56 protein-coding genes and 2 pseudogenes (1 of these 58 only partly in view) are annotated in these 55,965 nt (G+C 70.9%); 22 read left to right on the forward strand and 36 right to left on the reverse strand.

Annotated features, from left to right (window positions below):
* From HYV93_06475 to HYV93_06615, 29 genes and pseudogenes are all read right to left on the reverse strand, one after another.
* Positions 1 to 1,819: pseudogene (locus tag HYV93_06475) on the reverse strand (AAA family ATPase).
* 13 nt (positions 1,820 to 1,832) lie between these two features.
* Positions 1,833 to 1,991, reverse strand: a complete 159-nt coding sequence (locus HYV93_06480; GenBank protein ID MBI2525612.1) for a DUF1156 domain-containing protein — start codon at positions 1,989 to 1,991, stop codon at positions 1,833 to 1,835.
* Positions 1,992 to 2,914: 923 nt separating this feature from the next.
* Complete coding sequence (locus tag HYV93_06485) at positions 2,915 to 4,636, reverse strand: NAD+ synthase (protein ID MBI2525613.1); 1,722 nt, start codon at positions 4,634 to 4,636, stop codon at positions 2,915 to 2,917.
* A gap of 14 nt (positions 4,637 to 4,650) precedes the next feature.
* Positions 4,651 to 5,535: a DMT family transporter gene (locus HYV93_06490; protein ID MBI2525614.1), complete on the reverse strand. Its 885-nt coding sequence runs from the start codon at positions 5,533 to 5,535 to the stop codon at positions 4,651 to 4,653.
* 235 nt (positions 5,536 to 5,770) lie between these two features.
* Positions 5,771 to 6,802 (reverse strand): TIGR00730 family Rossman fold protein, encoded by a 1,032-nt coding sequence (locus HYV93_06495; GenBank protein ID MBI2525615.1) that lies wholly within the window; start codon positions 6,800 to 6,802, stop codon positions 5,771 to 5,773.
* Between the two features lie 53 nt (positions 6,803 to 6,855).
* Positions 6,856 to 7,275, reverse strand: a complete 420-nt coding sequence (locus tag HYV93_06500) for an arsenate reductase ArsC (GenBank protein MBI2525616.1) — start codon at positions 7,273 to 7,275, stop codon at positions 6,856 to 6,858.
* Positions 7,272 to 8,357 (reverse strand): ACR3 family arsenite efflux transporter, encoded by a 1,086-nt coding sequence (arsB, locus tag HYV93_06505; GenBank protein MBI2525617.1) that lies wholly within the window; start codon positions 8,355 to 8,357, stop codon positions 7,272 to 7,274. Before arsB ends, HYV93_06500 begins: the two co-directional genes overlap by 4 nt.
* On the reverse strand, positions 8,354 to 9,172 hold the full coding sequence (locus HYV93_06510; protein ID MBI2525618.1) for an arsenite methyltransferase: 819 nt from the start codon (positions 9,170 to 9,172) through the stop codon (positions 8,354 to 8,356). The genes arsB and HYV93_06510 overlap by 4 nt, the downstream gene beginning before the upstream one ends.
* 58 nt (positions 9,173 to 9,230) lie before the next feature.
* Positions 9,231 to 9,539 (reverse strand): winged helix-turn-helix transcriptional regulator, encoded by a 309-nt coding sequence (locus HYV93_06515; protein MBI2525619.1) that lies wholly within the window; start codon positions 9,537 to 9,539, stop codon positions 9,231 to 9,233.
* A 65-nt stretch (positions 9,540 to 9,604) separates the two neighbouring features.
* Positions 9,605 to 10,651 (reverse strand): MBL fold metallo-hydrolase, encoded by a 1,047-nt coding sequence (locus tag HYV93_06520; protein MBI2525620.1) that lies wholly within the window; start codon positions 10,649 to 10,651, stop codon positions 9,605 to 9,607.
* A gap of 50 nt (positions 10,652 to 10,701) precedes the next feature.
* On the reverse strand, positions 10,702 to 11,007 hold the full coding sequence (locus HYV93_06525) for a hypothetical protein (GenBank protein MBI2525621.1): 306 nt from the start codon (positions 11,005 to 11,007) through the stop codon (positions 10,702 to 10,704).
* Between the two features lie 13 nt (positions 11,008 to 11,020).
* On the reverse strand, positions 11,021 to 11,857 hold the full coding sequence (locus tag HYV93_06530) for an urease accessory protein UreD (GenBank protein MBI2525622.1): 837 nt from the start codon (positions 11,855 to 11,857) through the stop codon (positions 11,021 to 11,023).
* 34 nt (positions 11,858 to 11,891) lie between these two features.
* Positions 11,892 to 12,518, reverse strand: a complete 627-nt coding sequence (gene ureG / locus HYV93_06535) for an urease accessory protein UreG (protein ID MBI2525623.1) — start codon at positions 12,516 to 12,518, stop codon at positions 11,892 to 11,894.
* Complete coding sequence (locus HYV93_06540; GenBank protein MBI2525624.1) at positions 12,515 to 13,204, reverse strand: urease accessory protein UreF; 690 nt, start codon at positions 13,202 to 13,204, stop codon at positions 12,515 to 12,517. Before HYV93_06540 ends, ureG begins: the two co-directional genes overlap by 4 nt.
* On the reverse strand, positions 13,197 to 13,700 hold the full coding sequence (locus HYV93_06545; GenBank protein MBI2525625.1) for an urease accessory protein UreE: 504 nt from the start codon (positions 13,698 to 13,700) through the stop codon (positions 13,197 to 13,199). Before HYV93_06545 ends, HYV93_06540 begins: the two co-directional genes overlap by 8 nt.
* A 7-nt stretch (positions 13,701 to 13,707) precedes the next feature.
* Positions 13,708 to 15,423 (reverse strand): urease subunit alpha, encoded by a 1,716-nt coding sequence (ureC, locus tag HYV93_06550; GenBank protein MBI2525626.1) that lies wholly within the window; start codon positions 15,421 to 15,423, stop codon positions 13,708 to 13,710.
* A complete protein-coding gene (ureB, locus tag HYV93_06555; protein MBI2525627.1) occupies positions 15,411 to 15,800 on the reverse strand; it encodes an urease subunit beta in 390 nt (129 codons plus the stop codon). The genes ureC and ureB overlap by 13 nt, the downstream gene beginning before the upstream one ends.
* Positions 15,797 to 16,099 (reverse strand): urease subunit gamma, encoded by a 303-nt coding sequence (locus HYV93_06560; protein MBI2525628.1) that lies wholly within the window; start codon positions 16,097 to 16,099, stop codon positions 15,797 to 15,799. Before HYV93_06560 ends, ureB begins: the two co-directional genes overlap by 4 nt.
* 7 nt (positions 16,100 to 16,106) lie before the next feature.
* A complete protein-coding gene (gene urtE, locus HYV93_06565; protein MBI2525629.1) occupies positions 16,107 to 16,829 on the reverse strand; it encodes an urea ABC transporter ATP-binding subunit UrtE in 723 nt (240 codons plus the stop codon).
* A complete protein-coding gene (gene urtD, locus HYV93_06570; GenBank protein MBI2525630.1) occupies positions 16,813 to 17,718 on the reverse strand; it encodes an urea ABC transporter ATP-binding protein UrtD in 906 nt (301 codons plus the stop codon). The genes urtE and urtD overlap by 17 nt, the downstream gene beginning before the upstream one ends.
* Complete coding sequence (gene urtC / locus HYV93_06575) at positions 17,715 to 18,845, reverse strand: urea ABC transporter permease subunit UrtC (protein MBI2525631.1); 1,131 nt, start codon at positions 18,843 to 18,845, stop codon at positions 17,715 to 17,717. The genes urtD and urtC overlap by 4 nt, the downstream gene beginning before the upstream one ends.
* Positions 18,832 to 20,532: an urea ABC transporter permease subunit UrtB gene (urtB, locus tag HYV93_06580; protein ID MBI2525632.1), complete on the reverse strand. Its 1,701-nt coding sequence runs from the start codon at positions 20,530 to 20,532 to the stop codon at positions 18,832 to 18,834. Before urtB ends, urtC begins: the two co-directional genes overlap by 14 nt.
* A 10-nt stretch (positions 20,533 to 20,542) precedes the next feature.
* Positions 20,543 to 21,841 carry an urea ABC transporter substrate-binding protein gene (urtA, locus tag HYV93_06585; protein MBI2525633.1) on the reverse strand — a complete coding sequence of 433 codons (1,299 nt, stop codon included), beginning with the start codon at positions 21,839 to 21,841 and terminating at the stop codon, positions 20,543 to 20,545.
* Between the two features lie 285 nt (positions 21,842 to 22,126).
* Complete coding sequence (locus HYV93_06590; GenBank protein MBI2525634.1) at positions 22,127 to 22,699, reverse strand: ANTAR domain-containing protein; 573 nt, start codon at positions 22,697 to 22,699, stop codon at positions 22,127 to 22,129.
* A 128-nt stretch (positions 22,700 to 22,827) separates the two neighbouring features.
* Positions 22,828 to 24,252: a type I glutamate--ammonia ligase gene (gene glnA / locus HYV93_06595; protein MBI2525635.1), complete on the reverse strand. Its 1,425-nt coding sequence runs from the start codon at positions 24,250 to 24,252 to the stop codon at positions 22,828 to 22,830.
* A 390-nt stretch (positions 24,253 to 24,642) separates the two neighbouring features.
* Positions 24,643 to 26,076, reverse strand: a complete 1,434-nt coding sequence (locus HYV93_06600) for an ammonium transporter (protein MBI2525636.1) — start codon at positions 26,074 to 26,076, stop codon at positions 24,643 to 24,645.
* Between the two features lie 58 nt (positions 26,077 to 26,134).
* Positions 26,135 to 26,473: a P-II family nitrogen regulator gene (locus tag HYV93_06605; GenBank protein ID MBI2525637.1), complete on the reverse strand. Its 339-nt coding sequence runs from the start codon at positions 26,471 to 26,473 to the stop codon at positions 26,135 to 26,137.
* A gap of 168 nt (positions 26,474 to 26,641) precedes the next feature.
* A complete protein-coding gene (locus HYV93_06610; GenBank protein ID MBI2525638.1) occupies positions 26,642 to 27,037 on the reverse strand; it encodes a response regulator in 396 nt (131 codons plus the stop codon).
* Between the two features lie 189 nt (positions 27,038 to 27,226).
* Positions 27,227 to 28,585 carry a sigma-54-dependent Fis family transcriptional regulator gene (locus tag HYV93_06615; protein MBI2525639.1) on the reverse strand — a complete coding sequence of 453 codons (1,359 nt, stop codon included), beginning with the start codon at positions 28,583 to 28,585 and terminating at the stop codon, positions 27,227 to 27,229.
* Positions 28,586 to 28,942: 357 nt separating this feature from the next.
* Here HYV93_06615 and HYV93_06620 point away from each other — a divergent pair, with 357 nt between their 5' ends.
* The 10 genes from HYV93_06620 to HYV93_06665 all read left to right on the forward strand — a co-directional run bounded on the left by HYV93_06620 (position 28,943) and on the right by HYV93_06665 (position 36,970).
* Complete coding sequence (locus HYV93_06620; GenBank protein ID MBI2525640.1) at positions 28,943 to 29,377, forward strand: TIGR03668 family PPOX class F420-dependent oxidoreductase; 435 nt, start codon at positions 28,943 to 28,945, stop codon at positions 29,375 to 29,377.
* The gene (gene cofG / locus HYV93_06625; protein ID MBI2525641.1) at positions 29,374 to 30,561 is read left to right on the forward strand and encodes a 7,8-didemethyl-8-hydroxy-5-deazariboflavin synthase CofG; all 1,188 of its coding nucleotides are present in this window, start codon (positions 29,374 to 29,376) and stop codon (positions 30,559 to 30,561) included. The genes HYV93_06620 and cofG overlap by 4 nt, the downstream gene beginning before the upstream one ends.
* 16 nt (positions 30,562 to 30,577) lie before the next feature.
* Complete coding sequence (gene cofH, locus HYV93_06630; protein MBI2525642.1) at positions 30,578 to 31,849, forward strand: 5-amino-6-(D-ribitylamino)uracil--L-tyrosine 4-hydroxyphenyl transferase CofH; 1,272 nt, start codon at positions 30,578 to 30,580, stop codon at positions 31,847 to 31,849.
* A gap of 151 nt (positions 31,850 to 32,000) precedes the next feature.
* Complete coding sequence (locus HYV93_06635) at positions 32,001 to 32,288, forward strand: HU family DNA-binding protein (protein MBI2525643.1); 288 nt, start codon at positions 32,001 to 32,003, stop codon at positions 32,286 to 32,288.
* Complete coding sequence (locus HYV93_06640; protein ID MBI2525644.1) at positions 32,275 to 32,772, forward strand: hypothetical protein; 498 nt, start codon at positions 32,275 to 32,277, stop codon at positions 32,770 to 32,772. Before HYV93_06635 ends, HYV93_06640 begins: the two co-directional genes overlap by 14 nt.
* Before the next feature lies 1 nt (position 32,773).
* Positions 32,774 to 33,700 carry a 2-phospho-L-lactate transferase gene (locus HYV93_06645; GenBank protein ID MBI2525645.1) on the forward strand — a complete coding sequence of 309 codons (927 nt, stop codon included), beginning with the start codon at positions 32,774 to 32,776 and terminating at the stop codon, positions 33,698 to 33,700.
* Positions 33,697 to 34,374, forward strand: a complete 678-nt coding sequence (cofC, locus tag HYV93_06650) for a 2-phospho-L-lactate guanylyltransferase (GenBank protein ID MBI2525646.1) — start codon at positions 33,697 to 33,699, stop codon at positions 34,372 to 34,374. The genes HYV93_06645 and cofC overlap by 4 nt, the downstream gene beginning before the upstream one ends.
* Positions 34,374 to 35,126 (forward strand): coenzyme F420-0:L-glutamate ligase, encoded by a 753-nt coding sequence (gene cofE / locus HYV93_06655; protein MBI2525647.1) that lies wholly within the window; start codon positions 34,374 to 34,376, stop codon positions 35,124 to 35,126. Before cofC ends, cofE begins: the two co-directional genes overlap by 1 nt.
* A gap of 109 nt (positions 35,127 to 35,235) precedes the next feature.
* Positions 35,236 to 35,901, forward strand: a complete 666-nt coding sequence (gene npdG / locus HYV93_06660) for an NADPH-dependent F420 reductase (protein ID MBI2525648.1) — start codon at positions 35,236 to 35,238, stop codon at positions 35,899 to 35,901.
* Positions 35,891 to 36,970: an Ldh family oxidoreductase gene (locus HYV93_06665; GenBank protein MBI2525649.1), complete on the forward strand. Its 1,080-nt coding sequence runs from the start codon at positions 35,891 to 35,893 to the stop codon at positions 36,968 to 36,970. Before npdG ends, HYV93_06665 begins: the two co-directional genes overlap by 11 nt.
* Before the next feature lie 15 nt (positions 36,971 to 36,985).
* On the opposite strand, the gene HYV93_06670 is transcribed toward HYV93_06665, so the two are convergent.
* The 3 genes from HYV93_06670 to HYV93_06680 all read right to left on the reverse strand — a co-directional run bounded on the left by HYV93_06670 (position 36,986) and on the right by HYV93_06680 (position 39,418).
* Positions 36,986 to 37,891: a diguanylate cyclase gene (locus HYV93_06670; GenBank protein MBI2525650.1), complete on the reverse strand. Its 906-nt coding sequence runs from the start codon at positions 37,889 to 37,891 to the stop codon at positions 36,986 to 36,988.
* An 86-nt stretch (positions 37,892 to 37,977) separates the two neighbouring features.
* Positions 37,978 to 39,162, reverse strand: coding sequence for a cysteine desulfurase (locus tag HYV93_06675; protein MBI2525651.1), 1,185 nt, complete (start codon positions 39,160 to 39,162; stop codon positions 37,978 to 37,980).
* A 4-nt stretch (positions 39,163 to 39,166) separates the two neighbouring features.
* On the reverse strand, positions 39,167 to 39,418 hold the full coding sequence (locus HYV93_06680; GenBank protein ID MBI2525652.1) for a sulfurtransferase TusA family protein: 252 nt from the start codon (positions 39,416 to 39,418) through the stop codon (positions 39,167 to 39,169).
* A 142-nt stretch (positions 39,419 to 39,560) separates the two neighbouring features.
* On the opposite strand from HYV93_06680, the gene HYV93_06685 reads away from it, so the two are divergent.
* Entirely contained in the window at positions 39,561 to 40,583 is a 1,023-nt protein-coding gene (locus HYV93_06685) for a GGDEF domain-containing protein (protein MBI2525653.1), read from the forward strand.
* Here the strand turns inward: HYV93_06685 and HYV93_06690 are convergent.
* Positions 40,529 to 40,954 (reverse strand): hypothetical protein, encoded by a 426-nt coding sequence (locus tag HYV93_06690; protein ID MBI2525654.1) that lies wholly within the window; start codon positions 40,952 to 40,954, stop codon positions 40,529 to 40,531. The genes HYV93_06685 and HYV93_06690 overlap by 55 nt on opposite strands.
* A gap of 173 nt (positions 40,955 to 41,127) precedes the next feature.
* Here HYV93_06690 and HYV93_06695 point away from each other — a divergent pair, with 173 nt between their 5' ends.
* From HYV93_06695 to HYV93_06710, 4 genes and pseudogenes are all read left to right on the forward strand, one after another.
* Complete coding sequence (locus tag HYV93_06695) at positions 41,128 to 41,571, forward strand: HD domain-containing protein (protein MBI2525655.1); 444 nt, start codon at positions 41,128 to 41,130, stop codon at positions 41,569 to 41,571.
* Positions 41,572 to 41,899: 328 nt separating this feature from the next.
* On the forward strand, positions 41,900 to 42,277 hold the full coding sequence (locus HYV93_06700; GenBank protein ID MBI2525656.1) for a hypothetical protein: 378 nt from the start codon (positions 41,900 to 41,902) through the stop codon (positions 42,275 to 42,277).
* Between the two features lie 383 nt (positions 42,278 to 42,660).
* Positions 42,661 to 42,849 (forward strand): annotated as a pseudogene (locus tag HYV93_06705) (thiamine pyrophosphate-binding protein).
* An 11-nt stretch (positions 42,850 to 42,860) separates the two neighbouring features.
* Positions 42,861 to 43,364: a hypothetical protein gene (locus HYV93_06710; GenBank protein ID MBI2525657.1), complete on the forward strand. Its 504-nt coding sequence runs from the start codon at positions 42,861 to 42,863 to the stop codon at positions 43,362 to 43,364.
* Between the two features lie 350 nt (positions 43,365 to 43,714).
* Here HYV93_06710 and HYV93_06715 read toward each other — a convergent pair whose 3' ends face one another.
* Positions 43,715 to 45,367: an AMP-binding protein gene (locus tag HYV93_06715; GenBank protein ID MBI2525658.1), complete on the reverse strand. Its 1,653-nt coding sequence runs from the start codon at positions 45,365 to 45,367 to the stop codon at positions 43,715 to 43,717.
* Complete coding sequence (locus HYV93_06720) at positions 45,364 to 46,857, reverse strand: hypothetical protein (GenBank protein ID MBI2525659.1); 1,494 nt, start codon at positions 46,855 to 46,857, stop codon at positions 45,364 to 45,366. Before HYV93_06720 ends, HYV93_06715 begins: the two co-directional genes overlap by 4 nt.
* A gap of 166 nt (positions 46,858 to 47,023) precedes the next feature.
* On the opposite strand from HYV93_06720, the gene HYV93_06725 reads away from it, so the two are divergent.
* The 6 genes from HYV93_06725 (at position 47,024) to HYV93_06750 (ending at position 53,849) form a co-directional block, all read left to right on the forward strand.
* Positions 47,024 to 48,178: a thiolase domain-containing protein gene (locus HYV93_06725; protein MBI2525660.1), complete on the forward strand. Its 1,155-nt coding sequence runs from the start codon at positions 47,024 to 47,026 to the stop codon at positions 48,176 to 48,178.
* Positions 48,171 to 48,551, forward strand: coding sequence for an OB-fold domain-containing protein (locus tag HYV93_06730; protein MBI2525661.1), 381 nt, complete (start codon positions 48,171 to 48,173; stop codon positions 48,549 to 48,551). The genes HYV93_06725 and HYV93_06730 overlap by 8 nt, the downstream gene beginning before the upstream one ends.
* A gap of 180 nt (positions 48,552 to 48,731) precedes the next feature.
* The gene (locus HYV93_06735; GenBank protein ID MBI2525662.1) at positions 48,732 to 50,387 is read left to right on the forward strand and encodes an ABC transporter substrate-binding protein; all 1,656 of its coding nucleotides are present in this window, start codon (positions 48,732 to 48,734) and stop codon (positions 50,385 to 50,387) included.
* A gap of 51 nt (positions 50,388 to 50,438) precedes the next feature.
* Positions 50,439 to 51,380, forward strand: coding sequence for an ABC transporter permease (locus HYV93_06740; protein MBI2525663.1), 942 nt, complete (start codon positions 50,439 to 50,441; stop codon positions 51,378 to 51,380).
* A gap of 62 nt (positions 51,381 to 51,442) precedes the next feature.
* Entirely contained in the window at positions 51,443 to 52,297 is an 855-nt protein-coding gene (locus tag HYV93_06745) for an ABC transporter permease (protein MBI2525664.1), read from the forward strand.
* Positions 52,298 to 52,322: 25 nt separating this feature from the next.
* Positions 52,323 to 53,849 (forward strand): AMP-binding protein, encoded by a 1,527-nt coding sequence (locus tag HYV93_06750; protein MBI2525665.1) that lies wholly within the window; start codon positions 52,323 to 52,325, stop codon positions 53,847 to 53,849.
* Positions 53,850 to 53,873: 24 nt separating this feature from the next.
* On the opposite strand, the gene HYV93_06755 is transcribed toward HYV93_06750, so the two are convergent.
* The gene (locus tag HYV93_06755; GenBank protein ID MBI2525666.1) at positions 53,874 to 54,866 is read right to left on the reverse strand and encodes a hypothetical protein; all 993 of its coding nucleotides are present in this window, start codon (positions 54,864 to 54,866) and stop codon (positions 53,874 to 53,876) included.
* Positions 54,867 to 55,135: 269 nt separating this feature from the next.
* Between HYV93_06755 and HYV93_06760 the strand changes: the two genes are divergently transcribed.
* Positions 55,136 to 55,965 carry the 5' portion of an ABC transporter substrate-binding protein gene (locus tag HYV93_06760; protein MBI2525667.1) on the forward strand. Its footprint extends 718 nt past the window's final position, so only the first 830 of its 1,548 coding nucleotides appear in the window; it begins with the start codon at positions 55,136 to 55,138; the stop codon falls past the right edge of the window.

Raw genomic sequence — 55,965 nt, forward strand, 5'->3', positions numbered from 1 at the left:
CGCTTCCAGTAGTAGTCCGGGTCGAGCAACCAGTTCTCCGACTGGTAGGCCTTGGGATGGTGGCCTTTCAAAGGGACATCCATGATGTCCAGAACGCGAGGATCGCTGCCATCCTCGTACTGGCGTTCGTGTTCGGAGACCGTCTCCGCGATCAGATCCAGCTTCTCGCGGATCTCTCCGTCAAGCGCCTCGGCTGGCACGAATCGCGCGAGCGCGTGATAGTCGGTCTTGCGCATGAGGTTGGGCAGGCCGAGCCTTTCGTAGAACCTCTTGAACAGCGGGTCGAGGAACTCATCGCTCGCCTCGATGTCCGGGCCCCAGGGCGAGGGCCTGTCGAGCGCGGCCAGGGCGGATTCGATCTCGGCGATGCTTTCCTCCATCGCCGTCCGCCACGATGCGCCGAAGAGATCTCCTTGCTCCTCACTCCCTTTCACCTCGGCGAAGGTGTGCAGGGTTTCGCGGGTGCAGAGGTAGTTCTCGAGCTCGCGCTTCTGCCACATGAGCTGCATGAGCTGCGGATCAGGAGGCGGTTCCTGCTCCAGCCGATCGTAGAGGGCGATGCCCGCGAGATCGGGCTTCGCCTCGCGCAGGCCGTAGAAGTGCCTCTGCGCCTCCCGCGGCTGGTTGCCGACGTAATGCACGAACGGGCGCTCGAGGGCCGCCTTGGGAGGGTCGCCCATCCGAGCGGCGAACGCGCGCAGGATCGCGAGATCCGTGGAGCCTTCCAGGTAGAGCACCCAGCCGACCTCCTCCGCCTGGTAATAGTGCTCGAAGCCGATCTCCTTGAGCGCTTTCAGCACCTGGCTGCCGCGGTCGTCGATGCGGTGCGGCTTGCCGACAAAGGCGATCACCACGTCGCGGTCCGCCGCCTCGTTGAGAATGACCTCGGAGTGGCTGGCGGCGATGATCTGGCTGCCTGTCTCCGCGGCCGTCTCGGCGAGGACCTGGTAGATCTGCCGCTGGCGCAGGATCTCCAGATGCGCATCCGGCTCGTCGAGGAGCAGCACCGCGCCGGGGTTTACCGTCATGTGGGCGAGCAGCAACAACGTCTGCTGCTGGCCGCGGCCGCTGGAGGAGATGTCGAGCCGGACGCTGCCCCGCGCGTGGTAGGACATCACGATCTCGCCCCGCTCCCGGATGTATTCCGGCGGATCGAGCCGCGAGCCGAACAGGGCTTCCATCCGCTCCGTGATCCGCTGCCACCTGGCGTCCCCCTCCTCACTCTGCAGCACCTGGTAGCAGAGGTTGCGCATGACCTCGGCGGTGCGTCCCTCGCCGAGACGGACGTTGATCGCGCCCTCGTCGAGCCGGGTCTCATTCGCCGCGAGGCCGGACATGGGAGGCAGGTAGGCAATGCGGGTCCGAGCTGCTTCCGGCGGAACCTCCATCCGCCCGCCATCTGCCGAGGGCAGGGAGCGACAATAGAGTGACTCCTCGTTGGCGTAGTAGAACTCCAAACCGCATTTCCAGGGCTTGCCACCGGACACACCCTCGACGGTCACGTTGATGTAGACCTTTTTCGTTCCAGCGCCGCGCGCGGTTTCCTGTGTGTGCAAATCGCGCCAGAGCAGGTTCGCCGCCGGCACCGGGACCGTGATGAGGTCCCGCCGGTTGATGGTTACCCCAGGGCGTTCCTTCGGTACGTTGCCGGCGCCTCGCTTTTCGACCCACCGCTTGACGCCGATGTCCAGAGGCCGAGCGCCTGCAAGGCCGATGTCTTGCCGGCGTTGTTGGGGCCAATGAGCACCACGCGGTCGCCGAGCTCCAGGTCGATTTCGTCGAACAGCTTGAAGTTCCTGACCGACAACCTCGTGATCACGGGTGGTGCCCTCTCACGCTGGCCTCCCCGCCCCGGCCGGCAGCCGCCGCGGAGGTTGGCCCTCACATAGCATGGTCGGCTGCCCATGCCGGACGGACTTCTCCCGCGCCGACGCCTCGTTGATCGCCTTCAGCGGCAGCGCCACCTCGATGAGCTTCTTACGGGTGGTCATTGCGTCGGATCCTTTGGCGCCGCCCCGAGACGCACCATAGAAGTCGTGCTATTCCAGGGTGTTACGGCGATATGGCGCAATCTTATGGCGCAAAAGCGGATTTCCGGTGCGGTCCGCTGCACCATTCATTCGCCTCCGTCCGCGAGCCAGCGTGCCCCGCGGCGCAGTCCGACGAGCCGCACGCGCCCTTCGCGGCGCAGCTCTGCGAGCAGACGCTTGAGCTGATCCCGCGACTGGGCCGGGAGGACCTGCTGCAACTCGGATAAGGGACGGTGACGAGGCAATCCGGCAGGATGCCACGCAGGGCCGCGTTCGGCGTGAGGTCTTCGAGTCTCATTTTGTCGGGAGGTCCTGAGCTGGACGCGTGCGGAGGTTCTCGGCAAGAGGGGTGTACTCGTCCACGTTTATTCTGCTCACGCCACCCATCCGCCCTGGGCCTCCTCCCCAATGGTTCGCCGTGTCTGCGACAGGATAGGACACAGGACAGGGTCTCGGCCATTGGTGTTTTCCCTTACCCCCACGCCCAGCACTTGCTCTTGAACTGGAACTCCCTACACCGCCACCCCCCGGCCCGGCCCCCCCCTACGCCCGCCGCGATCGGGTCGCCCGCCGCGCTGGCCGCGCCCTCGGACCCTCGCCGGTACTCCGCTTCAGCCCACGGCCGCTCCGTGTCTGCGCCGGAGGGGCTGGCCGTCCCGCAGGCGCCGGCTTGGCTCCGTCAGCAGATCCCAGTCGCGGGTGAAGAACACTCGCCTCCGCGCAGGGGAGAGAGAGCGGGCGGAAGTTCGATCCACGAGGGTCTGGGCGAGACGGTGACCGAGCCGGTAGAGGACGGCATTCAGCGGCGCCTCGCCGCGCTGCAGATGCTCGACGCGCCCGTCTCCGGCTGACGCGGATCAGCGGGAGGGCCCGGAGGGCCCGGGCTACTCCTGGAACTTGTTGACGATGGGCAGGCGCCAGTCCTTGCCGAAGGCCCGCGGGGTGATCTTGATCCCGATGGGCCCCTGCCGGCGCTTGTACTCGTTGCGGTCCACCAGGCGGATGACGCGCCTCACCGTCGCCTCGTCGAAGCCCGCGGCCACGAGGTCGGCCAGCCCCTGATCGCTCTCCACGTAGCCCTCGAGGATGGCGTCGAGCTCCGGGTAGGGGGGCAGCGTGTCCTGGTCCTTCTGGTCGGGGCGCAGCTCGGCCGAGGGCGGGCGCTCGAAGATCGAGCGCGGGATCAGCGCGCGCCCCGCCCGGGCGTTGGCGTGCGCCGCGAGCTGGTACACCACGGTCTTGGGCACGTCCTTGATCACGGCGAAGCCGCCGGCCATGTCGCCGTAGAGCGTCGTGTAGCCCACGCCGATCTCGCTCTTGTTCCCGGTGGTGAGCACGAGCCAGCCGAACTTGTTCGACAGCGCCATGAGGTAGTTGCCGCGAATCCGGGCCTGGACGTTTTCCTCGGTGAGGTCTTCCTTGAGCCCCTTGAAGGGCCGGGCGAGCGCGCGACGGTAGGCCCGGAACACGCCGGTGATCGGCAGCCGCAGGAAGTCGACGCCGAGATTCCTCGCCAGCCGCGCCGCGTCCCGCCGCGTGCCCGCGGAGGAGTACGGCGAGGGCATGGTCACCCCCGTCACGTTCGCGGGGCCCAGGGCGTCCGCTGCGATGGCGGCCACCAGCGCCGAGTCGATGCCGCCGGAGAGCCCGATCACCACGTGGTTGAAGCCGTTCTTCCTCACGTAGTCCTGCGTCCCGACGACGAGCGCCCGGTAGATCTCCTCCAGCCGCTCCACGGGGGCCGCCTCCCGCGGCGACAGTGGGGGCCGCTCCCGCGCGGGGAGCGCCGGCAGCGAGATCCGCCGGGCCGCGTCCGGGCTCCGCAGCTTCTCCTTCCGCCGGCGTGAGTCGTGGAGCCGGGCGCGGAAGACCTCGTCGAGGTCCAGATCCGCCACCACAAGCTCCTCCTCGAAGGCCGCGCCACGGGCCGCGGGCTCGCCCCGCTCGTTGAAGATGAAGGACTGGCCGTCGAAGACCAGCTCGTCCTGCCCGCCCACGGCATTGACGAAGGCGAGGCAGACGAGGTCGTCGGCGGCGCGCGTGGCGAGCATCTGCTCGCGGAAGCGGGCCTTGCCCGCGTGGTAGGGCGAGGCGTTGATCGTGACCACCAGCTCGGCGCCGGCCAGGGCCTGGGCCGTGGTGGGACCGGTCGGGTACCAGATGTCCTCGCAGATGTTGGCGGCGAGCACCGTGTCGCCCACGGCGAAGATCGGGCACTCGGTCCCGCACTGGAAGTAGCGGTTCTCGTCGAAGACACCGTAGTTGGGCAGGTACTGCTTGTGGTAGGTGCCGACATGCGCGCCGTCGTGGAGCACCGCCGCGGCGTTGAAGATGTCGTCGCGCTTGTCCACGAAGCCGAGCACGGCCGTGATACCGCGACTGCGGGCGGCGACATCCGCCAGCGCCCGGAGGTTCCCCTCGATGAACGCGGGCTTGAAGAGCAGGTCCTCCGGCGGATAGCCGGTGAGGACCAGCTCGGGGAAAGCCACCACGTCGCAGCCCAGCGCCCGCGCGCGCCCCATCCAGTCCACCACCAAGCGCGCGTTCGCCTCGAGGGCGCCGACGGTGGGGTTCACCTGGGCCAGCCCGATCCGGATCCGCCTCACGGGGCTATTCTAGCTCATCGGCGCCGCCTGACCGTCAGAGTCAGGCCGGCCAGGATGAGCGTCCCGCCCACCACCGTGAAGACCGTCAGCGGCTCGCCCAGCCACGCGATCCCCAGGACGGCGCCGGCCAGCGGCTGCACGTTGAGAAAGATGGCCGCCCGGGGCGCCGGGACGCGCTCCAGCGCGTAGTTCCAGGCGAGATAGCCCAGGGCCGTGATCACCACCGCGAGGTAGAGGACCCCGGTGATGGCCTGGCCGGTCCAGACGGGGCGGTGGCCGCCGTGCCACTCGAGCAACGCGAGCGGGACCATGGCCGCCGCGCCCCAGGCGATGGACCACGCCGTGACGGCCATGGCCGAGTGCCGGAGGAGGAGGCCCCGCCCGAGGAGCGAGTAGGAGGCGTAGGCGAGCCCGGAGCAGACCAGGAGCAGGTCGCCGCGCCAGTGGGGCGCCACCGTGCGGGTGAGGCCGGGGACGCCGTTGACGACGACCAGCGCGGCCCCGCTCAGCGTCATCGCCGCGGCCAGCGCCTCCCGGCGATGCAGGCGCTCGCCCAGCAGGAGCGGGGACAGCAGCATCAGCGAGATGGGCTCCACGGTGATCAGCAGCGCCGCGTTCGTCGCCGTGGAGCGCACCAGGCCCCAGTGGGCGAACGCGAAGGCGCCGGCGAAGCCCAGTAGGCCCATCCAGAAGAGGTTCCAGCGGTCGGTGGACACGAAGCGTCGGGGATCCCCCCGGCGAATCGCGAGCGCGACCGGGACCAGGATCGCCGAGCCGATGACGAGCCGGGCGAGCGCCAGCGTGGCGGGACCCACGTCGGCGAGCACGACGCGCGTGGCGGAGTACGAGGTGGCGTAGATCAGGTTCGCGAGGAGCAGGACGGTCTCGGCCATCAGCACGGCGGCGATGATACGCTATACTTCGAGGCGTGAAGGCGAAGAACCCGTGGCTCCCCTCCGAGGTTCAGCCCGGCCAGAGCACCGCGCCCTGCCCGAGCTGCGGCGCACGCGCGTCGATCCCCTGGACGCTCAGGCGCGACCCCCAGCGCGTAATCCTTCTCCGCACGTGGGTCTGCACCGCCTGCCAGAGCACCGAGGAGCGCCCCGAGCCCGAGTGACGCGGGGGCGGGCGCGGTCAGGCCTGATTGACCTGGTCGATCAGCCGGCGCAGGCGGCCGAAGTTCGCTCGCGTGAAGGGCAGGACGAGCCGGGGGAGCTCGGGGAACTCGTCCCCTTCGGCCGGGAGCGGGCCCGGCGCCAGCGTGGCGGGTCCCGCGAGGATGTCGGCGAAGCGCGCGCTCAGATCCGCGACGGCGTCAGGCGCCAGGGGCCTGCGCAGGCGGACGACGAGCTGGTCCCCCACGTAGCGCTTGGAGTGGAGGACCCGGTAGAAGCCCTCGATCTCGGCGGCGGCCGCCTCCACGTCGTCGGTCATCCGGAAGATCGCCGTGTCGTCCGGCGAGATCAGCCCCGCCGCCGCCATCTCGCGCTCCACCAGGTCCCTGACGCCCCGCCAGTACGTCCCCCCCGGCGCGTCGACGAGCACGATGGGCACCAGGGCCGCCTTGCCGGTCTGCACCAGCGTCAGCGTCTCGAAGGCCTCGTCGCAGGTGCCGAAGCCGCCCGGGAAGTAGGCCACGGCCTGCGCCTCCCGGACCAGAAAGAGCTTGCGGGTGAAGAAGTACTTGAACGTGATGAGCTTGGGATCGTCGGCGATCCAGGCGTTGGCTTCCTGCTCGAACGGCAGCCGGATGTTGAGGCCGAATGAGCGCTCGCGCCCCGCCCCTTCCTGGGCGGCCCCCATGACGCCGCTCCCCGCTCCGGTGATCACCATCCAGCCCGCCTCGGTCATCCGCTTGCCGAAGTCGTAGGCCTGCCGGGACACGGGGTGTTCTGCGGGCATCCGCGCGGAGCCGAACACCGTGACCTTCGGCACGTGCCGGTAGGGCGCGAACACCTTGAAGCCGTACCGCAGCTCCTTCAGCGCGGAGTTCGTGATCTTGAGGTCCGCGACCTCCGCGCCGTCCTCGAACAGCTTGAGGACGCTCGTGAGCATCTCGGCGTAGAGGCGCCAGCTGGCCTCGGGGACGCGGAGCTGCTCCAGGAGGACGTCCAGCTGGCGGTTGGCTTCCTCGGACTGCAGGTGGTAGCGGCGCTCGGCGGTCATGGCCAGAGTATACACGGGGCGCGCACGCCGCCCGCGCGTTCGGCGCCCGAGCGTCAGACCTGCGCGGCGAGCCAGTCGCGGAGCCGCCCCGCGATCTCGTCCCTCACGCGCCGGAAGACGCCGAGGCGCTCCTCGTTCGTTCCCGGCGCGGCCGACGGGTCGTCGAGGCTCCAGTGGATCCTGGCCGCCGCCGCGGGGAATGCCGGGCAGCGCTCCCGGGCGCCGTCGCACACCGTGATCACGTGGTCCCACCGCTGGTCGAGAAAGCGCTCGAAGGTCTTCGAGGCGTGGTGGCCGATGTCGATCCCCAGCTCGGCCATGGCGCGGACCGCGAGCGGATGCACCCGCGTCGCCTCGGTGCCGGCGCTGGCGGCCTCGAAGCGGTCACCGGCCAGGTGGCGGAGGAGCCCCTCCGCCATCTGGCTGCGGGCCGAGTTGTGGGTGCAGACGAACAGGACGCGCCGGGGCGTCACGCCGCGCCCGCCGAGCGGGGGGCCTGGACCGCCGGCGCGCTGAACCAATCCCGGGTCCGGTTGCAGAACGAACAGACCGACAGCATCACCGGGACCTCCACGAGCACCCCGACCACCGTCGCCAGGGTCGCGCCAGAAGTCAGGCCGAACAGCGAGACGGCCGTGGCCACGGCGAGCTCGAAGAAGTTGCTGGCGCCGATGAGCGCCCCGGGCGCCGCCACGGCATGGCGGACCCGGAACCAGCGCGCCAGCCCGTAGGCCAGCCCCGAGTTGAAGTAGACCTGGATCAGCAGGGGGACGGCGATCAGCAGGATGTGCAGGAGCTTGCCCAGGATGACCTGCCCCTGGAACGCGAAGATGAGCACCAGGGTCGCGAGCAGCGCGGCGACGGACACGGGGCGCAGGCGCGCGAGGAACACCTCGTTGAACCAGACGGGGCCGCGCCGCCGGAGCACGAGCGCGCGGGAGGCGGCTCCCGCGGCGAGCGGGATGACGATGTAGAGCCCGACCGAGTACAGGAGCACGTCGTACGGCACCGTGATGCTGGACACCCCGAGCAGGAAGATGACGATCGGCGCGAAGGCGACCAGCATGATGAGGTCGTTCAGCGCGACCTGGACGAGCGTGTAGGCCGGATCGCCGTCGGTGAGGTAGCTCCAGACGAACACCATGGCCGTGCACGGCGCGGCGGCGAGGATGATGGTCCCGGCCAGGTACTGATCCGCCAGCTCCGGCCCGAGGATGCCGGCGAAGAGGCCCTTGAAGAAGAGCCAGCCGAGCGCCGCCATGCTGAAGGGCTTGACGAGCCAGTTCACGAACAGGACGATGGCGAGCCCCCGCGGCTCGCGCCCCACCCCCCGGACGGCGGCAAGATCCACCCGGAGCATCATCGGGTAGATCATGAGCCAGATCAGCACCGCGATGGGGAGGTTGACGCGGCTCACCTCCCAGCGGCTCAAGAGCCCGACGAGGCCGGGGCTGGCGGTCCCGAGGGTCACGCCGGCCGCGATGCAGAGCGCGACCCAGAGCGAGAGGTATCCCTCGAACCAGCCGAGCCGCTTCGGCTCCCCTCCCCCGCTCACGGCGCGGGCTTGCGGGCCCGCACGAAGGCGCTCATGAACTTGCCGTCCACCGCGGGGGCGATGGCGTCGGCGTCGATCCCCGAGCCCGCGAGGAGCTCCCGCGCATCCTCCACGCGGTACACGCGCGTGGGCTCCACCTCGATGGCCTCGAAGCCCGCCTTGGCGAGCTTGGCGCGATACTCCTCCTCCTGGAGCGCACCCGCGACGCACCCCATCCAGAGCTCCACGCTCCGCCGGATCTCGGTCGGGACCTCGCCGCGCACGACGATGTCCGAGACCGCGAGGCGCCCGCCCGGCTTGAGCACCCGGAAGGCCTCGGCCAGGACTCGGTCCTTGTCGGCCGACAGGTTGATGACGCAGTTGGAGATGATCACGTCCACCGTGTGGTCCGGCAGCGGGATCTGCTCGATCTCGCCCCTGAGGAACTCCACGTTCTCGACGCCGGCCTTCCGCTGGTTCTGCCGCGCCAGCGCCAGCATCTCGTCCGTCATGTCGAGCCCGTAGGCGCGGCCCGTGGGCCCCACGCGGCGGGCCGAGAGGAGCACGTCGATGCCGCCGCCCGAGCCCAGGTCGAGGACCACCTCGCCGGGCTTGAGCTCGGCCAGCGCCGTGGGGTTCCCGCAGCCGAGCGAGGCGGCCACGGCCTCGGCCGGCAGGGCCGCGGTCTCGCCGGCCGCGTACAGGTTCGAGGTGATGGGATCACACTCCCCCCGCGACGAGGCCGACCCGCAACACGAGCTCCCGCTGGAGGCCACGCGCAGCGCGGCCTTGCCATACTTCTCCTTCACCAGCTCCTTGATCTCCCGCTCAGCCATCGGTTGTCCTCCTCTGTGTGGCCGGCCCGCAGGTGGCCGGCGGTGGGTCACCTTCCGGTCAGCAGCAGGCCGTGAGCAGTCGCACCAGCGCGGTGGCGGTGTCCCGCCTCACGGCGTAGTAGACGTAGCGCTCGTGCCGGCGGCTCTCCACGAGCCCCGCGCGCCGCAGCACGTCCAGATGGTGGGACAGCGTGGGGCCGGGCACCTCCACCGCCTCCTGGATCTCTCCCGCCGGCACCTCGCGCCCCGCGCGGACCAGGAAGAAGAAGACCTGCAGTCGCGTCAGGTGGGCCAGGGCCTTGAAGGCCTCCGCGTGCACGGGATGGGCCTCCAGCTTCGAGAGCGGCAGCGGGACCGCCGATTTCATATTTCGAAATCTATACAACTATCGAATCGATGTCAAGGGGCTTGCGCGGGGACCAGTTCAGCAGGCTACCAGCGGCGCGTCTCGCCCAGCTTGAAGACCCAGGCCCGCGCCGGGTCGATCCCGCGGCGGCGGGTCTCGGCGAGCATGCGGCCGGGCGGCTCGTCGAGCGGCTCCTCGGCGAGATCGAAGGTGCCCCAGTGGATGCCGAGGAGCGTGGTGGCGCGCAGGTCGAGGAAAGCTTGCACGGCCTCCTCGGGCGTCGTGTGCACCCGCTGCATGATCTCCGGGGGAAGGTAGGCGCCGATGGCCAGGGCCGCGAGGTCGAAGGGCCCGAGCCGCTCCCCCGCCTCCCTGAAGCCCTGGAAGTAGCCACTGTCGCCGCCGAAGTAAAGGCGCCGGTCGCGGCCGACGACGGCCCACGAGGCCCAGAGCCGGCTGTTGGCGTCCGCAAACGTCCGGCTGCCGAAGTGCTGCGCCGGGAGGCAGTGGAAGGTGACACCCCGATGGGTGAAGGACTGCCCCCAGTCCAGCTCCTCCACCCGCGCCACGCCCTGCTCGCCGAGCCACCGTTTGAGCCCCAGCGGGACCAGGAAGAGCGGGTCGTGGGCCGCCGCCAGCCGCTTCACGGTGTCCAGGTCCAGATGGTCGTAGTGATCGTGAGAGATGACGACGACGTGGATCCGCGGGAGATCCTCGAAGGCGAGCCCGGGCGGGTTCAGCCGCCGCGGTCCCCCCCAGGAGACGGGGCTGGCCCGCGGGCCCCAGTGAGGGTCGGTGAGCACGTTGAGGCCGTCCAGCTGGACCAGGAGCGTGGAGTGGCCGACCCAGGTCACGCTCGGGTTGAGGGCGCCCTCGCGCAGCGCGCGCCCGTCATTGGCGATGCGCGGCGCCTCGTAGCTGCGCGGCGCCACGGTGCTGGCCCAGAGGCGGCGCGCGAAGAAGCTCCAGCGGGTCCACGCATCGGGCCGCCTGAAGGTGGGATCGGGGTTCCGGAACCCGCCCTCGACGTGGTGAGAGGGGCGGCCAGGGAGGGGCTCCCGGCCCACCCCGGCGCATGCCGGGACCAGCCCGAGAACACCCAGAGCCAGGAAGGCGATCGTGGAGCGCCCCACGAGGTCCGAGTCTACCCCGCGCGTCTCGTCCCGCCTAGTCCGGCCGGCGCTCATTCGCGCGCCGGGCCCTGCCGTGGCGCCGGGGCCCGCGGGGCCGCGCCGTGGGGCTCTGGCAAGAGCCCGAGGAGGCGCAGTCGCTTGCGCAGCGTGTTGCGGTTGATGCCGAGGAGGCGGGCGGCCTTGAGCTGGTTGCCGCCGGACAGCGCCAGCGCGTGGCGCAGGAGCGGAAGCTCCGCGCGCGACATCACGGCACGGTAGAGCCGTCCCCGCCCCTCGACGCCCTGCTCCTCGACGAGCGCGCGGAGGACGCTCGCGACGAGGCGATCGAACTCATCTGCGAGACGGGGTTCGCCCATGCGGGGAAGCGTCCTACAGCTTGCGGAGATCCAGGGGAGGGAGCCCGAGCAGCCGCTGACGGCAGAGCGCCCAGAGTCGCTCGACACAGCCCTGGAGCGCCGGCGCCGTCGGCGCCAGCAGCCTCGCCAGCACACCGCCGCGCGCCAGCGGCGTCACGCCGTGGCGGAACTCTCCCCCGGGCGCGGCCAGCGCGGCGCGCAGGTCGTTCACGAGGGCTCCCCAGTCCCGAGCCGAGCGGGACAGCGCCGCCAGCGTCGCCACGTAGGCCATGCCCTCGGCGCCGCCGAGCCCCCCGGGCCAGCCGCGCCGGGCGTCCCCGGCATCGAGGCGGACCCGCTCGACAAGGAGCGGCCCGCACGGATCGCTCACCACCGTGGCGATGTCCAGCGCGCCGAAGCCCCACGCCTCCCCGCGAGAGACGCGCCCCACGGCCCAGGCGTCCAGCAGGATGGCCGTCGCCTCGTCGGCCAGGACGATCTCGGTGCTCTGCTCGAGGCGCGCCCCGGGGGACGGGATCAGGTGGCCCGGCAGGTACTCGAGCGCGGCGCCGGCCCCGACCGTGGCCCTGAGGCGCTGCATCGCCGGCGCGCCCGCCGTCCGGTACACGCGCGTCGCGGCCGGCGTCGTGAGGCAGACATGGGCGCCCGGCCCGACGGAGACCACCGTGTCGAGCCGGTCGCCGCCCAGGAGCCCGCCCGTGGGGTTGAGCAGCATCAGCGTGGCGACTCCGGTGCCGTCGAGGTCCATCGGCTCCAGCGCCTGGAGCGGCAGCGTGAATCTGCGCTCCGTCAGCACCGTCCCGGGGCCGCGCCGCTCGAAGCCCAGATGGAGGCTGCCATCACGACCCACGCGCCGCGGGAGGCGTGGACCCGCGGCCGCGCGCTCAGGGCTCGAAGAGCAGGTCGCGGCGAATCCAGTCCACCACGCTGTCGGCGCCGGCGCCGTCACGGAGATTGGTGAAGACAAACGGGCGGTCTCCTCTCATGCGCCGGGCGTCGCGCTCCATCACGGCGAGGTCGGCCCCCACGTACGGGGCGAGGTCGATCTTGTTGATGACGAGCATGTCCGAGCGGGTGATGCCCGGCCCCCCCTTGCGGGGGATCTTGTCTCCCTCGGCCACGTCGATGACGTAGATCGTGGCGTCCACCAGCTCCGGGCTGAACGTGGCCGCGAGATTGTCGCCGCCGCTCTCCACGAAGAGCAGCTCGAGGTCCGGGAAGCGCGTCAGGAGCCGGTGCACCGCCTCCAGGTTCACCGAGGCGTCCTCGCGGATCGCCGTGTGGGGGCAGCCGCCCGTCTCCACCCCCACCACCCGCTCCGCCGGCAGCGCGCCGCGGCGGATGAGGAACTGCGCATCCTCCTGGGTGTAGATGTCGTTGGTGATGACGGCCAGGTCATAGCGGCGCTGGAGTCGGCGCGCCAGCGTCTCCACCAGCGCCGTCTTCCCCGACCCCACGGGGCCGCCCACGCCGATCTTGAGCGGGCGCGGGATGGCGGGCGCGCCGCTCATGACCGGAACAGCCGCATCTCGAGCCCCTCGTGGCGGATGCCCGCCAGCTCGATCCCGGGGGCGAAGCTCCACATCCCGGACGGATCGCGCGCCGCGGCCTCGCGCGCCAGCCTCTCGATCACGGGATGGAGCCGCCAGAGCAGGCGCTGCCCTTCCAGCTGCCCCATCGGCAGGAGCCGGAGGGCGGCGCCGACCAGCAGCGCCGTCGCCGAGTAGAGGAAGGCGGCGGTCGTCTCCTCCGGCTCCCAGCCCAGCGCGCCGGCAGCCATGCCGAAGGCGACGGCGTGATGGCCCGGGGCGCGCCCCGCGCCCACGGCCGCGAGATACTCCTGGAGCCGGGGCGCCCCGGTGAGCACGGCGGCCACGCGCAGCGTCTGGCGACCCATCTGGCGGCTCCCCTCGCGGAACTCTCGCACGCTCTTCATGGCCTCGAGGGTATCGTCGAGGCTGCAGCAGGCGGCCAGGTCGCCGCGGGCGAAGGCGCGCCGCGCGGCAGCGGCGGCCGTCGCATCGCACGGCCCGGCCGATCCCTCGAGCTGGCTTGCCAGGAACTGCTCCACGCCGGCTGCGTCGGCGACGGCGCCGGCCTGGCAGAGGGCCTCGAGCCCGAAGGAGTGGGCGTACCCCCCGGTGGGGAGCGCGCTGTCGGCGAAGTGGAGCAGCGAGATGAGGCGGGTGTTACTCATGGGTGTGCGCGATGCGCTCGCGGGCATGGCGATCCGGCAGCCTCTCGCCGGCCTCGTGGCGGTGGGAGCCGCGCCCGACGGGATCGAAGACCGCCTGGGACCGCTCCCACGCCACGCCGAGCCTCGTCAGGAGCTGCTCCATGGCGGCGTCGTCGGGAACCAGGAGCGCATCGCCCTGGAGCGCCAGCGGGAAGTGACGGTTCCCCACGTCGAAGGCGATGCGGATGGCCTCGTCGCGCCCGCGCGGCAGGACCGCCAGCACGGGCTCGGGCCGGCCCTCCACCGCGAGGTACCAGTCCGCCTCCACGGCCAGGACATCTCCCGGGCGGAGCACGCTGCCGGTGGGCAGCGCCAGGGCCACCGCGCGGCCCCGCGTCGTGCGCGCGCGCTTGCGGGTCCAGCGCCGCTCCTCCCACGAGAGCTGGAGCGTGTCGCGCTCCTTCCCCGTGAGCGTCCCGGAGGCGACGTGCAGGTGGGGCTCGGTGATGACGATCATCGCGGGATCAGAAGAGGAAGTACCGCTGGGCCATGGGGAGCACGGTCGCCGGCTCGCACGTGAGGAGCTGGCCGTCGGCCCGCACCTCGTAGGTCTCCGGATCCACCTCCATGCGCGGGCAGTAGTCGTTATGGACCATGGCGGCCTTCGTGAGGCCGCGACAGCCGCGGACGGCGCTCACGCGCCGCCCGAGCTTGAGCTGCGCCGCCACGCCCCGGGCCACCGCTGGCTGGGAGAGGAAGGTCACGGAGGTCGCGGAGAGCGCGCCCCCGAAGGCCGCGAACATGGGCCGGTAGCGGACGGGCTGGGGCGTCGGGATCGAGGCGTTGGGATCGCCCATGGCCGCGGTCACGATGAGCCCGCCCTTGACCACGCACTCCGGCTTGACGCCGAAGAAGGCCGGCTTCCAGAGGACCAGGTCCGCGAGCTTCCCCTTCTCCACCGAGCCCACCTCGTGGGCGATGCCGTGGGCGATGGCCGGGTTGATCGTGTATTTGGCCACGTAGCGGCGGGCCCGCACGTTGTCGGCGCGCCCGTCGCCCGGCAGCGCCCCGCGCTGCTGCTTCATCTTGTCCGCCGTCTGCCAGGTGCGCAGGATCACCTCGCCGATGCGCCCCATGGCCTGGGAGTCGGAGGAGAGCATGCTGATGGCGCCGAGATCGTGGAGCACGTCCTCCGCGGCGATGGTCTCGGCGCGGATGCGGGACTCCGCGAAGGCCAGGTCTTCGGGGATCTTCGCGTTCAGGTGATGGCAGACCATGAGCATGTCGAGATGCTCGTCCATGGTGTTGACCGTGAAGGGCATCGTCGGGTTCGTGGAGGACGGCAGGCAGTGGGGCTCCCCGCAGACGCGCAGGATGTCGGGCGCGTGTCCGCCCCCGGCGCCCTCGGTGTGGTAGGTGTGGATGGTCCGCCCCTTGAAGGCGCGGATGGACTGTTCGACGAACCCCGCCTCGTTGAGCGTGTCGGTGTGGATGGAGACCTGCGTGTCCGTCTCCTCGGCGACCCCGAGGCAGGTGTCGATGGCCGCTGGAGTGGTGCCCCAGTCCTCGTGCAGCTTGAGCCCGATGGCCCCGGCCTCGATCTGTTCCCTGAGGGGCTCGGGGCGCGAAGCATTCCCCTTGCCGAGAAAGCCGAGGTTGATGGGCAGTCCCTCCGCGGCCTGCAGCATGCGCTGGATGTTCCACGCCCCCGGCGAGCAGGTGGTGGCGCTGGTGCCCGCCGCGGGCCCCGTGCCGCCGCCGAGCAGCGTGGTGAGGCCCGACGCCAATGCCTCGTCCACGAGCTGCGGGCAGATGAAGTGGATGTGGCTGTCGATGCCGCCCGCGGTCACGATCCGCCCCTCGCCGGCAATGACCTCCGTGCCCGCGCCGATGACGAGCCCCGGGGTGACCCCGGCCATGATGTCGGGGTTGCCCGCCTTGCCGACGCCAACGATGCGCCCGCCACGGACACCGATATCGGCCTTGACGATGCCCCAGTGGTCCAGGATGAGCGCATTGGTGATGACGAGGTCGAGCACGCCGTCCCGCGCGGTGGCGCGCGCCGACTGCCCCATGCCGTCGCGGATCACCTTGCCGCCGCCGAACTTCACCTCGTCGCCGTAGACGGTGAGATCCCGCTCCACCTCGATGAAGAGCCCGGTGTCGGCCAGCCGGACCCGGTCGCCGACGGTGGGCCCGTAGAGATCGGCGTACTGCCGGCGCGGGATCACGAGGGGCATGGCTGCGGCCCCCCCGCGCCGGCAAATCCCTCGCGGGCCGCGCGCGCGACAGCGGCGGCGCGGGCCTCCGGGCCCACCGGCCCCTCGGTCAGCGCGTTGAGCCCGCGCACCTCGCGCGCGCCGGCGAGCTCCACCAGGCTCACCTGCTTCTCGTCTCCGGGCTCGAAGCGCACCGCCGTGCCCGCCGGGATGTTGAGCCGCATGCCGAAGGCCAGCGCCCGGTCGAAGCGGAGGGCGCGGTTGGCCTCGAAGAAGTGGAAGTGCGAGCCCACCTGGATGGGCCGGTCCCCGGTATTGGCCACCGTGACCCGGACCACTGAGCGGCCCGCATTGGCCACGATCTCCCCCTCCCCCAGCACGTACTCACCGGGAATCATCGAATGGGCCGATGGATCGTCACGAGCTTGGTGCCGTCGGGGAATGTCCCCTCGACCTGCACCTCGTCCAGCATCTCGGGGACGCCCTCCATGACGTCGTCGCGCGACAGGATCGACATCCCCTGGGCCATGAGGTCCGACACCGAGCGTCCGTCGCGGATCCCCTCGAGGACCTCGGCGGTGATGAGCGCCAGCGCCTCCGGGTGGTTCAGGCGCACCCCGCGCTGCCGGCGGCGGCGGGCCACCTCGGCGGCGACGAAGACGAGGAGCTTGTCCTGCTCGCGTGGCGTCAGGTGCATGGTCCCCTCAGACGGTGAGATGCTCTCTGACGGCCTCGTGCCGGAGGTCGGCCGTCGCACCCCGCGACACGATGGTCCCCTTGCGCATGATGGCGTAGGAGTCGGCCAGGCGCCAGGCGAACTCCAGATACTGCTCCACCAGGAGCACGCCGATTCCGCGCGCCTTGATCCGCTGGATGGCATCCTCGATCTGGAGGATCACCGAGGGCTGTATCCCCTCCGTGGGCTCGTCCAGGAGGAGGAGCCGGGGCGAGGCCAGGAGCGCGCGCGCGATGGCGAGCTGCTGCTGCTCCCCACCCGACAGCACGCCACCCTTCCGTCCCAGCAGCGACTCGAGCTTGGGGAAGAGCTCGAACACCTGCTCCAGGTCATGCGCCATCCCGTCGGGCGCCGGGGCGGGCCGGCCCCGCTTCCCCATGAGCCCCATGCGCAGGTTCTCCGCCACCGTCAGGCCCGGAAAGATCTCCCGTCCCTGGGGCACGTAGCCGATCCCGCGGGCGACCCGCTCCTCGGGGCGCCGCCCGGTCAGCTCCTCGCCCGCGCAGAGGATCCGCCCTGACCGTGCGGGAAGGAGCCCCATCACGGCCTTGAGTAGCGTGGTCTTGCCGACGCCGTTACGCCCCATGAGGCAGACGACTCCGCCCTCGGGCACCGCCAGCGAGACGTCCCACAGCACCTGGCTCTCGCCGTACGCCGCGCACAGCCCCCGGACCTCAAGCGCCGGCGGCACGGCTTCGCCCCAGATAGACCTCCATCACGCGTGCGTCCTGCTGGACCTGCTCCACGGGGCCCTCGCAGAGCAGCGAGCCCTCGTGCAGCACCGTCACGGTGCGGGCGATGCTGCGCACGAACTCCATGTCGTGCTCGATCACGAGCACCGCGCGCTCGCCGGCGATGGCCTGCAGCAGCCGGCCGGTCCGCTCCGTCTCCTCGTCGGTCATACCCGCCACGGGCTCGTCCACCAGCAACAGCGCGGCGTCCTGCACCATCACCATCCCGATCTCCAGCCACTGCTTCTCGCCGTGGGAGAGCCCCCCGGCGCGGTCGCCGGCCTTCCCGGCGAGCCCGATGCTGTCAAGCGTCCGGCCGATCCGCTCCGCCTGCCCCGCCTCCAGCCGGGCGCGGAGCGTGGCGAGCACCCCCTTGCTCTTCCGGGCCAGCGACAGCTCCAGGTTCTCCCGCACCGTGAGAGTGGCGAAGACCGACGGCGTCTGGAACTTCCGCCCGACCCCCAGCGTCGCGATCTCGTTCTCCCGCCGGCCCACGAGGTCCGTGTGCCGGCCGAAGATGACCCGGCCGGCCGAGGGGGTCACCTTGCCCGAGATGACGTCGAGGAGGGTCGTCTTGCCCGCTCCGTTCGGGCCGATGACCACGCGCAGCTCGCCGTAGTCCATGTAGAAGGTCAGCTCGCGGAGCGCCTTGAAGCCGTCGTAGTCCACCGTGACGTTCTCGAGGTAGATGATCGAGCCGCGGGGGGAGGCGCTCTCTCCCTCACGCCTGAACGTGAAGGAGTCCGCGTCGCGGTTGGGCCTCTTCGCGCCTTCGGCGCTCTCTCCCTCACGCCTGAACGTGGAGGAACCCGCGTCGCGGTTGGGCCTCTTCGCGCCTTCGGCGCTCATCGGGGTGCCCGTTCTGCGGTGGCGCGGGTCAGGGCGGTGTCGTCGGAGCGTCTGTGCAGCAGCGGCGCGAGGTGTCCCGCGAGGCGGTGGAGGGCGCCGGCGAGACCGTCAGGGAAGAAGAGGACCACGCCGACGAACAGCCCGCCGAGCACGAAGAGCCAGAGATCCGGGTACGACGTGGTGAGCACGCTCTGGAGCCAGCTCACCCCGAAGGCGCCCAGCACCGCCCCGCCAAGGGTCCCGCGCCCCCCGACGGCGACCCAGATGATCATCTCGATGGACGGCAGCACGCCGATCTTCGCCGGCGTGATGATGCCCACCTGAGGCACGTACAGCGCCCCCGCCACCCCGGCCAGGGCCGCCGAGACGACGAAGACGAAGAGCTTGAAGGCCGCCGGCGAGTATCCCGAGAAGAGGACCCGGGCCTCGCTGTCGCGGATGGCCACGAGGACCTTCCCGGCCGGCGAGCGCGTGATCCAGCGGCAGAGGAGGTAGGCGCTGCCGAGGCACGCCGCGGTGGCCAGGTACAGGGCGCGCTGGATCCCGGGGTCCTCGAGGGGGAAGCCGAAGATGGTCTTGAAGCCGCTGAGGCCGTTGGTGCCGCCCAAGTTCAGTGAGTTCCTGTTGAACACGAGCCAGGCCGACAGCGCCAGCGCCTGGGTGATGATCGAGAAGTAGACTCCGCGGATCCGGCTGCGGAAGGTGAGGTATCCGAACACGTAGGCCACGACGGCGGGGACCGTGACGACCGCCAGCAGGGTGAAGACGCCGCTGTGGAAGGGGCGCCAGAACAGCGGCAGCTCGGTCACGCGGTTCCACACCATGAAGTCAGGCAGCGCGTTCCGGTACACGCCCTGCGTCCCGATCTCCAGCATCAGGTGCATGCCCATGGCATAGGCGCCGAGACCGAAGAAGACGCCGTGGCCCAGCGACAGGACGCCGGCGTAGCCCCAGATGAGGTCGATGCCGAGGGCGAGGATCGCGTAGGCCAGGAACTTCCCGAACAGGTTCAGCGTGAAGTCGGCGACGTGGAACGGCGACTCCGCCGGCAGCAGGTTCAACGCCGGGAGCGCTGCGAGGAGGAGCAGGCCGATGGCCAGGAGCCCCCAGCGCTCACGCGTCGGCATGGCGCCCCCTGACCGCGAAGAGCCCCGAGGGCCGGCGCTGGATGAAGAGGATGACCGCGACCAGGATGAGCACCTTGCCGTACACCGCGCCCAGCGAGGGCTCGATGACCTTGTTGAGCCCCCCGATCCCGACCGCAGCGAGAATGCTGCCGAGGAGCTTGCCCACCCCGCCCGTGACCACCACCATGAACGAGTCCACGATGTAGTTCTGACCGAGCTCGGGCCCCACGTTGCCGATCTGCGTGAGCGCGCAGCCGGCAAGCCCGGCGAGCCCGGCCCCCAGCGCGAAGGTGCCGGCGTCCACCCACCGGGCGCGCACGCCCAGGCAGGCCGCCATGGCGCGGTTCTGCGTCACCGCGCGGATCCGCAGGCCAGCCGCGGTCTTGAAGAGGAGCAGGTACATGCCGCCGACACAGAGCGCCGCGAGGGCGATGATGAAGAGGCGGTTGTAGGGGAGCTGGAGGCCCACCGCCACGGGGATGCCTCCCGACAGCCAGCGTGGAGAGGTCACATCCACGTTGGCGGCGCCGAACCAGAGCCTGAGCCCCTGCTGGATGATGAGACTCAGTCCCCAGGTGAGGAGGAGCGTCTCCAGCGGCCGCCCGTAGAGGTGGCGGATCACGCCGCGCTCCAGCACCAGCCCGGCGGCGCCGGCCACCAGGAACGAGAACGGCAGCGCGGCGAGGAAGTAGTAGTCGAAGGATCCCGGCAGATGCGCCCGGAACCAGCCCTGCGTCACGAAGGTGGCATAGGCTCCCAGCGCCATCAGCTCGCCGTGGGCCATGTTGATCACGCCCATGAGGCCGAAGACTATGGCGAGCCCGAGCGCCATGAGCAGGAGGATGGAGGAGAGCGAGAGCCCCTGGAAGCCGAGCTCGATTGCCGTGGTCACCAGACTCCAGCGCTCGATGCCCTTGACGGCGTCGGCGGCTGCCTGCCGCACCGCCGCAGACCCGCCGTCGGCCGCGACGTCTCGGAGGCGCTCCAGCGCGCCGACGCTGCGGAGCGTGCCGAGCCGCGCGGCGGCCATGGCCCGGGCCGCATCGTCGCCCCGGGCCAGCCCGATGAGCGCCAGGGCCTCCTCCATGGCGTGGCGCGCCCAGCGATCGCTCTCCCGTCCCAGCGCCTCGGTGAGCACGGGGAGCGCCGCGGCGTCGGCCGCATTCCCCATCTTGGTCGCGGCCGCGCGCCTGACGCGAGGGTCGGGGTCGGCCAGCTGGCTCTGACCGGAGAAGGCGTCGATGAGCGGCCGCAGCGCGAGCCTGAGGCGCCGGCCGGCCGCAACCTCCTCGAGCGTGGCGAGCTCCACCAGGAGCGGCTTGCCGGCGGGCCCGGTGATGGGCTCGCGTCCGTAGGCCGCGAACAGCGGTACCAGAGTCCGATCGCCCTCGGACACCTTGTCGCCGGCGATCACGGTCTCGCGCTGGCCCTGGCGCGCCCAGACATACACGCTGCCCTCCCTGAGCGCCTCGAGGAGCGGCAGGATCTTCCGGTCCCCCGTCTTCCCGAGGGCCACCGCCGCCGCCTCCTGCAGCTCCGGATCCTTGCTGGCGACATCGCTCAGCTGCTTCGCCAGCTCTGGAGCCGGCGCGGCCGCCGCAGGGGCCGCCCAGGCTGCTGCCGGGGCCACGCAGGACCCCGGCAGCAGCGCGAGCGCGACGAGCAGCGAGCGAAGACCCGGGAGCATGAGCTCCGTCTCACGCCCTCTTCTGGTACGTCCCCTTCTGCTTCACCCAGTCGCAGCCCTTGTCCGGACTCGTGTACTGGCTCCAGGGCTCGGCCTTGACCAGCCCCTTCGACCGCGACACCACCTTGAACTGGCCGTCCTTGAGGATCTCGCCGATCAGTACCGGCTTGTAGGTGTGGTGGTTGGCCTCGTCCATCTTGATCTTCCCGCCGGGGGCCAGGAACTCCTGGCCGTACACCGCCTTGCGCACGGCGTCCACCTCGAAGCTCTTCGCCTTCTCCGCGGCCTGCTTCCAGATGTAGACGCCGAAGTACGCCGCCTCCATCGGATCGTCGGTCACTCGCCTGTCGCCGCCGGGCAGGTTGTGCCTCTTCGCATAGGCCTTGAAGGCCTGGACGAACTTCCTGTTCTGCGGCGTGTCCACGGACTGGTAGTAGTTCCACGCTGCGAGGTGACCCACCAGCGCCGAGGTATCCATGCCGCGCAGCTCGTCCTCGGCCACGCTGAAGGCCATGATCGGCGCGTTCTCGCTCCGGAGCCCCTGGTTGGCGAACTCCTTGTAGAAGGGCACGTTGGAGTCGCCGTTGATCGTCGAGAGCACGGCGGCGTTGCCGCCGGAGGCGAAGCGCTTGATCTTGCCGACGATGGTCTGGTAGTCCTGATGGTTGAAGGGCGTGTACTCCTCGGCGATGGAGTCGGCGGGGACGCCCTTGGCCAGGAGGAACGCCCGGAGGATCTTGTTGGCCGTGCGTGGAAAGACATAGTCGGTGCCCAGCAGATAGAACTTCTTGTATCCGCCCCCCTCGCGCGACATCAGGTACTCGGCCGCCGGGATCAGCTGCTGGTTGGGCGTCGCGCCGGTGTAGAAGACGTTCCGCGAGCACTCCTCGCCCTCGTACTGGACGGGGTAGAAGAGCAGTCCGTTGTTGTTCTCGAAGACCGGCAGCACCGACTTCCGGCTCACGGAGGTCCAGCAGCCGAAGGTCACGGCCACCCTGTCCTGCAGGAGCAGCTGCTTCGCCTTCTCGGCGAAGAGGTCCCAGTTGGAGGCGGGGTCCACGACCACGGGCTCGACCTTCCGCCCCAGCACGCCGCCCCTCGCGTTGATCTCCTCGATGGCCATGAGGACCACGTCGCGGAGCGACACCTCGCTGATGGCCATGGTGCCGGAGAGCGAGTGGAGCACCCCGACCTTGATGGAACCGCCCCCCTGCGCCCTGAGGATGGCGGGGAAGCCGAGCCCCACCGCCGCCGAGACGCCAGCGACGGCCGCGGTCTTGAGGAAGTCCCTGCGTGAATGACCTTTCATGTCCTGCTCCTTTCCCGTGACAGGTTCGTGTGGTCTCACGGCATCAGTGCCTGTGGTCCCGGACGACGCTGTCCGTGGAACTCGACCGGCACCAGAGCAAGGGCTGTGCCGCGCGTACGCGATCCGTCTTCTCGCGGGATTACGTGGATATCGCCGGGTCGGGGGCCGGCGGGCGCTGCCCGAAACGTGGGCAACCGACGGAGGGTGCCGAACAATGCGGCAGCAGCGCCCGCCCACGGCGGCGTGGAGCGGTACCTCCTGTGGGGGCACCGCCTCGGCGGGGCGCTACTTCGGCGCGGGAGACTGCGTCACATTCTCGGCGAGGAGCAGGGCCCGGGCGATGTCAGCCATGGGCTTGCGCGAGTCCATGGCGGTCTTCCGGATGCGGCGGAAGGCCTCGGGTTCGCTGAGCCCGAGCCGCGCCATGAGGAGGCCCTTGGCGCGCTCCACCAGCTTGCGCGACTCGAGCCTGGCCCTGAGCGTTTCGTTCTCCCGCCGCACCGCGTCCATCTCCCGGAAGCGAGACACGGCCACGTCCAGCGCGGGCGGCAACTCCGCGGTGCGGAGGGGCTTGGTCAGGAAGCCCAGCACTCCGGCCTCGACGGCCCGGCTCCACACGAGCGGCCCGGTACGACTCGTGAGGAGCACCACCGCGCATGGGGCCTCGGCCGCGATGCGGCGGGCGGCCTCGGTCCCATCGCCGTCGGAGAGCCCCACGGCGAGCACCGCCACGTCGGGACGGTGGCGCGTCACGAGGGCAACGGCCTCCCCGGCCCGCTCGCAATCCCCGACCACAGCCCCGCCGGCGGCCTCGATCGCCTCGGCCAGCGTCTTCCGCGACGGCGCGTGATCGTCCACGATGACAACTCTCCAGCGGGGATTCACGGCGGCCATGAACAGCAAGCGGGGTGCCAGGAGCCGTGCTGGCGCCCGCTCCCGGCGCCTCACCGCCGCCGGGAGCAGGGCTCAGCGTCGACTGCGAACGCTCAGACGTCGTAGTAGAGAGCGAACTCGTGCGGATGCGGGCGCAGCCGGACCGGGTCCACCTCGTTCTTGCGCTTGTACTCGACCCACGTCTCGATGAGATCCGGGGTGAACACGTCGCCCTTCAGCAGGAAGTCGTGGTCCTTCTCGAGCAGGTCGAGCACGACGTCGAGCGAGCCCGGGAGCTGCTTGATCTTCTTCTGCTCGGCCGGCGGCAGCTCGTAGAGGTCCTTGTCCACCGGCTTGCCGGGGTCGATCTTGTTGGCGATGCCGTCGAGGCCGGCCATCACGCATGCCGCGAAGGAGAGATACGGGTTGCAGGTCGGGTCCGGCGTCCGGAACTCGATGCGCTTCGCCCCCTCCGACTTGCTGTACATCGGAATCCGGATGGCCGCCGATCGGTTCCGCTGGCTGTAGACGAGATTGATGGGCGCCTCGTAGCCGGGCACCAGCCGCTTGTAGCTGTTGGTGCTGGGCGCGATGAAGGCGAGCAGCGCCGGAGCGTGCTTGAGGATACCGCCGATGTAGTAGAGGCAGGTCTTGGAGATGTCGGCGTAGCCTCCGCGCTCGTAGAAGAGGTTCTTGCCGTTCTTCCAGAGCGACTGGTGAGTGTGCATCCCGGAGCCGTTGTCCTGGAAGAGGGGCTTCGGCATGAAGGTGGCCGTCTTGCCCCACTTCTTCGCGGTGTTCTTGGCGCAGTACTTGTACCAGCACACGCGGTCGGCCATCTTGGTCAGGGTGTCGAAGCGCATGTCGATCTCGGTTTGCCCGCCGGTGGCCACCTCGTGGTGGTGCACCTCCACCCGGATGCCCACGGACTCCAGCGCGAGCACCATGTCCGAGCGAATGTCCTGGAAGTGGTCCATGGGCGGCACCGGGAAGTAGCCCTGCTTGTAGCGTGGCTTGTAGCCGAGGTTGGGCCGCTCCGGCGTCCCCTCCTTGCCGCTGTTCCAGGCGGCCGCGTCGGAGTCGATGTGGTAGAAGCCGAAGTTGGCGCCCTGGTCGAAGCGAATCGAGTCGAAGAAGAAGAACTCGAGCTCGGGACCGATGTAGACCGTGTCGGCGACCCCGCCGCGCTTGACGTAGGCTTCCGCCTTCTGGGCCACGTAGCGCGGGTCCCGGCTGTACGGCTTGCCCGTGACCGGGTCCTTGATGTTGCAGATGAGCACCAGCGTCGGCACCGCCGTGAAGGGGTCCATCTGGGCTGACGAGGGATCGGGCATGATCAGCATGTCCGACTCGTCGATGGTCTGGAAGCCCCGGATCGAGGAACCGTCGAAGCCGAGTCCGTCCTCGAAGATCCCCTCGCTCAGCTCCGAGACGGGGATGGAGAAGTGCTGCCACAGACCGGGGAGATCGATGAAGCGGAGGTCAACGATCCGGGCCCCCTTCTCCTTGGCCATCTTCAACACGTCCTTCGGGGTCATGCCTCTCTCCTTATGGGGGTTGCGTGGGAACAGGAACTCGGGGACCCGCGGCCACGCCGCGTCGCCGGGCCCCTACAATAGAAACTCCGCCTCGTGCCGTCAACCCGGCCCATCTGCCATTGCGGGGGCGCAGAAGTGGCCCCCGCCATGCCTACACCGCGCGCGAGCCTCCGGGCCCGACTCTCTCCGTTGCGGGGCCCAGAAATGGCCCCCGCCATGCCCTGCCTGGCGCGCGCCCGACGGGCCCGACTCTCTACCATTGCGGGGGCCCAGAAATGGCCCCCGCACTCCCCCACCGGCGGACAACCCTGCAGAGATGGCCCCCGCACTCCCCCGACGACGGACCACCCTGTGGACATGGCCCCGCACTCCCCCCGGCGGCGGGTAGCCCTAGTGGGTGGCGCGGGCCTTGGCCTCTGCCGCGCGCACCGCCTGGTCGAATGGGCCCCCGCCCGTGATCGAGTACTCGCCGTAGCTGCCGCCGAGCGCATAGGCGGTCTCGGAGTGCTGCGACAGGTCCAGCCCGGCCTGCTCCTCTTCCTCGCTCACCCGGAGACCCATGACCGCGTCGAGCACCTTGAGGATGACCGTGGTCGCGACGAAACCCAGCACGATCGTCACCACGACCGCCAGGACCTGCACGCCGAGCTGGCCCGGGTTGCCGTAGAGGAGCCCGTCGCCTCCCGCGTCGTTCACCGCCTTGGTCGCGAAGAGCCCCGTGGCGATGGCGCCCCAGGTGCCGCCCACCCCGTGGACGCCGACCACGTCCAGGGAGTCGTCGTAGCCGAGCCGACCCTTGAGGTTGCAGGCGGTGTAGCAGAAGACGCCGGCCAGGGCGCCGATGACGATGGCGGCGACCGGGGTGACGAACCCGGCGGCGGGGGTGACGGCCACGAGACCGGCCACGGCACCCGAGGCGGCGCCGAGCACGGTGGGCTTGCCCCGCTGGCTCCACTCGGTGAACATCCAGCCCAGCGCCGCGGCCGCCGCCGCGGTGTTGGTGGTCGTGAAGGCGTGGGCTGCGAGCCCGCTGGCGCCGAGGGCGGAGCCGGCGTTGAAGCCGAACCAGCCGAACCAGAGGAGCCCGGCGCCCATCACCGTCATCGGCAGGTTATGGGGGGGCATGGGCTGGTGGCCGTAGCCCCGGCGCTTGCCGATGACAATGGCCGCGGCCAGCGCGGAGACGCCCGAGGAGATGTGGACCACGGTGCCGCCCGCGAAGTCCAGCGCCCCCAGGTTGCGCAGCCAGCCGCCCACACCCCAGACCCAGTGGGCCAGCGGATCGTAGACGAGGGTGGCCCACGCCAGCACGAAGATGATGAAGGTGGAGAAGCGCTTGCGCTCGGCGAAGGCCCCCGTGATGAGGGCCGGCGTGATCACCGCGAACATCATCTGGAAGAGCATGAAGGCCTGGTGCGGGATGGTGGCCGCATAGTCGGTGTTCGGCGCCGCGCCCACGCCGCGGAGCCCGATCCACTCGAGCCCGCCGATCATGCCTCCCCTGTCGGGGCCGAAGGCCAGGCTGTAGCCCCAGAGGACCCACTGGATCGAGATGAGGGCGAGGATGATGAAGCTGTGCATGAGGGTGCCGAGGGCGTTCTTCTGCCGCACCATGCCGCCGTAGAAGAGGGCCAGGCCCGGCGCCGTCATGAGAAGCACGAGCGCGGTAGAGGTGAGCACCCAGGCCGTGTCCCCCGTGTCGAGCTTCGCGGGCGCGGGGGCCGCGGGAGCCACGGCCTTCGGCGCCTCGGCGGCTGGAGCGGCGGAGGGCGCGGGCGCCTGAGCCTCGGCCTGCACCGCCAGGAGGGCCAGCGCCGCGAGCATGGACCCCGCCTCCCCTTTCGTGAGCGCCGCGCTGACGGCGCGGGCGGCCCGCGCCGGTCTAGAGGGCGCTCTCATCGCGCTCGCCCGTGCGGATCCGCACCGCCGTGTCCACCGGTGTGATGAAGATCTTCCCGTCGCCGATGTTCCCGGTCTTCGCCGCGCCGGCCAGGACCCCGGCCACCTTTTCCACCAGGTGGTCCGGGGCGACGACCTCGACCTTGATCTTGGGGAGGAAGTCCACCGTGTACTCGCCGCCGCGGTACAGCTCGGTGTGCCCCTTCTGGCGCCCGAACCCGCGGACCTCGGACACGGTCATGCCGATGATCCCGATACCCGTCAGGGCCTCCTTGACGTCGTCGAGCTTGAAGGGCTTGATGATAGCCTCGATCTTTTTCATGGAATCCTCCCTCCACCGGAGCAGTGCACCGGGCGTGCCGCGCAGCCGGCGGTGGCGCGTGCGTGGAAAATCAGGTGCTTGGAAGTCTGGCGGGAGTCGAGGCCGCAGAGCTCCTGCCCACGAATTGGGCAGGTCGCTCAGAACTGCCTCGATGCTAGGCAGTCGTGATCAGTCGAGCCAGTCCGGCCCGCCCTCGGGCCGACTGGGGGCCTGCCAGCGGGTACCGAGCGCGTCCCTGATGGCTCCCCGGACATAGCGCAGGTCGGCGCTCTTCTGCGCCAGCCTGATGCCGGGGAAGAGTGACCGGGCGTCTTCCGGGAGCATCCCGGAGCAAACCACCACCGGCGTCCTGACGGCCCGGCGGTCCAGCGCCCTCAGGAAGTCGTGCCCGTCCATGCGGGGGAGCTTCAGGTCGAGCAGGATGATGTCGGGTCGCACTCGATCGAGCATGGCGAGGGCCTGCAGGCCGTCCGGCGCCTCGTAGACCTCGAACTGCCCTCCGAGCTCCATGCGGTAGAGCGCGCGCCAGGCGGGATCGTCTTCGACAATGAGCATGGTCGTCATCGACACCACCCCCCCCACACCACCGGGGTTGCAAAGGGGATGCCGGGACTGCGGCCCAGCGCTGGCGGCCACTTGTGGATCGGGCGCAGGAGGTACGGCGTCGTGGCGCTGACGGGTGCGGCTGACACGTGCTCCAGGGAGGACGGGGGCGCGCCTGGATGGAAAGCCCGAGAGGGTGGCCGGGGCCGGCTACGGGCGGCGCTGGGGGACACCGTGACGCCGCATCTTGGAGTACAGCGTCGGGCGCCGAAGGCCCAGCAGCGCCGCTGCTGCCTGCTTGTTCCAGCCCGTGGACTCCAGCGCCCGGATGATGGATACGCGCTCGATCTCCTCGAGCGACCCCGCCGGCGGCGCGGCGGCCGCGCTGTTCCCCACCTCGGTGCGCAGCCCTTCGGGCAGATCGGACACGGTGATCTCCGCGCCGCGCGCCACGAGCACGGCGCGCTCGATGGCGTGCTCGAGCTCGCGCACGTTGCCGGGCCACGGGTAGGCAAGCAGCCGCCGGTAGGCCTCGGGGGCGATGCCGTCCACCTGCCGGCCATGCCTGGCCCTGAAGCGCTCGAGGAAGGCCCGGGCGAGGAGCGGCACATCCCCGGTCCGCTCGCGGAGGGGTGGCAGCGCCACCGTCACCGTGTTGATGCGGAAGTAGAGGTCCTGGCGCAGTCGCCCCTCGCGCACGGCGGCCTCGGGGTCGCGGTTGGTCGAGCAGATCACGCGGAAGTCCACGGGCGCCGTGCGGGAGCCGCCCAGCCGCCGCACCTGGCGGTCCTCGATCACGCGCAGGAGCTTGGCCTGCAGGTCCAGCGGCATCTCCGTGATCTCGTCCAGGAGCACGGATCCGCGGTGAGCCTCCTCGAGGAGCCCCGGCTTGTCCGTGGCCGCGCCCGTGAAGGCCCTCTGCACGTGCCCGAACAGCTCGGACTCGATGAGGTCCTTGGGGAGCGCGGCGCAGTTGATCTTCACCAGCGGCCCGCTGGCGCGCGGGCTCCGGGCGTGGAGCGAGTTGGCGACGAGCTCCTTGCCCGTGCCGCTCTCGCCCACGATGAGCACGTTGGCGTCCGAGCCGGCCACCGACTCCAGCAGCTCGAACATGCGCCTCATGGTCGGCGCGCTCCCGAGGATGTCATCGAAGCCCACCTGCTCGGCCAGGCGCCGCTTGAGGTCAGATGTCTCGGCGAGCAGGCGCCGGCGCTCCAGCGCCTTGGCCACCAGCGTCAGCATCTCCGCCGAGTCGAAGGGCTTCGCGACGAAGTAGAAGGCGCCCTGCTTGGTGGCCTCCACCGCCTTCGGGATGGAGGAGTGCCCCGTCATGATGATGACCTCGAGCGCGGGATCCTTGCTCTTGAGCAGCGGGAGGAGCCCGAGCCCATCGCCGTCGGGCAGGACGAGATCCACGAGCGCCAGCGCGAACTCGTGCTGGGCCATCTGGGCCATCGCGCCTGCGGCGTCCCCGGCCACGGCGACGTCGTACCCCTCGCCCCCCAGCACGATGCGGAGCCAGTCGGCGATCGCGGCCTCGTCGTCCACCAGGAGGATGCGGGACTTCATGCCGCCCTCATCTCCTCCTCACCCTAGCACAGCCGAGAGCCGCGCCACCAGATCGCGGCCTCCGTCCCGCGGGCGCCGGCAGGGCGCGCCCCGCGAGGGGCGAGGCCCTTGACAGCCATGGATGCCACGCGCAATATGGCCTCGTGCACCTCGGCCTCGCGCTCTCCGGACGCGGCCTCCTCGCCACACCCGACGCGCTCCTCGAGCTCGCCGCGGCCGTGGAACTCTCTCTCGCCGCCTCACTCTCCGTTGGCCTCGGGCCGGCGTCTCAGGCTCTCCGCCGGGGTCTCGCGGGGCCTGCGCCCTGTGCCGGGAAGGGCCGCCCGACGGTCCTCCGCACCCCGCGGTAGGCGCTGCATGCCCGCGCTGCCGCAGGACGTCGCCGGCTTCATTGCGTCGGGCCGCGTGGGGCATCTGGGCACCGCCGACGCCTCGGGCCAGCCCCTCGTCGTCCCGTTCTGCTACGCCTTCGACGGCTCCGCCCTCTTCTCCGCCGTGGACGCCAAGCCCAAGCGAGTCGCCCCGGAAGGACTCAAGCGCGTGCGCAACATCAGGGAGAACCCGAAGGTGTGCGTCGTCATCGACGAGTGGGACGAGGACTGGAGCCGGCTCCGCCACGTGATCATCCGGGGCGAGGCCGAGGTCCTGACCTCGGGTGCCGACTACCGGCGCGGCGTCGAGCTGCTCCTGGCCAAGTACCCCCAGTACCGCCGCATGCGGCTCGACCCCGGGGGCGGCGTGATGATCAAGGTGACGCCGGGCCGCGTGACGCAGTGGAGCCTCACCGGATGACCCCCGTGGACCGCGCGCTCGACCGCGTCCGCGAGGGTCGCGCCCCCGACGCGCCGGAGGCCACGCTGTTGCTCGGCCTGGACGACGCCCGCCTGCCGCATCTCCTGGCGGCCGCGGCGGCCGCCCGCGATCGGGGCCATGGCCGGCGGGTGACATTCTCGGCCAAGGTGTTCGTTCCTCTGACCACGCTCTGCCGCGACTACTGCGGCTACTGCGCGTTCAGGAAGGACCCGGGCGAGCCGGGCGCTCACACCATGACGCCCGAGGCGGTGCTCGCGCTCGTCCAGGCCGGGGAGCGGCTCGGCGCCAAGGAGGCGCTCTTCTCGCTCGGCGACAAACCCGAGGCGATCTTCCCCGAGCACCGCGCCGTCCTCCGGCGCCTGGGTCACCGGACGACCCTGTCCTACCTGCGCGCGGTGAGCCAGCTCGTGCTCGCCGAGTCTTCGCTCCTGCCCCACGCCAACCCCGGCGTCATGTCGGAGCGGGACCTGAGCGCGCTGCGCGAGGTCAGCGTCAGCATGGGCATCATGCTCGAGACGACCTCCGAGCGGCTCCTGGGCCCGGGCCTCGCCCACGATCGCGCGCCTGACAAGGTGCCGGCCCGGCGCCTCAGGACCATCGCGCTGGCGGGGAAGCTCGGGATCCCCTTCACCACCGGCCTGCTCATCGGCATCGGCGAGACGCACGCCGAGCGGGTGGACACCCTCCTGGCCATTCGCGACCTGCACGAGCGCCACGGCCACATCCAGGAGGTGATCGTCCAGAACTTCCGCGCCAAGCCGAGCATCCCCATGCGCGCCTGGGCGGACCCCGCGCTGCCCGATCTCCTGCGCACCGTGGCGGTGGCGCGGCTCGTGCTGGGACCGGAGATGAACATCCAGGCGCCGCCCAACCTCATGGCCGACGGATACGGCCGTTTGCCCGAGGCCGGACTCAACGACTGGGGCGGCATCTCGCCGCTCACCCCCGATCACATCAACCCCGAGAAGCCGTGGCCGCTGATCCGCGAGCTCGCGCGCGTCACCGAGGCCGCGGGCCACGAGCTGCGCGAGCGGCTCGCGATCTATCCCGAGTACGTGAGGCGGCCCGAGTTCATGGATGCGGCCCTGAGGCCAGCGGTGGCCCGGCTCGCCGGCCCCGACGGCCTCGTCAGGCCGGAGCTCGAACTGTGGAGAACGTGGTGATCCCGGAGGGCATGACATGCACTCGCTGAGTCTCGACTGGGTGGAGCGGGGGGTCCGGCGCATCCTGGACCGGGCGCTGGACGGCACCGAGCTGTCGGTGGAAGAGGGGATCCGGCTCACGGAGGTCACCGGCCGCGAGCTGCACGCGCTCTGCCTGGTGGCCGACGAGATGCGCCATCGCCAGGTGGGCGATGTCGTGACCTATGTCGTCAACCGGAACGTCAACTTCACCAACGTGTGCATCAAGCACTGTACGTTCTGTGCCTTCAGCCGCGACCACCGCGAGGAGGAGGGCTACTTCCTGCCCGTGGACGAGGTCGTCCGGCGTGCCGTCGAGGCGTGGGAGCTCGGTGCCACGGAGGTCTGCATCCAGGCCGGGCTGCCGCCGAAGATCGACGGCGGCTACTACGTGGATCTCTGCCGGGCCATCAAGGCCGCCGTTCCCGAGGTGCACCTGCACGCCTTCTCGCCGGAGGAGGTGCTGTACGGCGCCACGCGCTCGGGACTGACGATCCCCGACTTCCTCCGGGCGCTCAGGGCGGCGGGGCTGGGGAGCCTGCCGGGTACCTCCGCCGAGATCCTGGACCAGCCGATCCGCGACGTCATCGCTCGCGGCCGCATCACCGTCCGCCAGTGGATCGAGGTGATCACCGCCGCCCATGCCCAGGGGATCCGCACCACCTCCACCATCATGTACGGGCACATCGAGCGCCCCGAGCACTGGGTCCGCCACATGGATCTGCTGCGCAGCATCCAGAAGGACACGGGCGGCTTCACCGAGTTCGTGCCGCTGTCCCTCATCCACTACGAGGCGCCCATGTACCAGCGCGGGCTCGTGCCCGGCGTGCGGCCGGGGGCCACGGGCCTCGAGGTGGTGCGCATGCACGCCCTGGCCCGGCTCCTGCTGGGCCCCACGATCCGCAACATCCAGTGCTCCTGGGTGAAGGAGGGGCCGAAGCTGGCGCAGCTGCTCCTCGGCTGCGGCGCCAATGACCTCGGCGGCACGCTCATCAACGAGTCCATCTCGACCTCGGCAGGCGCCGGCCACGGCCAGCTCGTCGCGCCGGCGGAGCTGCGGCGCATGGCCCGCGAGGCCGGCCGGGTGCCCGCGCGCCGCTCCACGCTCTACGACCTGGTCAAGGTGTATCAGCGGGAGGAAGAGGACGAGGACTCGCCCCTCGACCACGTGGACGACGCCGAGGCGCGCTTCGGCTCCTACCGCCGGCTGACGGCATCGAGCGAGTTCCGGTTCGCCCATCCCGCGCGCACGCCGAGCCCGGCCTCGTAGCGCGCGCCGGGCGCGACGCGCGAGCCGGGGTGAATTGGCTCGTTGTGGACGTCAGGACGCTTGAGTACAATACGGCCCTGGTTTTCGAGGCCCGTGGCCCTCTCCACCTGATGTCGTCCTTCACCTCGAACCTGAAGACGGAGGCGCCCAGATGGCTAAGTCCATGACCAAGTCCGCGATCATCGCTCACCTCGCGCAGAAGACCACTCTCTCCAGGAAGCAGGTCGTCGACGTGATGGACCAGCTCGCCACGCTGGCAACCAAGGAGGCGAAGAACGTCTTCATCCTTCCCGGCTTCGGCCGTCTGGTGCTGGCCAACCGCAAGGCGCGCATGGGCCGCAACCCACAGACCGGCGAGCCCATCAAGATCCCCGCGAAGCGCGTCGTGAAGTTCCGTCTCGCCAAGAGCCTGAAGGACGCCGTGCTTGGCAAGAAGTAGGCCGTGGGAGGGGCTCGCGTACCGCACGCTCCCCGGCACGGACACGCAGGCCCGGGAGCTGTTCGGGTTCGTCGGCGCGTGGGCCCCGCCGCGGACGGCCGTGGAAACGGGCTGGGCGGCCTGGGACGGGTCGACGATGGTGGCGGCCGTCCTGCTGGAGCGGGCCGGGAGCTCGGCGATTCTCCACGGCCCGGTGGTCGTGGCCCCCGCCGCCTTCGAGCCCGACGACGCCCTCGAGACCGCCGTGCGCCTCGTGGCCAGCGCGCTGGAGCATGCCCAGGGCCACGGGATCGAGACCGTCTTCGCCCGCCCGCAGGGGCTCGATCGGGTCTGGGTGCGTGCGGGCTTCATCCCCGTCCCCGAGGTTTCGCTCCCCGAGGGACTCCGGGGAAGGCCGGGACTGGGCCTCTTCGCCTGGCGGGGCGGGAGCGCCCTCTGGAGCGCCGCCGGCCGAGGCGCCGCGCGGGAGTCCCGCTCCGGCTGACATGAAGACCGCCGTGCTGGCCGGCGGGACGGGCGCCGCCAAGCTCCTGCGGGGACTGGCGCGGCTCGTGGACCCCGCGGATTTGACCATCATCGGCAACACCGGGGACGACCTGCGTCTCTGGGGCCTGCACATCTCGCCCGACCTCGACACGGTCTGCTACACCTTGGCCGGCGTGGTGGATCCCGCCCGGGGCTGGGGACGCCGCGGGGAGACCTTCCACGCCCTCGAGGCGATGGGGCGATTCGGCGAGCCGACATGGTTCAGCCTCGGGGACCGCGATCTGGCGACGCATCTCCACCGGACGCGCCTCCTGGCGGAGGGCCGGACGCTCACCGAGGCCACGGCCGCCGTCGCGGCGATGCTCGGGGTCGCCCAGCGCGTGCTCCCCATGTCCGACCAGCCTGTCCGCACGCGGCTGCTCGGTCCCGAGGGCTGGCTCGACTTCCAGGAGTACTTCGTGCGGGACAAGGCGCAGGTCGCCGTCAGCGCCGTCCGTTACGAGGGAGCCGCGTCCGCTGTGCCGGCGCCCGGCGTGGTGGACGCGATCCTCGAGGCCCGGGCCGTCATCGTGTGCCCCTCGAACCCCATCACCTCGGTCGGGCCGATCCTGGCGGTGCCGGGACTGGCGCGCGCGCTGGGAGAGAGTCGGGCCACGGTGCTGGCCGTGAGCCCCCTCGTCGGAGGGGAGGCGGTGTCCGGACCGGCCGCGCGCCTCATGGCGGCGTGCGGGCTGCCGGTCTCCGCCGTCGGCCTCGCCGGGGCGTACGCCCCGTGGCTCGACACGCTGATCGTCGATGACCGGGACGCCGCGCTGGCCGCGGACCTCGAGGCCGGCGGCGTGGGCGTGGTCGTCACCGACACGCTGATGACGAGCCCTGAGAAGGAGACGGCGCTGGCCCGCCGTCTCCTGGAGGCCGTGCCGTGAGTGGTCGGGCTCCGGCGCCGACGCTGGTCGCCGTGCCGGTGAAAGACCTGGACAACGCCAAGCAGCGGCTGATCCCCCTGCTCGAGCCCGCCGAGCGGCGAGCGCTGGCGGCCGCCATGCTCGAGGACGTCCTGGCCGCCCTCGTCGCGGCCGGGCTCGGGCCTGTCTGCGTCGTCACCAAGGACGAGGCGGTGATGGCCCTGGCCGACCGGCAGGGGATCAGGTGCCTCGTGGAGAGCGCCAACCGCGGACACACCGAGGCCGTGGGGCTGGCTCAGCGGGAAGCGGTCTGGCGGGGGGTGGCGCGGTTTCTGACTATTCCGGGAGACGTGCCCTGCGTGACGCGCGCAGAGCTCGAGCGGCTCTGCGCCACCCTCGGCGCCGGGCCCGGGGTCGCCTTCGTCCCCTCGCTGTCGGGCTTCGGCACCAACGCCGCGTTGCTCTCTCCCCCGGCCGCCATGCCTCTCAAGTTCGGCGAACCCTCCTTCGAGAATCACCTGGAAACGGCACGGGCGCGCGGGCTCTCGCCCGTCGTGCTGCCACTGCCCGGGATCGGGCTCGACATCGACGCCCCCGAGGACCTGGGGCTCCTGCTGGAGCGCGGCTCCGCGACGCGCAGCGGAAGACTGGTGCGCGCGTGGGACATCCCGCGCCGCCTCGCGAGCCTCGGCTAGTGCCGCCCCGCTACGAGGTGATCGGCGTCGAGGGCTTGCCGGAGATCGCCGCAGGCCACGATCTCGGCCGGCTCATCGCCGAGGCCGCCGCGCGCCAGGGCACGCCGCTCGAGGCGGCCGACCTCCTGGTGGTGAGCCAGAAGATCGTGTCGAAGGCCGAGGGGCGCCTCGTGCGGCTCGCCGAGGTGACGCCGTCACCGCAGGCCCTGGCCATGGCGCGCGAGCTGGGGAGAGACCCCCGCCTGATCGAGGTGATCCTCGGCGAGAGCCGGCGCGTGGTGCGCCACGACAAGGGCGTCCTCATCGTGGAGACCCATCACGGATGGGTGTGCGCGAACGCCGGGGTGGACCAGTCCAACGTCGACGCCGACACGGCCTGCCTGCTCCCGGTGGACGCCGACGCCTCGGCGCGGGGGCTGCAGGAGCGGCTCGCGGCGCTGACGGGCCACGCGCTGGCCATCATCATCGCCGACACCTTCGGCCGGCCCTGGCGCGAGGGCCTCACCAACGTGGCCGTCGGCGTCGCCGGCTTCGACCCGCTCGTGAGCTATCTGGGCGAGCGGGATCCGGCGGGACACGTGCTGCAGGCCACGGTCCTCGCCCTCGCCGACGAGCTGGCGGGAGCCGCCGAGCCGGTGATGGGCAAGCTGGCGCGCATCCCGGTGGCGATCGTCCGGGGCCTGGTCTGGGAGCCCGCCGCCGGCTCGAGCCGGGCGCTCCTCCGCGACCCGGACCGAGACCTCTTCCGCTAGTGTCCTGGTTGAGAGCTCGAGAGACCAAGCGCCGGCCGGGACAGGGCCCCACCCGGCGCTGCTCGTCGACGAACTTCCGAGACAGGACACACCAGGGAGAGCCAGACCCGTGAGACTCGCGATCCTCGGAGGCACAGGCAAGGAAGGGGCGGGGCTCGGGCTCCGCTGGGCGCAGGCAGGTCACGAGATCATCATCGGCTCGCGCGACGCGCGCCGGGCGGCGGACAAGGCCGGCGAGCTCGCAGCGCAGGCGCCGGCGGCGCGCGTCCAGGGGCTGTCCAACCGCGACGCCGCGACGGCAGCCGAGGTCATCGTGCTCGCGCTGCCGGCGGCGGGGCTCCAGCAGACGCTGCCCGAGGTCAGGGACGGGTGCCGCGGCAAGGTGGTCGTCAGCGCGGTCGTGCCGCTCACCTTCGGTGGAGGACGGCTCTTCACGCCGCCGCCGCAGGGCTCCGCCGCCGAGGAAGCGCAGGAGATCCTGGGCGCCGAGGCCCGGGTCGTGGCGGCGTTCCACCACATCGCGGCCCACGAGCTGTCGGCGGCCGGTCACGCCATCGACTGCGATCTCCTCCTCTGCGGCGGGGACACCGCGGCGCGGACGACCGTCGCGGGGCTCGGCGCCGACCTGGGCCTGCGCGCCGTCGACGTGGGCGCGCTGACCAACGCCGGGCCGCTCGAGGGAATCACGGCGGTGCTCGCCACGATCAACCGCCGCTACAAGCTCAAGGGATCGGGCATCAAGATCACTGGGCTCGGAGAGGCCCATGGCCGATAGCCCCGTCGTCGTCAGGCCCGAGGCGCTGCAAGGCTTCATCGTCGCCGTCCTCGAGGCGCTGCGGATGCCGCGGAGGAACGCGGAGCTCACGGCGGCGCTGATGGTGAAGACCGATCTGCGCGGCGTGGACTCCCACGGGATCGGCATGCTCCCGCGGTACGTGGAGTGGACTCGGGCGGGATACATCCATCCCTGGGCCGAGCCCATCGTCGTGCGCGACGATCTGGCCACGGCCCTCCTGGACGGACAGAAGGGACTCGGCCATCCCGTGTCGGTCATGGGTATGGAGCTGGCCCTCGCCAAGGCCGGCACCTACGGCCTGGGCATCGTCGCCGTCAGGAACTCGAACCACTTCGGCGCCTGCGCCAATTACTCGATGATGGCGCTCGAGCGTGGAATGATCGGGCTCGCCTTCACCAACTCCCCCTTCGTCGCCATGGTGCCCACCTTCGCGCGCCAGCCGATGATGGGCACCAACCCCATCAGCCTCGCTGCGCCGGCCGCCACGCACACGCCCTTCGTCCTCGACATGGCGACGACGACCGTGGCCGTGGGGAAGCTCACCATCGCCGCGCGCTGGAATCACCCGATTCCGGAAGGGTGGGCGCTCGCCGAGGGCGGCCGACCCACCACCGATGCGCGGGCCGCCCTGGCCGCGCGGCTCCTGTCGCCGCTCGGCGGGCGTCGCGAGCTGGGCAGCCACAAGGGCTACGGGCTCGGCGTGATGGTAGACATCCTCTCCGGTGTCCTGTCCGGAGGCGTCTACGGCGACCTGCTCGACCGCAAGGGGCTGCGCACGCAGAGGCTCACCAACACGGGGCACTGCTTCGCGGCCATCGACATCGCCCGCTTCCGCCCCGTGGAGGAGTTCGAGGCTGCCATGGACGACATGCTGCAGGCGCTCAACGACACGCCGCGAGCCGAGGGCCAGGAGCGCGTCTACACCGCCGGGGAGCCGGAGGCCGAGGCGGAGCGCCACCGGCGCGCCCACGGCATCCCCGTGGCTCCGGCCCTGGTCGCGCAGGTCGGCGAGATCGCGGCGAGCCTCGGGGTGCTCCCGCTCGCCTGAGAGCCCCGGTCGCGCTCACCCGCGGCCGGCCTGATCGTGCCCCGCGGCGCGCTTGAGCGCGTACAGTGCGCGGTCGGCCTCGGCCATCAGCTCGTCGACGCTGGACGCGCGCCGGAGATCCAGCACGGCAACCCCCGCGGTGACGGAGACCTCGTAGGCCAGCTGCGCCCGCTCGCTGTGCGCGCGGACCCGCTCCGCGAGCCGGGCGCGGAGCAGCTCCGCGCTGGCGTCCGGCGCCTCGACGGCGAGCACCGCGAACTCGTCGCCGCCCACGCGAGCCACGATGTCGGTCTCCCGGAACGTGGAGCGCAGGACCTGAGCCACCGCCACCAGCGCGCGATCGCCCTCGGCATGACCGAAGCGGTCGTTGACGCGCTTGAAGCCGTCCACGTCCGCGAACACGAGGAGGGCACCCCGCCCGTTGCGCCGGGCCAGCTTCAGGTGCTGCTCGGCGAGGGTCACGAAGCCGCGCCGATTGTACAGCCCCGTGAGCTCGTCCCGCAGCGCGAGGCTTCTGAGGATCTCCTGCAGGTGTTGCCGCGCGATGGCGTGCCGGATGGCGCGCGCCAGCACCCGGCCGTCGGCCTCTCCCTTGACGAGGTAGTCCTGCGCACCGGCGCGCACCGCATCCTCCCCCAGGGCCTCGCTGTCCGAGGCCGTGATCACGATGACGGGCACCTCGGGAGCGCAGGCACGCAGCGGGGGGATCCCGGCGAGCCCCGCGCTGTCGGGCAGGGAGAGATCGAGGAGCACGATGTCGAAGCGCTGCGCGCCAAGACGCTCGAGCCCCTCCTGGAGCCGTTCCACGTGGACCACCGCGTAGCGTCCGCGATCCCGCTGCTCGAGGGTGCGGGTCACGATCAGGGCGTGGTCGGGGTTGTCCTCGATCAGCAGGATCCGCGTGCGGGACTCCGCGTTCACGCCCCCTCCCCTGTCAAGCCTGCGGCCGCTGCGCCACCACGCCGGCGGCATCGGGGAGGCTGTCGAAGAGCACGGGGCGCATGCGGTCAGCGGGGGGCCGGCGCGGCGAGAGCGCGGAGCCGGGCGACGATGGGAGGGAGGCGGTCGAGCACGGCATCGACGTCGGCCGCCGTGCTCCAGCGACCCAGGGTGAAGCAGAGCGAGCCCTCCGCCTCCTCGGGCGTGCAGCCGATGGCGCGAAGCACGTGGGAGGGGTTGCCCGTGAGCGACGCGCAGGCCGAGCCCGACGAGGCGGCAACGCCCGAGAGATCGAGGTCCAGCAGCACGCCGTCGGCCTTGACCCCGCGCAGCGCCAGGCTCAGGTGATGCGGCAGGCGCGTCTCCCTCGCGCCCGTCACGCGGCAGTCGGGCACCGCGGCCAGCACCCCCTCCAGCAGCCGGTCGCGCAGCGCGCCCAGCCGCGCCGCGTCCCCGTGGTTTCCGTCGGTCCGGATGAGCTCGGCCGCAACCCCGAGCCCCACGAGGGCCGGCAGGTTCTCCGTGCCGGAGCGGTAGCCGCCTTCCTGCCCCCCCCCGAGGATCTGGGGTGCGAGCTTGACGCCCGGCCTGACCCACAGGGCGCCCGTCCCCGGCGGGCCGTAGATGTCGTTGCCGCCGAGCGTGAGGAGGTCGATCCCCATGGCCTCCGCCGCCAGCGCGACACGCCCCGCGGCCCCCACGGCATCCACGTGGAGCGGGACGGCGGCCGCCCGCGTGACCCGGGCCAGCTCCCCCACGGGCTGGACGGTGCCAATCTCCTCGTTGGCGGCGCCGATGGAGACCAGCACAGTGTCCGGCCGGAGCGCGCGCCGGAGCTCGGCCGGGTCCACCAGCCCCTCCCGATCCACCGGGAGCAGGGTCACCGCCACGCCGTGCTTTTCCAGCGCGCGGCAGGCATTGAGCACGGACACGTGCTCGACGGCGGTTGTGACGACGTGCCGGCCTCGGGCGCCCGCACGGAGCGCAACGCCCAGGATGGCGAGGTTGTTCGCCTCGGTGGCGCCGGAGCTGAAGATCACCCCGCTCGCCGTCCCACCGATGAGCCGGCCGACCTTGGCGCGGGCGGCTTCCAGAGACTCGCGCGCCTCCGCGCCCAGGGAATGCCGGGCTGAGGGATTCCCGATGCCGGCCTCGAGGAAAGGGCGCATCACGGCGAGTACGCGCGGATCGACAGGCGCGAAGCCCCCGTAGTCCAGGTACACCCGGTCGGGGGGGGCGCCGCCGCGGGCCATGGCGCTACCGGGTCTTCCGGACGAGGAAACGGTAGATCGCCCCCTCCCGCGAGACCTCGAGCAACTCGTGCCCCGAGCGCTGGGCCCAGGTCTTCATGTCCGGATCGGAGCCGGGGTCGTCGGAGAGCATCTCGAGCACTTCCCCCACCGCCAGCTCGCGGAGCGCCTCCCGGGTCTTGACGATTGGCATGGGGCAGAAGAGGCCGATGCAGTCGATGTGCTTGACAGGATTGACGGCTTTGGAGCTCTGCGTCATGTCGTCCCACCCTACCGCAGCCCTCGCAGCGTCGTCAAGGAAGGCCTCGGTGCTTGACAGGCGCCGAGGCGGCCCCGAATAATGGCCCCGACGCACACAATATTCCTCCGCGCGGGGTGAGAGGTCGGTACCCTGGAGATCCATGCGCGACGCTGGCCTGGCCCACGGAAAGCGAATGATGGCCACTGAGCAAGGTAGCCCCCCGCGCCAGCGCCGGGTCAAGGCCTGGGGTGCGGCGGTGCCGGCCGGGGCCGCGATCGTGCTTCTCGTTGCGCTGACCTACGCCCTCGAAGCCTTCGTGCGCCCCACGCTCGGCGCCGGCGACCCGGGCGTCATGCTGCTGTGGATCCAGTCGGCGCTGATCGCGGCGGCGCTGCTGACCGCCGTCTCCTGGGTGGTGGCGGCCGGAGTCGGCCGGGCTGCCGCGCGGCGCCCGGCGGAGAGCCCGGCCGCCGCGCTCCCGCCCGCGCCGCCCGGGGGCGAGCGGCGGGACGACATCGGGTCGCTGATGGGCGCCTTCTCCCGGATGCTCACCACCGTCGAGGAGCAGGCCAACGAGATCCACCACTTCGCGGAGCGGCTCGACCGCGCGTACAAGGAAGTGGAGTCCACCAACGCCCGGCTCAAAGAGTTCTCCTTCAAGGACGAGGTGACGGGGCTCTACAACCGGCGCTTCTTCGCGATCCGCATCGAGGAGGAGGTGTCCCGCTACCGGCGCTTCAACCACCCGGCCTCCGTGGTCCTGCTGGATCTCGACGACTTCAAGGCGGTGAACGACGAGCTGGGGCACGCCGCGGGCGACCAGACGCTCCGGGAGATGGCCGATATCCTCATGAAGTACTCGCGCGGGATCAACGTGATCTGCCGCTACGGAGGGGACGAGTTCGCTGTGCTCCTGGTGGAGACCTCCAAGGCCGGCGCCCTCCTGTACGCCGACCGGATCCGCCAGGTGCTCGGCACCTACGCCTTCGCCCACGGCCGGCGGCTCACGGCGAGCTTCGGCATCGCCTCGTTGCCGGAAGACGTGACGCCCACGGGAGACGACCTGATCCGCGCCGCCGACGAGGCCCTCTACGCCGCCAAGCGGGCGGGCAAGAACCGGGTCTCCCTCTACGAGGACCTGGCGCCGGATGCGCGGCCCGCCTCCGAGGCGCGCGTGCCATGATCCAGAACCTCGCCGACCGGCGGGTCCTCATCGTTGACGACGACCGGCAGGTGCGACGGGTCCTGAGCGAGTTCTTCGCCGTCAACGGGTACAAGTGCCACACCGCGGGCAACGGCCAGGAGGGCCTGGCCGCCTTTGAAGCCGAGCGGCCGCCGCTCACCGTGACCGATGTGAACATGCCCGTGATGGGGGGGCTCGAGCTCCTCAAGCAGGCCCGGGCCCTGGACCCGGACGCGGCCATCCTCATGCTCACCGGCGTGGCCGACGTGGAGACCGCCGTCGAGAGCCTCAAGCACGGCGCCTACGACTTCATCCTCAAGCCGGTGAACATGGACGAGATCCTGATCGCCGCCGAGCGCGCCCTCGAGCACCGCCAGCTCCTCCTCGAGCGCCGCGACTACCAGGCGCTCCTGGAGCGGCGCGTGGGCGAGGCCACGCGGGACCTGGCCGCCACGCTCCGGGAGCTGGAGAACACCTACCGGAGCACGCTCGAGGCGCTGGGCTCCGCCATCGACACCCGGGATCTGGGCACCCAGGCCCACTCCTGGAGCACGGCGTGCTGCTGCACGACATCGGCAAGATCGGCATCCCCGACGCCATCCTGCTCAAGCGGGGGCCCCTCACCCCGGCCGAGTGGCAGATCATGCGGACGCACCCCGCCGTGGGCCGGAACCTGGTCAGCAAGATCCCCTTCCTGCGCGGGGCGGTGCCGGTGGTCTACCACCACCACGAGCACTGGGACGGCTCGGGCTACCCGCTCGGACTCAAGGGGGACGCCATCCCCGTCGGGGCCCGCATCTTCGCCGTGGCCGACGCCTTCGACGCCATGACCTTCGACCGGCCCTACTCCCGCGCCATCCCCCTGGAGGCCGCCCGGGCCGAGATCCAGCGCTCCGCCGGCACCCACTTCGACCCGGGCGTGATCGAGAGCTTCCTGCGGGTGCCGCTCGAGATACTGGAGGAGATCCGCCGCCGCTCCACTGACTAGTGCCGATCCAACTTGACTGGGCGAATTGCGAGTCTCTCCCGGTCCGTATTCTGATCGTCGTGGAACCGTAGTCAGCTCCGGCCACGATGCCCGCCAGCGCATTGGCGCAGGCAAGGCCAAAGTCATTGTGCGTGTGGATCTCGAGCGGCAACGCCGACGCGGCCTCCCGGATCTGCCGGATGAGGTAGGTGATCGCCTCCGGCAGGGCGCATCCCGTCGTGTCCACGACTCGCAGCCTGTCCACGGTCCCCGCCCGCTCCAGCTCCGCTACGAGCCGGCGCAGAAACGGCAGCTCGGCGCGCGTGGTGTCATAGGGGCTGAAGATGACGTGGACACCCTTGCGCCGGGCGTAGGCAGTGATGTCCAGCGCCCGCGCCAGATACTCGTCGTCGCTGATTCCCTTCAGCTTGTGCTTGCGCTCGAGGGGGCTGATCGGAAAGCTGAGCCGCACTCCCCAGACGCCCAAGGCCACGGCCTCATCGATGTCGCCCGTCACCGCACGGCACAGGACGCTGATCTTCGCCCGCAGGCCGAGCCGGCACATTTCGGCGACTGCGTCTCGGTCTTCGTCGCTGCTGGCCGGAGTGCCCGCCTCGATCTCGTAGATGCCAAGGTCGTCCAGGGCCCGCGCGATCCGGACCTTGGCGGGCCGGTCCAGGACCACGCCCGCCTGCTGTTCTCCATCCCTGAGCGTGCAGTCGGATAGGAGAATCTGCCGCCCCGGAGCGATCCTTGGGGTCGCCTGGTTGAACGGGCTGGGCCACATTCCTCTCCGCGGACCGTCGGGCATCGCGTTTCTCGATTCTCGCGTGCGTATTGGCTTGTCCGAAAATGCTCATGCGCCACTACGCGGAACCCATGCGCCACGTGACGATGCAGAACGAAACGACCCAGCATGCTGTCAAGGGCAAAGTTGCGGAGATGCCGACCATCGGCGGCGGCAAGCCCCGGCCCGGCGAGGCTGCCCCTGCCCCTCGCTGCTGGCTCGCCAGGCCCGCGATCCCTCGGCGCCGGAGGCTGATCGCCGGACCACGCGTGGACCGTTTCTGCTTGGCACGTGCCCCCCGGCCGGCCTAGCATAGCGGGGCGATGACGAGGATGACCGGTGGGGAAGCGCTGGTGAAGTCGCTGCGCCGCGAAGGTGTGGAGGTCGTCTTCGGCCTGCCCGGCGCGCAGCTCTACGGCGCGCTGGCGGCGCTCCGCGACGAGAGCGGGATCCGGCTCATCACGACGCGCCACGAGCAGGCGACGACCTACATGGCAGACGGCTACGCCAGGGCCGGTGGCTCATTCGGCACGGCCACTACGCGCGCCCCTTCCTACCCGTGTATCAGCCACGGAGCTTCCTCACGTCGTCCTACGCCGGGACTCTGGGCTACGCGTTCCCCACCGCGCTCGGCGCGAAGGTCGCCTGTCCCGGCCGCCCCGTCGTCGCGCTCTCGGGGGACGGCGGGTTCCTCTACAACGCGCAGGAGTTCGCGACGGCGGCCCAGTTCGGCATCAACGTCGTGGCGGTGGTCTTCAACGACAATGCCTTCGGCAACGTCTCGCGCGATCTCGACGAGGCGTGGGGCGGCAGTTACGGGGCTCAGCTTCAGAACCCGGACTTCATGAAGCTGGCCGAGGCCTTCGGCGTGGTCGGGCTCCGGACGAAGGACCCGCTCGAGGCCGGAGATCTCCTCCGCGCAGCCCTGGAGATGGATCGGCCGGTGCTGCTCGAGGTGCCGGTGGAGCGGATGTCCCGGGCGCGGTACTTCTCGCCGCTCACGCGGCTGCCGAAGTACCAGCGCTGAGCTGCAGGCCTCCGGCGCGGGCGTCACGCTCCGAGGACTGGCTCCGCCGGGCCGGCCTCCGGGCCGGGATCAGGGGCGCTGAGACAGAGAGGCCTGCCAGAAGGCGGCACGCCTCCCGGCCCACCCGATCACCGTATGACCCAGCACGCCGACCAGCGCGAGGAACGTTCCCCTCCGTGTCCTGACATCGAAGCCTTCACGGCGGGAAGGCATGTCCCGGGGCTTCGATCGTCTCGATGAGTACCTGCGAACGATGGCGTGAGGCTTGCCCGAGGGAGATCGCGGGGTCGCCGCTCCACCGACTAGCCCGCGCTACTCGCGAGCGGAATCCGGGAGCCCGCGGGTGGCGGCTACGCTGGCCCCTTCAGCTTGTACTTCTCCACGGCGTACGCCTTCTGCTTGAACTTCTGCACCTTGCCCGAGCCCGTGAGCGGGAACTGCTCCACGACCTCCACGTAGCGCGGCAGCTTGTAGTTGGCGATCCTCCCCCGCCCGAACTCCACGATCTCCTCCGGGGTGAGGGCCTCACCGGGCTTCGGGATGACGAAGGCCATGACCACCTCGCCCATCACGGGATCCGGGACGCCGACCACGGAGATGTCCAGGAGCTTCGGATGGCGCAGGTAGAAGTTCTCGATCTCCGCCGGATAGGTGTTGAAGCCGCCGACGATGATCATGTCGGTGAGGCGCCCCGTGATCCGCAGGTACCCGTCCGCATCCTTCACGCCCATGTCGCCCGTGCGGAGCCAGGCGTCGCGGATCTTCTCCGCCGTCGCCTCGGGCTTCTTGTAGTAGCCGAGCATGAGGGTCGGTCCCTTGATGCAGACCTCCCCCTCCTCGCCCGCGAGCAGCTCGCGCCCCGTCACCGGGTCCGCCACGCGGTCTTCGATCTCGGGGGTGTGCATGCCGACGGTGGCGACGCGCTTCTCGATGGGGTCGCCGGAGTGGGTCCAGTGCGTCCCCCCGGTCGCCTCCGTGAGCCCGTAGACCACCAGCGCGTCCATGCCGAGGCCGCGTTCCCGGTCCAGGATCCGCCGCATGATCTCCACGGGCACGGGGGAGGCGCCGATGGACCCGGTGCGGAGCGAGCGCAGGTCGAAGCGCCCGAAGGACGGGTGCCCCAGGAGCGTGATGAACATCGTCGGCACGCCGGAGAAGATCGTGACGCGCTCGGCCTCGATGAGACGCAGCGCCTCGCCGGCGTCGAAGGTCTCCATCACCACCTGCGTGGAGCCCACGAGGCAGTTGGCGGCGACGGCACCCATGGAGCCGAAGATGTGGAAGTAGGGCACAGCCACGAGGTAGCGGTCCTCGCAGGTCCAGCGGTGGAGATCCGTGTACACCCGGCACTTGTAGTACATGTTCCCGTGGGAGAGCAGACAGCCCTTGGGATCGCCGGTCGTGCCCGACGTGTAGAGCATCTCCGCGGGGTCGTCGGGCCGCACGGCGATGCGGGACAGGTCTGCCGCCTCGGCCCGCCCGGCGCGCTCTACCCGGGCGAAGGGCGCGCAGCCGGCGGGGGGGTCGCCGCCCAGCACGATCACCTGGCGCAGCTCCGGGAAGCGGGCGCTGGCCAGCCCCGACCGCCCCGGCGCCGGCTGCTCGCACTCCGGAACCAGCTCGCGCAGGATCTCGAGGTAGTCGATCCGCGCGGCGGCGAAGCGGTCCACCATGACCAGCGCCCTCGCATCCGACTGGCGCAGCAGGTACTCGACCTCGAGGGCCTTGTAGCGGCTGTTGCAGGTGACGGTGACGGCGCCGAGCTTGGCGATGCCGAGGTTGGCGATGTTCCACTCGACGCAGTTCGGCATCCAGAGGACGACGTGGTCACCGGGGGCCAGGCCAAGGGCGAGGAGCCCCCGGGCGAAGTCATCGGCGCGGTGCTGGAGCTCGCGGTAGGTCACCCGCTCGGCCTTGAAGACGATGGCCTCGCGCTCGGGATAGCGGGCCGCCGCCCGGTCGAGCATCTGTCCCAGGGTGAGCGCGGGCCCGAGGTCCGTCACGCCTCCTCCGCGCCGGCGATGAGGGCCATGACGTGCTGGCGCTTGGCGATCGCCGTCACGAGCTCGTCCTGGCTCAGCCCCTGCTCGAAGGCCTCGTCGATGGCGCGGCACAGGGCCTGCCCTCTCGCCTCGGCGCCGGAGCGGTCCCCGCCGGCGAGAAGCCCCTCCACCTCCCCCTGGGCCCGTTGCGCGACGGCTTCCAGCGCTCGCGCCAGCGCGCGCCGCGTCTGGGTCTGGCGCTCGGCGTCCATCTCGCGGAGCGCGAGGGCGCGGTAGAGCGGGGGCAGAGCGCCCGCGGCGTCCCCCGCCTCCACGCGCTCCACGCCGAGCTTGGTGTGCCCCCACCAGAGCCGCCGCCTGAGGTCCTCGGCCTGCTCGGGGGTGACCACGTCCTGGGGGACGCGGCGCACCGCCTCCCCGGCGCGGTCCAGCAGCAGGAGCGCCTCGCCCACCTCCCCCGTGCTCTGGAGGGCCTGGCCGGTGAGGCGGCCGACCTCTCCGGTGACGGCCGTCCAGAGGAGATCGCAGAGCGCCCGGCGCCGCGCTGGCGGCAGGTCGGGGGACTGGAGCGCCTCCTGGATCACACGGGAAGCCTCGGCGAGCTCCCGCCGCTCCAGAAGGGCGGCGGCGCTGCGCTCGACGAGCGCCCCGGCGGCGTCCCGCGCCCGCGTCCGGAGCTCGCCGAGCCCCTCGTCGCCGGGTTCGGCGACGGCAGCGGTCTCCACGAGGGCGCATGCCAGCGAGAGTCCGGCGGTCATGTCCGGCGAGGCGCCGCCGGCCCCTTCGGCGCCCGTCACGATGTGGCGCGCGATGGGGACAGTCAGAGCCGTCACCCGCGGCGAAGGCACCAAGCCCTCCGGCCCGGGCAGGCAGGCGAGACCAGCTTCGAAGGCCTGCCGCGCCCCGTCGCGATCTCCCAGGGCCTGGCCCGCCAGACCGGCGAGGCCCCAGAGGGCAGCCCTCTCGCAGGGGGTGGCCGGCGGAGCGGACTCCGCCGACTCCGACCGGAGCGCGGACCCGGCGGCCTCCAGCAGTTGCGCGTGCTCGCCCGCCTGGTACAGGCGCATGCAGGCCTCGGTCAACTCCGGCTCGCGCGGCGCGGTGGCCGCCGCCGCTGGCGCCGCTGGCGCCGCCGCCTCGCCTGCCGCAAGCTCCGGCGCTGAAGCCTGCTCCGCTGGAGCCTCGTCCACCACGGCGTGCGGGACGGCGGGTTGCTCCGGCGACTGGGGCAGGACCATCTGGACCGGATCCGGCGCCGGCGCAGGGGCCGGCTCCGCCTCCGGGCGTCGTGGCAGCGGCACGCGAGGCCCTCGGGCCTGGCGCGCGAGCGCCGGCTCCGGCGCGCACCGGGGCGCCGGCGCGGCGCGGCCCCGCGCGCCTCGACGGGCTCGCGCCGGACGCGGGCTGTCGAGCGCCTGGGCGAGCCCTACGAAGAGGAGGACGGCCGCCACGACGGCGAGCAGGGCGACGAGCGCCTCCTCGACCGTCAAGCGGCGGCCCTCGGCATCGGTGGCGGCGTGAGGAGACGCAGCACGGGCTCACGCTACCATGCCGGACGGGACCCCGCCAACGGGGTACGGGTGCTTTGAGTTGACGGGGCGACCCAGGGTATGATGCGGGAGGTGTCGTAGCGCCATCAACCCCGGGGGGAGCCGCATGCGCCGAGTCGCCGTGATCGGGGTGGGACTGACCAGGTTCGGGAAGCACGACCGCACCAGCGCGGAGCTGTTCGCCGAGGCGGCCGGCGAGGCCATCGTGGATGCCGAGATCGCCCCCTCCCGCATCCAGGCCCTCTACTACGGCAACGTCACCGGCGGCGAGGGGGAGCACCAGCTGCACTCGAGTCCCCTGGCCGCCACCCTGCTGGGCCTCACCGACATTCCCACCACGCGCTTCGAGACCGCCTGCGCGACGAGTCACGCCGCCTTCCGCCACGCGCTGATGGAAGTCTCGGCCGGCATCGCGGACGTGGTCCTGGTAGGCGGGGCCGAGCGGGTGCTCAACGTCCCCACGGACCACGCCACGGAGTACTTCACCTACTGCTCCGACGCCACGTGGGAGCAGCCCGTGGGGCTCACCTTCCCCGGCGTCTTTGCCCTCATCGCGCGCGCCCACATGGAGAAGCACGGGACCACCGAGGAGCAGATGGCGCACGTGGCCGTCAAGAACCACCGGCACGGGGTCCACAACCCCAAAGCGCAGTTCCGGAAGGAGATCACCCTCGAGACCGTCCTCAGGAGTGCTTACGTCGCCGACCCCCTCAAGCTCTTCGACTGCTGTCCCTTCACGGACGGCGCCGCCGCCGTGGTCCTCGTCTCGGAAGAGGTGGCGCGCAAGCACCGGCGCCCGGTCTGGGTGCTCGGCTCGGCGGCGGCCTCGGACACGATGTTCATGCACGAGAAGCGCGATCTCGCCCGGGTCACGGCCACCGAGCGCGCGGCCCGGGATGCCTACCGCCAGGCCGGCAAGGGCCCCGAGGACGTCCACGTGGTCGAGCTGCACGACTGCTTCACCATCGCCGAGATCGTGGCCACGGAGGGGCTCGGCTTCTTCGAGCCCGGCACGGGCGGCATCGCGGCCGAGAAGGGGTGGACGAGCCTCGGCGGCAAGATCCCGGTCAACCCGTCCGGCGGGCTCAAGTCCAAGGGGCATCCCATCGGCGCGACGGGCGCCGCGCAGATCTGCGAGATCGTCACCCAGCTCCGCGGCGAGGCGGGTCCCCGCCAGGTGGACGGGGCCCGCATCGGACTCACCCACACCCTGGGCGGCAACACCGCCACGGTCCTCGTCAGCCTGTTCGGCCGTGACTGAGCGCGTGATCACGCTGAAGAGTTTCTTCGAGGAGGTCCGCGCCGGACGCCTCACCGCCATCCGCTGCGGCCAGTGCGGCGAGCTCGCCATGCCGCCGAAGGAGTTCTGCCCCGCCTGCCAAGAGCGGAAGTGGGTCTCAGTGCCGCTCACGGGCGAAGGCGCTATCTCTTCCTTCACCGTCATCCGCGTCGCGCCCCGCGGGCATGCCGGCGAGACGCCCTACGCCGTGGCCGTGGTGAAGCTCACCGAGGGGGTCTCTCTCCTCGGCCGCGTGGTGGATCTCCCGCTCGAGTCGCTCCGCGTGGGTCTGCCCGTCCGGTTCCGGCCCCTGGTCAAGAACGAGCAGACCGTCGTCGGTTTCGGCCCGGCCTGACCCCGCTCCCGCGCGCCTCCTCCCTATCCTCGGCTGGCCGGCAGCAGCGATGCCGGCAGCACACCCCCGGCCTTCGCCGCAAGCTGGCTCTTGACTTGCGGCCCCCTCGCGGCCACAGTGTCGCCAGGTTCGCCCGGTCGCACCCGCATCGCGCATCCAGGCAGACGAGGGAGGACGCCCATGACCCCCACGACCCCAGGCCTCATGGACCTCACCCGACGTGACCTCCTCAGGCTCGGCGGCGCCGCCCTGGCGGGCGCAGCCCTGGCCACCGGGCCCCGCCCGGTCGCGGCCCAGACCCCCAAGCGTGGCGGCACCATCACGCTCAGGATGTGGGACCCGCCCCACTTCGACCACATGCTGACCATCTCCTACAAGACCCATGGCGTGCTGGGCTTCACCCACAGCCGGCTCCTCAAGCACAAGGCCGGTCCCGGCGTCGTGCCCGGGACCTTCCCGATCGAGGGCGACCTGGCCGAGTCCTGGAGCCAGCCCAACGACACCACCTACGTCTTCAAGCTCCGCCGCGGCGTCAGGTTCCACCCCAAGCCCCCCGTCAACGGCCGCGAGCTCACCGCCGAGGATGTCCGCTACACCATCGAGCGTTTCCTGACGGTGAAGGGAAACGCCAACGCCTACATGCTCAAGGACCTGGACAAGGTCGAGGTCCTCGACACGCACACGATCAAGTTCACCCTCAAGCAGCCCTTCGCCTGGTTCCTCGACATGCTGGCCAACCCCATCGCCACCGGGATCATCGCCAAGGAGGTCGTGGACAAGTACGGCGACCTCAAGAAGCACGAGTCGGTGATCGGCACCGGCCCCTGGATGCTCGACAGCTACCGGCCCAACGTGGGGCTGACGCTCGTGCGGAATCCCCACTACTTCGTGCCGGGGCTGCCGTACATCGACCGCGTCGAGATCATCGTGGACGAGGACAACGCCTCCCGCATGGCCGCCTTCCTGGCCGGCAAGTACGACGTGGGCTGGGAGTTCCCGGGCGTGATCAACCGGACCGACTGGGTGCAGATCAAGGACACGCTCAAGCAGAAGCGGCCCACTCTCAAGCTGCAGGAGTTCCCGGCCAACGTCATGGGCCACATCTCCATGCGCGCCGACCAGAAGCCCTTCAGCGACGTCCGCGTCCGCCGGGCGATGTCGCTGGCCATCGACCGTCAGGGCATCCTCGATGCGGTCGCCGAGGGCGTCGGCGTCATGAACCCGCCCGTCCCTGCCGCCCTCAAGGACTGGGCGCTCCCCGTGAGCCAGCTCGGCGAGGGGGCCAAGTACTACAAGTACGACCCGAAGGAGGCGAAGCGGCTCCTGGCGGAGGCCGGCTACCCCAGCGGCTTCCCCGGCACCATCTGCTTCGCGACCTACGGGTCGACGGTGGTGGTGGACTCGGCGCAGCTCGTGATCAAGTACTTCAAGGACGTGGGCATCGACGCCAAGCTCGAGCAGAAAGAGTACGGCGCCTACGTCTCCACCTGCTTCTACGGCAACTTCCCCTCGATGGCGTTTGGCCCCCAGACGCCCTTCCTCGAGCCCGACAACTTCCTGTTCGGCCAGTACTACCCTGGCGAGCGGAAGAACCAGAGCCACAGCAACGACCCCGTCGTCGCCGACATGCTGGTCCGCCAGCGGCGCACCATGGACCCGGCCAAGCGCCGCGAGATCATCCACGAGATCCAGCGCTACCTGGCCACCCAGCAGTACTACGTCCAGCTCGCGTCGGGCGTCTACATCGGCGTCTGGGACGGCGCGCTCAAGAACTACGGGTCGAACCTCGGCTATGACTACGGCGGGCGGCTCATGGCGGCGTGGCTCGACCGTTAGCGTGAGTCGGGGCCCCGGGCGGGCGCCGCGGGCGCCCGCCCCGACCGTCTGATGCGGCAGTACGTCCTGCGGCGCCTGCTCGTGGCGATCCCATCGCTCCTGATCGCCTCGGTGATCGTCTTCTCGCTTCCGCGCCTCATCCCGGGCGACGTGGTGCAACTCATGCTCGAGGAGAAGGCCTACGCCAAGGATCTCGACTCCCTCCGCGCCAAGCTCGGCCTCGACCGGCCCCTGCACGTGCAGTACTTCGAGTGGCTCGGTCGCGTGGCCCGCGGGGACCTCGGGGAATCGCTCTGGACGAGGCGCCCGGTCATCGCGGAGCTCTGGAGCCGCCTGCCGGTGAGCCTCGAGCTCGGGCTCCTGGCCCTCGGCTTCGCCCTCGTGATGGCGGTTCCCGTCGGCATCGTCTCCGCCACCCGCCAAGACACCCTCGCCGACTATGCCGCGCGGAGCATGGCGATCCTGGGCCTGTCGGTGCCCGGCTTCTGGATCGCCACGCTCGTGGTGCTCCTGCCGGCGATCTGGTGGGGCTGGAGCCCGCCCATCCACTTCACGGAGTTCTCGAAGGACCCGTGGGCGCATGTGAGCCAGTTCCTTCTCCCGGCCTTCATCCTCGCGCTGGCCTCGGCCGCGGCCGTCATGCGTCTCACCCGGGCCATGCTGCTCGAGGTGCTCCGCCAGGACTACGTGCGCACGGCCTGGGCCAAGGGGCTCCGCGAGCGCATCGTGGTATTCAAGCACAGCTTGAAGAACGCGCTGATCCCGGTGATCACCGTGCTCGGCATCCAGGTGGCGCAGATCCTGGGCGGGACAGTGATCTTCGAGTCCATCTTCGGGCTGCCCGGGATGGGCCGCTTCCTCTTCGACGCCATCAACCAGCGCGACTACCCGGTGATCCAGGGGGTGAACCTGCTCATCGTCTCCGTCGTCGTCCTGATCAACCTCGTCGTCGACGCGGCCTACGCCTGGCTGGACCCCCGGATCCGCTACTAGGGGGTCAGGTCTTGCATTACGACATCGGAGGGGCCACGTGTTGGATTGCAAGACCTGACCCCATGCGAAGCCTCTGGCTCTTCTGCCGCCGGAAGCCGCTCGGGGCCCTTGGCGCGGTCGTGGTGCTCGGCATGATCGCCATGGCGCTCTTCGCCCACTGGATCGCGCCGTACGCCTACGACGAGACCATCCGCGGGGCCCGCATGAAGCCTCCCGGCACCGCGTTCTGGATGGGCACCGACAACCTGAGCCGGGACATCTGGAGCCGCGTGGTGTACGGGGCGCGCGTGTCCGTCACGGTGGGCTTCGGAGCCGTGCTGCTCGGCAACGCTCTCGCCACGGTCATCGGCATCACCAGCGGCTACTTCGGGGGCAAGTACGACATCGCCGTGCAGCGAGTCGTGGACGCCTGGCAGTCCTTCCCGTTCCTGGTGGTGATCCTGTCGCTCATGGCGGTGCTCGGGCCGGGCCTCCTGAACGTGATCCTGGCGCTCGGCGTCCTCGGCGCCGCCGCGGCCTCGCGCGTGATCCGTGGGGCCACCATCTCGGTCCTCCAGAATGCCTACATCGAGGCGGCCCGCGCGATGGGCGCGGGGCACCTCCGGCTCATGCTCCGCCACGTCCTCCCCAACGTCGCGGCGACCATCATCATCCTCGCCACCATCGGCCTCGGCGGCGCCATCCTGGCCGAGTCGGCCCTGTCCTTCCTGGGCTTCGGCGTGCCGCCCCCCTACCCATCCTGGGGCGCCATGCTCTCCGGCTCCGGTCGCTCGTACATGTACCGGGCGCCGTGGATGGCCATCTGGCCCGGCGCCGCCATCTCGCTGGCGGTGTTCGGCTTCAACATGCTGGGCGATGCCCTGCGGGACGTCCTCGACCCGCGCCTCCGCGGCGCCGGCGGCGGGCGCATCCGCTAGCTAGGCGCGCGCGGACGGAGCGCCCATGGACTTCATCGCCCTCCACGCCGCGAGCAAGCCCCAGGCCGTCTGCCTCACCGAGGGCGAGCGCGCGTGGACCTGGGCGGAGTTCCTGGAGCGGCGCAATCGCCTGGCCCATTCGCTCGCGGGGCTGGGATTGTCGGCGGGCGAGAAGATGATCGTCTACGCCCACAACTCCCTCGAGGCCCTCCTCGCCCCGGCGGGGGCCCGGGCGCTGGGGGCCATTCCCGTCCCCATGAACCACCGGCTGGTGGCCGAGGAGGTCGCCTATATCCTCGACCACTCCGACGGCGTGATCGTCGCCGCCGACGACTCGTTCATCCCCGTGGTCGAGCAGGTGCGCCCGGGCGCCGGGAAGGTGCGGCACTGGATCCTCATGGGCGGGGCGCGGCGGCCCTGGGCGCTTCACCTCGACGACCTGATCCAGCGCGGCGGCCCGCACACGCCGCCGGCGGCGGGCGCGGCGGTCGGCGGCTCGATGATCTACACGGGCGGCACCACGGGGAAGCCCAAGGGCGCGCTGCGGGGGGCGGTGAATCCCGCCATCGTGCTCGGGTTCATGCAGGCGCTCGATCTCACCGACCCGAGCCACGTCCACCTCGTCGCGGGCCCCATGTACCACTCGGCGCCGGGCGGCTTCGCGCTCTTCACCCACATGCTGGGCGGCAGCGTCGTCGTCATGCCGAGCTTCGACCCCGAGGCGGCGCTCCGGACCATCGAGCGCCACCGCTGCACCAGCACCTTCATGGCGCCGACCCTGGTGAAGCGCATCGTCGACCTGCCCGAGCCCGTGCGCCGCCGCTACGACGTCTCGTCCCTGCGGGTGCTCGTGGTGGCGGCGGCCCCCTGCCCGATGCGCGTGAAGGAAGAGGCGATGCGCTACTTCGGCCCGGTGCTCTACGAGTTCTATGGCTCCACCGAGCTCAGCATCAACACGATCCTCCGTCCCGAGGACGTCCTGCGGAAGCCCGGGTCCTGCGGCCGGGCCGCGCCCGGCATCGAGGTCGCCATTCTCGACGACGAGGGACGCTCGCTCCCGGCGGGGCAGCCCGGCGAGCTGCACGTCCGTCGCTATGCCGGCATGTTCGACGGCTACTACAAGGACGCGGAGGCGACGCGGGAAACGGAGCGCGGTGACTGGGTCTCGGTGGGCGACGTCGCCTCCATGGACGCGGAAGGCTTCGTCTACATCTGCGACCGTAGGCGCGACATGATCATCTCGGGCGGCGTGAACATCTACCCGGCGGAGATCGAGGACGTGCTCCACCGGCATCCGGCGGTCCAGGATGTCGCTGTCTTCGGCGTGCCGGACGATGAGTGGGGCGAGCGCGTCCACGCCGCCGTCCAGCCGCGTCCCGGCGCGGCGCTGGGGGCCGGCGAGGTCATCGCCTTCGCGCGCCAGCACATGGCCGACTACAAGGTCCCCCGCGAGGTGTCCCTGCACCGGGACTTCCCCCGCGACCCCGCGGGCAAGCTCATCAAGCGCGAGCTGCGCGACCCCTACTGGGCCGGACGCGCCGCTCGCATCTGAGCGCGGGGGCCCGGCCCTGACGCCTCAGTCCTCCAGGTAGATTCCGTTGTGGCCCACGGAGTGGGCGGCCTTCGACGTCGGGAAGTAGGTGAGCCCGTGGGGGCCGGGATCGGTACGGATCGAGCGGATCACCTCGCCGGTCGTCGTGTCGATGACGGCCACCTCGCCGTGGTACCGGCCGGTGATCCAGAACTGCTTGCCGTCGGGCGAGAGCTGCCCCATGTCCGGGCTGCCGCCGATCTTCCACTCCCTGACCACCGTCCTCGACCCGACGTCGATGATGGAAATGGATCCACCCAGACGGTTGCTCACGTAGAGCGACTTCCGATCGTGGCTCATGAGGATGCCGTGCGTGCCCTTCCCCGTGGGGATGAAGGAGACCTGCTTCCACAGCTCCGGATCGATCACGTGGACGCCGTGCTTCTTCTGATTCGCGACGTACAGGAGATGGCTCCCGGGCACCCGCACGACGTCGATCGGCAACCCGCCCACCTTCATCGTGGCCACCACTTCGAGCCTGATGATGTCGACCTTCACGAGCCAGCCCGAATACTCCGTGCTGGCCACGAGGTAGCTGCCGTCCCGCGAGAAGGCCAGATGATCCACGCCCGGCTGCGGAATCGGCACGCTCTTCACGAGCGTCCACGTCCGCGGATCGCGGAAGTCGAGCCGCCGGTAGCGCTCCGCTACCACGACCGCGTACTTGCCATCCGGCGTGAAGTAGAGGTTGTAGGGATCGGGTACCGGGACCTCGCCCACGACCTTCCCGGTCGACGGATCGATGACCGTCAGGGAATTGCCCTTCGTGTTGTTGACGTAGAGCCGGGCGAGATCCCACGACGGGGTGACGTGATGGGGCTCCTTGCCGGTCGGATAGGTTCCGATGATCTGAAAGGTCTTCGGATCGATCACGTGCACGGTGTTCGCGATCGTGTTCGGCACATACACGCGCTCCGGATAGTGCCCCAGCGGGCTCTTGCCGGTCTCGTGCGGGTTCGCCACGGCCGGCAGGGTCACCGGCCCCCTCTCCGTCACGACCGCCGAGGGGGCGTCCCGATCGCGCCCATGGCCGTGGGAGTCCGTCTCGGCTCCCTGAGCCCCCCAGCTCAGGCTGAGGAACGAGACAGCCAGGACTCCCCAGCGCGCCACCCGACGTGCACGTCTCATGGCGGCAATAATTCAACAGGCCGATGCCCCGACTTGTCAAGTGGCTTGGCCTGCCCTACAGTTGGCGAACCCAGGCCCTGACCGCCCCCTTGCCGGGGCAGATGCGGAGGCGTGACGCCATGACCACCAAGGCCCTGACCGTGCTCGCGCTCCTTGCCTCGCTCGTTTCCGCGCCGGCGACCACGGCCCAGGAGACCCCCCGGGCCGGCGGCGTGATCAAGGCCGCCATGATCGGCGAGCCGCCGTCGCTGGACCTGCACTGGACGACAGCCGTGATCGTGCAGCAGATCACCTGGCACATCTACGAGACGCTCTACACCTACGACAAGTCCTTCAGCCCCATCCCCATGCTGGCCGAGGGTCACTCGGTCGCCGACGGCGGTCGGCGCTACACGATCACGCTCCGCAAGGGGGTCAAGTTCCACAACGGCAAGGAGATGACGTCGGCGGATGTGGTCCCCTCCCTCCAGCGCTGGGGGAAGATGGGCACCTCCGGCAAGCTCCTCTGGAAGAGGGTGGAGGTGGTGGAGGCCCGGGACCCCTACACCGTCGTCATCCACCTCAAGGAGCCGTCGGGCTCGCTCCTCTACGGCCTGGCCGAGCCCAACAACGCGGCGGCCATCTACCCCAGGGAGGTGATGGCGGCGGCCGGCGACGGGCAGATCAAGGAGTTCATCGGCACCGGCCCTTATCGCTTCGTGGAGCACAAGGCCGACCGGCACATCAAGCTGGCGCGCTTCAAGGACTACGCGGCCCGGCCGGAGCCGGCCCACGGCTGGGGCGGGAAGCGCATCGCCCACGCCGACGAGATCCTCTTCATCCCCGTCCCCGACGTCGCGGTGCGGCTGGCCGGCGTGGAGACCGGCGAGTACCACTTCGGGCAGAACATCAAGCAGGACCAGCACGAGCGGCTCAAGCGGAACCCCGCGCTCGAGGCGGGGGTCGTGAA

The sequence above is a fragment of the Candidatus Rokuibacteriota bacterium genome (assembly GCA_016188005.1).
Lineage (GTDB): Bacteria > Methylomirabilota > Methylomirabilia > Rokubacteriales > CSP1-6 > UBA12499.

Coding starts and splice junctions, on each gene's coding strand:
- HYV93_06480 (MBI2525612.1), bottom strand. CDS start 1,991: ATGACCACCCGTAAGAAGCTCATCGAGGTGGCGCTGCCGCTGAAGGCG.
- HYV93_06495 (MBI2525615.1), bottom strand. CDS start 6,802: ATGACCGCCGAGCGCCGCTACCACCTGCAGTCCGAGGAAGCCAACCGC.
- HYV93_06510 (MBI2525618.1), bottom strand. CDS start 9,172: ATGGCTGAGCGGGAGATCAAGGAGCTGGTGAAGGAGAAGTATGGCAAG.
- HYV93_06515 (MBI2525619.1), bottom strand. CDS start 9,539: ATGAAATCGGCGGTCCCGCTGCCGCTCTCGAAGCTGGAGGCCCATCCC.
- HYV93_06525 (MBI2525621.1), bottom strand. CDS start 11,007: ATGGGCGAACCCCGTCTCGCAGATGAGTTCGATCGCCTCGTCGCGAGC.
- ureG (MBI2525623.1), bottom strand. CDS start 12,518: ATGAGCGGCGCGCCCGCCATCCCGCGCCCGCTCAAGATCGGCGTGGGC.
- HYV93_06540 (MBI2525624.1), bottom strand. CDS start 13,204: ATGAGTAACACCCGCCTCATCTCGCTGCTCCACTTCGCCGACAGCGCG.
- HYV93_06545 (MBI2525625.1), bottom strand. CDS start 13,700: ATGATCGTCATCACCGAGCCCCACCTGCACGTCGCCTCCGGGACGCTC.
- ureC (MBI2525626.1), bottom strand. CDS start 15,423: ATGCCCCTCGTGATCCCGCGCCGGCAGTACGCCGATCTCTACGGGCCC.
- ureB (MBI2525627.1), bottom strand. CDS start 15,800: ATGATTCCCGGTGAGTACGTGCTGGGGGAGGGGGAGATCGTGGCCAAT.
- HYV93_06560 (MBI2525628.1), bottom strand. CDS start 16,099: ATGCACCTGACGCCACGCGAGCAGGACAAGCTCCTCGTCTTCGTCGCC.
- urtD (MBI2525630.1), bottom strand. CDS start 17,718: ATGAGCGCCGAAGGCGCGAAGAGGCCCAACCGCGACGCGGGTTCCTCC.
- urtC (MBI2525631.1), bottom strand. CDS start 18,845: ATGCCGACGCGTGAGCGCTGGGGGCTCCTGGCCATCGGCCTGCTCCTC.
- urtB (MBI2525632.1), bottom strand. CDS start 20,532: ATGCTCCCGGGTCTTCGCTCGCTGCTCGTCGCGCTCGCGCTGCTGCCG.
- urtA (MBI2525633.1), bottom strand. CDS start 21,841: ATGAAAGGTCATTCACGCAGGGACTTCCTCAAGACCGCGGCCGTCGCT.
- glnA (MBI2525635.1), bottom strand. CDS start 24,252: ATGACCCCGAAGGACGTGTTGAAGATGGCCAAGGAGAAGGGGGCCCGG.
- HYV93_06600 (MBI2525636.1), bottom strand. CDS start 26,076: ATGCTCGCGGCGCTGGCCCTCCTGGCGGTGCAGGCCGAGGCTCAGGCG.
- HYV93_06605 (MBI2525637.1), bottom strand. CDS start 26,473: ATGAAAAAGATCGAGGCTATCATCAAGCCCTTCAAGCTCGACGACGTC.
- HYV93_06610 (MBI2525638.1), bottom strand. CDS start 27,037: ATGACGACCATGCTCATTGTCGAAGACGATCCCGCCTGGCGCGCGCTC.
- HYV93_06615 (MBI2525639.1), bottom strand. CDS start 28,585: ATGAAGTCCCGCATCCTCCTGGTGGACGACGAGGCCGCGATCGCCGAC.
- HYV93_06620 (MBI2525640.1), top strand. CDS start 28,943: ATGCCCGCGCTGCCGCAGGACGTCGCCGGCTTCATTGCGTCGGGCCGC.
- cofG (MBI2525641.1), top strand. CDS start 29,374: ATGACCCCCGTGGACCGCGCGCTCGACCGCGTCCGCGAGGGTCGCGCC.
- cofH (MBI2525642.1), top strand. CDS start 30,578: ATGCACTCGCTGAGTCTCGACTGGGTGGAGCGGGGGGTCCGGCGCATC.
- HYV93_06635 (MBI2525643.1), top strand. CDS start 32,001: ATGGCTAAGTCCATGACCAAGTCCGCGATCATCGCTCACCTCGCGCAG.
- HYV93_06645 (MBI2525645.1), top strand. CDS start 32,774: ATGAAGACCGCCGTGCTGGCCGGCGGGACGGGCGCCGCCAAGCTCCTG.
- HYV93_06665 (MBI2525649.1), top strand. CDS start 35,891: ATGGCCGATAGCCCCGTCGTCGTCAGGCCCGAGGCGCTGCAAGGCTTC.
- HYV93_06675 (MBI2525651.1), bottom strand. CDS start 39,162: ATGGCCCGCGGCGGCGCCCCCCCCGACCGGGTGTACCTGGACTACGGG.
- HYV93_06680 (MBI2525652.1), bottom strand. CDS start 39,418: ATGACGCAGAGCTCCAAAGCCGTCAATCCTGTCAAGCACATCGACTGC.
- HYV93_06685 (MBI2525653.1), top strand. CDS start 39,561: ATGCGCGACGCTGGCCTGGCCCACGGAAAGCGAATGATGGCCACTGAG.
- HYV93_06725 (MBI2525660.1), top strand. CDS start 47,024: ATGCGCCGAGTCGCCGTGATCGGGGTGGGACTGACCAGGTTCGGGAAG.
- HYV93_06735 (MBI2525662.1), top strand. CDS start 48,732: ATGACCCCCACGACCCCAGGCCTCATGGACCTCACCCGACGTGACCTC.
- HYV93_06740 (MBI2525663.1), top strand. CDS start 50,439: ATGCGGCAGTACGTCCTGCGGCGCCTGCTCGTGGCGATCCCATCGCTC.
- HYV93_06745 (MBI2525664.1), top strand. CDS start 51,443: ATGCGAAGCCTCTGGCTCTTCTGCCGCCGGAAGCCGCTCGGGGCCCTT.
- HYV93_06750 (MBI2525665.1), top strand. CDS start 52,323: ATGGACTTCATCGCCCTCCACGCCGCGAGCAAGCCCCAGGCCGTCTGC.